The organism is Streptomyces sp. LS-MS-L19, assembly GCF_058382285.1.
The window spans coordinates 1,994,095-2,049,531 of record NZ_JBYCLL010000001.1; the positions used below are offsets into that span (position 1 = coordinate 1,994,095).

The 55,437-nt window shown below is 71.6% G+C and carries 54 protein-coding genes and 1 pseudogene (2 of these 55 cut by a window edge); 24 read left to right on the plus strand and 31 right to left on the minus strand.

The features are described from left to right. Positions 1–472, plus strand: partial view of a GntP family permease gene (locus AC2XR2_RS08700; protein WP_491514715.1) — the 3' portion only. Its footprint begins 926 nt before the window's first position; 472 of the gene's 1,398 nt are visible here — the last part of the coding sequence; its start codon lies beyond the left edge, outside the window; the stop codon is at positions 470–472. A gap of 30 nt (positions 473–502) precedes the next feature. Here the strand turns inward: AC2XR2_RS08700 and AC2XR2_RS08705 are convergent, their stop codons facing one another. The 4 genes from AC2XR2_RS08705 to AC2XR2_RS08720 all read right to left on the minus strand — a co-directional run bounded on the left by AC2XR2_RS08705 (position 503) and on the right by AC2XR2_RS08720 (position 4,445). Further along, on the minus strand, positions 503–1,126 hold the full coding sequence (locus AC2XR2_RS08705) for a cytochrome b/b6 domain-containing protein (RefSeq protein ID WP_491514716.1): 624 nt from the start codon (positions 1,124–1,126) through the stop codon (positions 503–505). Beyond that, a complete protein-coding gene (locus AC2XR2_RS08710) occupies positions 1,110–1,838 on the minus strand; it encodes a molybdopterin-dependent oxidoreductase (RefSeq protein WP_381299434.1) in 729 nt (242 codons plus the stop codon). Before AC2XR2_RS08710 ends, AC2XR2_RS08705 begins: the two co-directional genes overlap by 17 nt. A 93-nt stretch (positions 1,839–1,931) precedes the next feature. After that, complete coding sequence (locus AC2XR2_RS08715) at positions 1,932–3,464, minus strand: APC family permease (protein ID WP_330267993.1); 1,533 nt, start codon at positions 3,462–3,464, stop codon at positions 1,932–1,934. Between the two features lie 30 nt (positions 3,465–3,494). Next, on the minus strand, positions 3,495–4,445 hold the full coding sequence (locus tag AC2XR2_RS08720) for a hypothetical protein (RefSeq protein WP_491514717.1): 951 nt from the start codon (positions 4,443–4,445) through the stop codon (positions 3,495–3,497). A 448-nt stretch (positions 4,446–4,893) separates the two neighbouring features. On the opposite strand from AC2XR2_RS08720, the gene AC2XR2_RS08725 reads away from it, so the two are divergent. Both AC2XR2_RS08725 and AC2XR2_RS08730 read left to right on the plus strand, forming a co-directional pair. Continuing rightward, on the plus strand, positions 4,894–5,787 hold the full coding sequence (locus AC2XR2_RS08725; RefSeq protein WP_330267991.1) for a DMT family transporter: 894 nt from the start codon (positions 4,894–4,896) through the stop codon (positions 5,785–5,787). A gap of 106 nt (positions 5,788–5,893) precedes the next feature. Further along, a complete protein-coding gene (locus AC2XR2_RS08730; RefSeq protein WP_381299432.1) occupies positions 5,894–6,409 on the plus strand; it encodes an NUDIX hydrolase in 516 nt (171 codons plus the stop codon). On the opposite strand, the gene AC2XR2_RS08735 is transcribed toward AC2XR2_RS08730, so the two are convergent. Beyond that, a complete protein-coding gene (locus AC2XR2_RS08735) occupies positions 6,384–7,505 on the minus strand; it encodes a sensor histidine kinase (protein ID WP_381299431.1) in 1,122 nt (373 codons plus the stop codon). The two genes, AC2XR2_RS08730 and AC2XR2_RS08735, sit on opposite strands and share 26 nt — an antisense overlap. A gap of 10 nt (positions 7,506–7,515) precedes the next feature. Next, a complete protein-coding gene (locus tag AC2XR2_RS08740; protein WP_381299430.1) occupies positions 7,516–8,211 on the minus strand; it encodes a response regulator transcription factor in 696 nt (231 codons plus the stop codon). 87 nt (positions 8,212–8,298) lie between these two features. Between AC2XR2_RS08740 and AC2XR2_RS08745 the strand changes: the two genes are divergently transcribed. The 6 genes from AC2XR2_RS08745 to AC2XR2_RS08770 all read left to right on the plus strand — a co-directional run bounded on the left by AC2XR2_RS08745 (position 8,299) and on the right by AC2XR2_RS08770 (position 13,153). After that, positions 8,299–9,402 carry an endonuclease/exonuclease/phosphatase family protein gene (locus AC2XR2_RS08745; protein ID WP_491514718.1) on the plus strand — a complete coding sequence of 368 codons (1,104 nt, stop codon included), beginning with the start codon at positions 8,299–8,301 and terminating at the stop codon, positions 9,400–9,402. A gap of 45 nt (positions 9,403–9,447) precedes the next feature. Further along, positions 9,448–9,840, plus strand: coding sequence for a YidH family protein (locus AC2XR2_RS08750; protein WP_330267986.1), 393 nt, complete (start codon positions 9,448–9,450; stop codon positions 9,838–9,840). Then, positions 9,837–10,160 (plus strand): DUF202 domain-containing protein, encoded by a 324-nt coding sequence (locus AC2XR2_RS08755; RefSeq protein ID WP_381299429.1) that lies wholly within the window; start codon positions 9,837–9,839, stop codon positions 10,158–10,160. Before AC2XR2_RS08750 ends, AC2XR2_RS08755 begins: the two co-directional genes overlap by 4 nt. Positions 10,161–10,427: 267 nt before the next feature. Then, on the plus strand, positions 10,428–10,724 hold the full coding sequence (locus AC2XR2_RS08760; RefSeq protein WP_330267984.1) for a hypothetical protein: 297 nt from the start codon (positions 10,428–10,430) through the stop codon (positions 10,722–10,724). A gap of 165 nt (positions 10,725–10,889) precedes the next feature. Further along, positions 10,890–11,933 carry a phosphotransferase family protein gene (locus tag AC2XR2_RS08765; protein WP_381299428.1) on the plus strand — a complete coding sequence of 348 codons (1,044 nt, stop codon included), beginning with the start codon at positions 10,890–10,892 and terminating at the stop codon, positions 11,931–11,933. Positions 11,934–11,938: 5 nt separating this feature from the next. Continuing rightward, positions 11,939–13,153, plus strand: coding sequence for an acyl-CoA dehydrogenase (locus tag AC2XR2_RS08770; protein ID WP_491514719.1), 1,215 nt, complete (start codon positions 11,939–11,941; stop codon positions 13,151–13,153). Between the two features lie 6 nt (positions 13,154–13,159). Here AC2XR2_RS08770 and AC2XR2_RS08775 read toward each other — a convergent pair whose 3' ends face one another. The 3 genes from AC2XR2_RS08775 to AC2XR2_RS08785 are packed head-to-tail and all read right to left on the minus strand — an operon-like array spanning position 13,160 to position 16,217. Continuing rightward, the gene (locus AC2XR2_RS08775) at positions 13,160–13,753 is read right to left on the minus strand and encodes a TetR/AcrR family transcriptional regulator (RefSeq protein ID WP_381299426.1); all 594 of its coding nucleotides are present in this window, start codon (positions 13,751–13,753) and stop codon (positions 13,160–13,162) included. 26 nt (positions 13,754–13,779) lie between these two features. Further along, positions 13,780–15,447, minus strand: a complete 1,668-nt coding sequence (locus AC2XR2_RS08780; protein ID WP_491514720.1) for a class I adenylate-forming enzyme family protein — start codon at positions 15,445–15,447, stop codon at positions 13,780–13,782. Then, complete coding sequence (locus tag AC2XR2_RS08785; RefSeq protein WP_491514721.1) at positions 15,444–16,217, minus strand: SDR family NAD(P)-dependent oxidoreductase; 774 nt, start codon at positions 16,215–16,217, stop codon at positions 15,444–15,446. Before AC2XR2_RS08785 ends, AC2XR2_RS08780 begins: the two co-directional genes overlap by 4 nt. A 162-nt stretch (positions 16,218–16,379) precedes the next feature. Here AC2XR2_RS08785 and AC2XR2_RS08790 point away from each other — a divergent pair, with 162 nt between their 5' ends. Together AC2XR2_RS08790 and AC2XR2_RS08795 are read left to right on the plus strand one after the other, a co-directional pair. Continuing rightward, a complete protein-coding gene (locus tag AC2XR2_RS08790; protein WP_491514722.1) occupies positions 16,380–17,615 on the plus strand; it encodes an exo-beta-N-acetylmuramidase NamZ family protein in 1,236 nt (411 codons plus the stop codon). 72 nt (positions 17,616–17,687) lie between these two features. Next, the gene (locus AC2XR2_RS08795) at positions 17,688–19,001 is read left to right on the plus strand and encodes a serine-threonine protein kinase (RefSeq protein WP_491514723.1); all 1,314 of its coding nucleotides are present in this window, start codon (positions 17,688–17,690) and stop codon (positions 18,999–19,001) included. A 32-nt stretch (positions 19,002–19,033) separates the two neighbouring features. Here the strand turns inward: AC2XR2_RS08795 and AC2XR2_RS08800 are convergent, their stop codons facing one another. Next, positions 19,034–21,814 carry a penicillin acylase family protein gene (locus AC2XR2_RS08800; RefSeq protein ID WP_491514724.1) on the minus strand — a complete coding sequence of 927 codons (2,781 nt, stop codon included), beginning with the start codon at positions 21,812–21,814 and terminating at the stop codon, positions 19,034–19,036. A gap of 222 nt (positions 21,815–22,036) precedes the next feature. On the opposite strand from AC2XR2_RS08800, the gene AC2XR2_RS08805 reads away from it, so the two are divergent. Together AC2XR2_RS08805 and AC2XR2_RS08810 are read left to right on the plus strand one after the other, a co-directional pair. Further along, entirely contained in the window at positions 22,037–22,639 is a 603-nt protein-coding gene (locus tag AC2XR2_RS08805; RefSeq protein ID WP_330267975.1) for a hypothetical protein, read from the plus strand. An 85-nt stretch (positions 22,640–22,724) separates the two neighbouring features. After that, a complete protein-coding gene (locus AC2XR2_RS08810; protein WP_381299420.1) occupies positions 22,725–23,447 on the plus strand; it encodes a 3-keto-5-aminohexanoate cleavage protein in 723 nt (240 codons plus the stop codon). On the opposite strand, the gene AC2XR2_RS08815 is transcribed toward AC2XR2_RS08810, so the two are convergent. Next, positions 23,393–24,124 (minus strand): hypothetical protein, encoded by a 732-nt coding sequence (locus AC2XR2_RS08815; protein ID WP_491514725.1) that lies wholly within the window; start codon positions 24,122–24,124, stop codon positions 23,393–23,395. The two genes, AC2XR2_RS08810 and AC2XR2_RS08815, sit on opposite strands and share 55 nt — an antisense overlap. Positions 24,125–24,293: 169 nt before the next feature. Then, the gene (gene soxR / locus AC2XR2_RS08820; protein WP_330267972.1) at positions 24,294–24,815 is read right to left on the minus strand and encodes a redox-sensitive transcriptional activator SoxR; all 522 of its coding nucleotides are present in this window, start codon (positions 24,813–24,815) and stop codon (positions 24,294–24,296) included. 106 nt (positions 24,816–24,921) lie between these two features. Between soxR and AC2XR2_RS08825 the strand changes: the two genes are divergently transcribed. Then, entirely contained in the window at positions 24,922–25,383 is a 462-nt protein-coding gene (locus tag AC2XR2_RS08825; RefSeq protein WP_449350079.1) for a MaoC family dehydratase, read from the plus strand. A gap of 4 nt (positions 25,384–25,387) precedes the next feature. Here the strand turns inward: AC2XR2_RS08825 and AC2XR2_RS08830 are convergent, their stop codons facing one another. The 3 genes from AC2XR2_RS08830 to AC2XR2_RS08840 all read right to left on the minus strand — a co-directional run bounded on the left by AC2XR2_RS08830 (position 25,388) and on the right by AC2XR2_RS08840 (position 27,634). Then, entirely contained in the window at positions 25,388–26,014 is a 627-nt protein-coding gene (locus tag AC2XR2_RS08830; protein WP_330267971.1) for a TetR/AcrR family transcriptional regulator, read from the minus strand. A 118-nt stretch (positions 26,015–26,132) separates the two neighbouring features. After that, on the minus strand, positions 26,133–26,420 hold the full coding sequence (locus AC2XR2_RS08835) for a YiaA/YiaB family inner membrane protein (RefSeq protein WP_330267970.1): 288 nt from the start codon (positions 26,418–26,420) through the stop codon (positions 26,133–26,135). A 59-nt stretch (positions 26,421–26,479) separates the two neighbouring features. Beyond that, positions 26,480–27,634 carry an acyl-CoA dehydrogenase family protein gene (locus tag AC2XR2_RS08840; protein WP_491518422.1) on the minus strand — a complete coding sequence of 385 codons (1,155 nt, stop codon included), beginning with the start codon at positions 27,632–27,634 and terminating at the stop codon, positions 26,480–26,482. Positions 27,635–27,711: 77 nt separating this feature from the next. On the opposite strand from AC2XR2_RS08840, the gene AC2XR2_RS08845 reads away from it, so the two are divergent. The 3 genes from AC2XR2_RS08845 (at position 27,712) to AC2XR2_RS08855 (ending at position 30,187) form a co-directional block, all read left to right on the plus strand. Beyond that, entirely contained in the window at positions 27,712–28,353 is a 642-nt protein-coding gene (locus tag AC2XR2_RS08845; RefSeq protein ID WP_330267968.1) for a TetR/AcrR family transcriptional regulator, read from the plus strand. Positions 28,354–28,388: 35 nt separating this feature from the next. Beyond that, positions 28,389–29,108: an ArsR/SmtB family transcription factor gene (locus AC2XR2_RS08850; RefSeq protein ID WP_391196121.1), complete on the plus strand. Its 720-nt coding sequence runs from the start codon at positions 28,389–28,391 to the stop codon at positions 29,106–29,108. A gap of 140 nt (positions 29,109–29,248) precedes the next feature. Beyond that, a complete protein-coding gene (locus AC2XR2_RS08855) occupies positions 29,249–30,187 on the plus strand; it encodes a DMT family transporter (protein WP_449350222.1) in 939 nt (312 codons plus the stop codon). Here AC2XR2_RS08855 and AC2XR2_RS08860 read toward each other — a convergent pair. From AC2XR2_RS08860 to AC2XR2_RS08915, 12 genes and pseudogenes are all read right to left on the minus strand, one after another. Further along, positions 30,173–31,501: an MFS transporter gene (locus AC2XR2_RS08860; RefSeq protein ID WP_491514726.1), complete on the minus strand. Its 1,329-nt coding sequence runs from the start codon at positions 31,499–31,501 to the stop codon at positions 30,173–30,175. The genes AC2XR2_RS08855 and AC2XR2_RS08860 overlap by 15 nt on opposite strands. Positions 31,502–31,666: 165 nt before the next feature. Then, positions 31,667–32,746: a Zn-dependent alcohol dehydrogenase gene (locus AC2XR2_RS08865; protein ID WP_491514727.1), complete on the minus strand. Its 1,080-nt coding sequence runs from the start codon at positions 32,744–32,746 to the stop codon at positions 31,667–31,669. Positions 32,747–32,757: 11 nt separating this feature from the next. Continuing rightward, on the minus strand, positions 32,758–34,146 hold the full coding sequence (locus tag AC2XR2_RS08870; RefSeq protein WP_491514728.1) for an aldehyde dehydrogenase family protein: 1,389 nt from the start codon (positions 34,144–34,146) through the stop codon (positions 32,758–32,760). Between the two features lie 153 nt (positions 34,147–34,299). Then, on the minus strand, positions 34,300–34,782 hold the full coding sequence (locus AC2XR2_RS08875; protein WP_491514729.1) for a DUF3574 domain-containing protein: 483 nt from the start codon (positions 34,780–34,782) through the stop codon (positions 34,300–34,302). A 52-nt stretch (positions 34,783–34,834) separates the two neighbouring features. Continuing rightward, complete coding sequence (locus tag AC2XR2_RS08880; protein ID WP_491514730.1) at positions 34,835–36,172, minus strand: ABC transporter ATP-binding protein; 1,338 nt, start codon at positions 36,170–36,172, stop codon at positions 34,835–34,837. A gap of 397 nt (positions 36,173–36,569) precedes the next feature. Further along, positions 36,570–37,328: pseudogene (locus AC2XR2_RS08885) on the minus strand (class F sortase); the annotation flags it as partial. Next, positions 37,315–37,977: a hypothetical protein gene (locus AC2XR2_RS08890; RefSeq protein ID WP_330267960.1), complete on the minus strand. Its 663-nt coding sequence runs from the start codon at positions 37,975–37,977 to the stop codon at positions 37,315–37,317. The gene AC2XR2_RS08890 and the pseudogene AC2XR2_RS08885, both read right to left, overlap by 14 nt. 101 nt (positions 37,978–38,078) lie before the next feature. After that, positions 38,079–39,320 (minus strand): MFS transporter, encoded by a 1,242-nt coding sequence (locus AC2XR2_RS08895; RefSeq protein WP_491514731.1) that lies wholly within the window; start codon positions 39,318–39,320, stop codon positions 38,079–38,081. Between the two features lie 23 nt (positions 39,321–39,343). After that, the gene (locus AC2XR2_RS08900) at positions 39,344–40,765 is read right to left on the minus strand and encodes a CitMHS family transporter (protein WP_491514732.1); all 1,422 of its coding nucleotides are present in this window, start codon (positions 40,763–40,765) and stop codon (positions 39,344–39,346) included. Between the two features lie 121 nt (positions 40,766–40,886). Next, complete coding sequence (locus AC2XR2_RS08905) at positions 40,887–43,118, minus strand: molybdopterin oxidoreductase family protein (protein WP_491514733.1); 2,232 nt, start codon at positions 43,116–43,118, stop codon at positions 40,887–40,889. 77 nt (positions 43,119–43,195) lie between these two features. After that, a complete protein-coding gene (locus AC2XR2_RS08910) occupies positions 43,196–43,816 on the minus strand; it encodes a TetR/AcrR family transcriptional regulator (RefSeq protein WP_330267956.1) in 621 nt (206 codons plus the stop codon). Positions 43,817–43,880: 64 nt separating this feature from the next. Continuing rightward, positions 43,881–44,807 (minus strand): hypothetical protein, encoded by a 927-nt coding sequence (locus AC2XR2_RS08915; RefSeq protein ID WP_491514734.1) that lies wholly within the window; start codon positions 44,805–44,807, stop codon positions 43,881–43,883. A 175-nt stretch (positions 44,808–44,982) separates the two neighbouring features. Between AC2XR2_RS08915 and hmgA the strand changes: the two genes are divergently transcribed. From hmgA to AC2XR2_RS08930, 3 genes are all read left to right on the plus strand, one after another. Then, positions 44,983–46,329 carry a homogentisate 1,2-dioxygenase gene (hmgA, locus tag AC2XR2_RS08920; protein ID WP_491514735.1) on the plus strand — a complete coding sequence of 449 codons (1,347 nt, stop codon included), beginning with the start codon at positions 44,983–44,985 and terminating at the stop codon, positions 46,327–46,329. A 296-nt stretch (positions 46,330–46,625) separates the two neighbouring features. Continuing rightward, a complete protein-coding gene (locus AC2XR2_RS08925) occupies positions 46,626–47,375 on the plus strand; it encodes a GntR family transcriptional regulator (RefSeq protein ID WP_330267954.1) in 750 nt (249 codons plus the stop codon). 26 nt (positions 47,376–47,401) lie between these two features. After that, positions 47,402–48,556: a type ISP restriction/modification enzyme gene (locus tag AC2XR2_RS08930; protein ID WP_491514736.1), complete on the plus strand. Its 1,155-nt coding sequence runs from the start codon at positions 47,402–47,404 to the stop codon at positions 48,554–48,556. Between the two features lie 65 nt (positions 48,557–48,621). Here the strand turns inward: AC2XR2_RS08930 and AC2XR2_RS08935 are convergent, their stop codons facing one another. Further along, on the minus strand, positions 48,622–49,335 hold the full coding sequence (locus tag AC2XR2_RS08935) for a TetR/AcrR family transcriptional regulator (protein ID WP_449350069.1): 714 nt from the start codon (positions 49,333–49,335) through the stop codon (positions 48,622–48,624). A gap of 63 nt (positions 49,336–49,398) precedes the next feature. On the opposite strand from AC2XR2_RS08935, the gene AC2XR2_RS08940 reads away from it, so the two are divergent. Further along, a complete protein-coding gene (locus AC2XR2_RS08940) occupies positions 49,399–50,337 on the plus strand; it encodes an ATP-binding cassette domain-containing protein (RefSeq protein ID WP_491514737.1) in 939 nt (312 codons plus the stop codon). Further along, the gene (locus AC2XR2_RS08945) at positions 50,334–51,116 is read left to right on the plus strand and encodes an ABC transporter permease (RefSeq protein ID WP_491514738.1); all 783 of its coding nucleotides are present in this window, start codon (positions 50,334–50,336) and stop codon (positions 51,114–51,116) included. The genes AC2XR2_RS08940 and AC2XR2_RS08945 overlap by 4 nt, the downstream gene beginning before the upstream one ends. 192 nt (positions 51,117–51,308) lie before the next feature. Here AC2XR2_RS08945 and AC2XR2_RS08950 read toward each other — a convergent pair whose 3' ends face one another. From AC2XR2_RS08950 to AC2XR2_RS08960, 3 genes are all read right to left on the minus strand, one after another. Further along, a complete protein-coding gene (locus AC2XR2_RS08950; protein ID WP_028809926.1) occupies positions 51,309–51,578 on the minus strand; it encodes a hypothetical protein in 270 nt (89 codons plus the stop codon). A 126-nt stretch (positions 51,579–51,704) separates the two neighbouring features. Further along, entirely contained in the window at positions 51,705–52,529 is an 825-nt protein-coding gene (locus tag AC2XR2_RS08955; RefSeq protein ID WP_356466588.1) for an anti-sigma factor, read from the minus strand. Next, positions 52,526–53,068, minus strand: a complete 543-nt coding sequence (locus tag AC2XR2_RS08960; protein ID WP_123759740.1) for a sigma-70 family RNA polymerase sigma factor — start codon at positions 53,066–53,068, stop codon at positions 52,526–52,528. The genes AC2XR2_RS08955 and AC2XR2_RS08960 overlap by 4 nt, the downstream gene beginning before the upstream one ends. A gap of 207 nt (positions 53,069–53,275) precedes the next feature. Here AC2XR2_RS08960 and AC2XR2_RS08965 point away from each other — a divergent pair, with 207 nt between their 5' ends. Together AC2XR2_RS08965 and AC2XR2_RS08970 are read left to right on the plus strand one after the other, a co-directional pair. Continuing rightward, on the plus strand, positions 53,276–54,808 hold the full coding sequence (locus AC2XR2_RS08965; protein ID WP_381299401.1) for a DUF4331 domain-containing protein: 1,533 nt from the start codon (positions 53,276–53,278) through the stop codon (positions 54,806–54,808). A 228-nt stretch (positions 54,809–55,036) separates the two neighbouring features. Further along, a protein-coding gene (locus AC2XR2_RS08970) for a tetratricopeptide repeat protein (RefSeq protein WP_449350067.1) crosses the window boundary here: on the plus strand, positions 55,037–55,437 show its 5' portion. The gene runs 1,054 nt beyond the window's last position; 401 of the gene's 1,455 nt are visible here — the first part of the coding sequence; the start codon lies at positions 55,037–55,039; its stop codon lies off the right edge, out of view.

The window sequence follows — 55,437 nt, forward strand, 5'->3', positions numbered from 1 at the left end:
CGGCAAGGACCGCCTCTCCCCGCTCGTCGAGAAGGGCCTCGCGCCCATCGCCGGCATCCTGCTGATCGTCGGCGCGGGCGGCGGCTTCAAGCAGACCCTGATCGACTCCGGTGTGGGTCAGATGGTCCTGGACATCTCCAAGGACTGGTCGATCCCGGCCCTGCTGCTGGCCTGGCTGATCGCGGTGGCGATCCGGCTCGCGACCGGTTCGGCGACGGTGGCCACGATCTCCGCGGCCGGCCTGGTCGCCCCGCTCGCGGAAGGCATGTCGACCGGCGAGACGGCCCTGCTGGTCCTCGCCATCGGCGCCGGCTCACTCTTCTTCAGCCACGTCAACGACGCCGGGTTCTGGCTGGTCAAGGAGTACTTCGGGCTTGACGTCGGGCAGACCATCAAGACGTGGTCGGTCATGGAGACGATCATCTCGGTGGTGGCGGGGGGTCTGGTGCTGCTGCTGTCGCTGGTCATTTAGCGGTACGGCGGTCGCGGCGCCCCCTGTCGGCTACGGCCGCCACAGGGGGTGTTCGCGTTCCGCCCACTCCTCGCTCACTTCCCCGGTCCTGAGGCCCCTCCTCGCCTCCGGATCGCCCAGTGCCATCCCGATGTGGCCCGCCAGGACGATGCCGATCGTGAGGGCGAGCCAGTCGTGGACGAAGGTCGCGCTGGTGCGCCACTGGATCGGGGTGAGGTGGGTGAACCACATGAGGAGGCCGGTGCCGAGCATGACGAGGGTCGCGCCGGCGATCCAGGCGGCGTAGACCTTCTGGCCCGCGTTGAACTTGCCCGCGGGGCGGGAGGCCCGGCGCTTGTCGCGGCGCAGGGCGGCGCGCAGCCAGACGCGGTCGTGCGGGCCGAAGCGGTTCAGGAAGCCCAGGTCGGCGCGGAAGGCGCGGGAGGCGAGGCCCAGGAGGGCGGGGAGGGGCAGGGCCAGGCCGGCCCATTCGTGGATGCGGACCACCAGTTCGCGGCGGCCGACGAGTTCGGCGAGCTGCGGGACGTAGAGGCAGGCGGCGGTGGCCACGCAGACGCCCATGAGGGCGGCCGTCGTGCGGTGCACCCACTTCTGGGAGCGGCCGAAGCGCCGGACCCCGGCGGCCTGGGGCGGGGCGTCAACTCGTAGGTGCATCGTCCCGCCCGTTCGACTTGCCGACCCAGGCGTCCACGTCGTAGCCCCGGTCCTCCCAGTAACCGGGCTCCACGTCCTCGGTGACGGTGATCCCGGAGAGCCACTTGGCGGACTTGTAGAAGTACATGGGGGCCACGTAGAGGCGGACCGGGCCGCCGTGCGAGTGGCCGATGTCCTTGTCCTGCATGCGCAGGGCGACCAGGACGTCCGGGCGGCGGGCCTGGTCGAGGGTGAGGCTCTCGGAGTAGGCCCCGTCGAAGCAGGTGAAGCGGACGGCGCCGGCCTTGGCGGTCACTCCGGCGGCGTCCAGCAGCGCGGACAGCCGTACGCCTTCGAACGGCGTGTCCGGGACCCGCCAGCCCGTCACGCACTGCACGTCCTTGACCAGCCGGGTCTGGGGCAGCGCCCGCAGGTCGGCCAGGGTGTAGGTGCGGGGGCGGGAGACCAGGCCGTCGATCTTGAGCTGGTAGTTCCCGGCGTTCTTGTGCGGCACGGACGAGGTCACCGAGTAGTAGCGGAAGCCGCCGCCGTTCGGGAGCAGACCCGTCAGGCCCGTGGGGTCCTTGTCGGCGGCGCTGCCGAGGAAGGCTTCCAGACCGCGTTGCAGGGTGGGCGCGGCGACCACGCCGAGGGCGCCCAGGCCGAGGGTGCCGAGGAGGACGCGGCGGCCGATCGGGGTGCCCTGCCCTTCCTCGGGATGTTCGGAGTTCACGTCACCATTCGAACACCCGCGACCCCGGCGGGGCCAGGAATCGCGGGTGCTCGTCAGACTTCCGTAATCACTTCTCACGCCGCTCTCGGAGGGCTACGACGCCTCTTCCGCGGCCTTCTCCAGCTGGAACGCCTCGTTGCCGAGCCCGATCCGCGCATGCGCCTCGGGCCTGCGGGCGCGCAGCAGGAGGCCCTGGGCCAGGCCCACCAGCAGGGCGAGGCCGATGATGCCGGGCAGCACCCAGCTCAGCGAGGAGTCCGGGCCCGCGCCGACCAGGACGTCGAAGTCCTTCACCGTGTAGCCGGCGATGACCAGCAGGGCGATGCCGGCGAGGGCGGAGGTGACCAGCCGCCAGGCCTGGGCGCCCGCGGCGCCGCGTCGCACGAAGAAGACGATCACGGAGGCGGAGGCGGCCGCCATCAGCACGATCACGCCGAGGGCGCCGATGTTGCCGAACCAGGTGAACAGGTGCAGGACCGGCTCGGTCGGGTCGCCGGTGGGCTTGTCGTCGGCGACCGCGAAGATCACGACCACCACGACGGACACGGCGGTCTGGAGCAGCGAGCCGGTGCCGGGCGCGCCGCTCGCGCTGTTGGTGCGGCCGAAGGCGGCGGGCAGCAGGCCCTCGCGGCCCATGGCGAAGGCGTACCGGGCGACGACGTTGTGGAAGCTGAGCATGGCCGCGAACATGCCGGTCACGAACAGGACGTGCAGGACGTCGGTGAAGGTGCCGCCGAGGCGGGACTCGGTGAGCCCGAAGAGCAGTCCCGCGCTCTGCTTCTGGGACTCGGCGACGACCGCGGAGGGGCCGGTGGCGACGGTGAGGGCCCAGCTGCTGAGCGCGAAGAAGACGGCCACGCCGCCGACGGCCAGGAACATCACGCGCGGCACCAGGATGTGCGGGCGGCTGGTCTCCTCGGCGTACACGGGCGCCTGTTCGAAGCCGAGGAAGGCGGCGATGCAGAAGCACAGGGCGGTGCCGACGCCGGCGCCGCTGAGGGTGTCCGGGTTGAAGGCGTGCAGGGACAGGCCCTCGGCGGCCGGGTCGGCGACGGCGGCGATGTCGAAGATGACGACCAGCACGACCTCGATGATCAGCAGGACGCCGAGCACGCGCGCGTTGACGTCGATCTTCAGCCAGCCGAGCGCGCCGACGACCAGGGCGGCGACCAGGGCCGGTATCCACCAGGCCACCGACAGGTCGGTGTAGGTGGCGAACAGTCCGGAGACCTCGAAGCCGAAGATGCCGTAGATGCCGACCTGGAGGGCGTTGTAGGCGACCAGGGCGACCAGGGCCGCGCTCGCGCCGGCGGTGCCGCCGAGGCCGCGGGAGATGTAGGCGTAGAAGGCGCCCGCGTTGTGGACGTGCCGGCTCATCTCGGCGTAGCCGACGCTGAACAGGACGAGGACGACGCCGAGGACGACGTAGAGGAGCGGCTGGCCGACGATCCCCATCACCGCGAATGTGGTGGGCATGACACCCGCGACGACCATGAGGGGGGCGGTCGCCGCGAGGACGGAGAGCAGCAGGCCTCCGGTGCCGAGCCGGCCGGCCCGCAACGCGCGGTCCTCGCCCTTGAACGTACTGATGCCTGGTCTGCTCTTGCTGGAACTGTCGGTGGTCATGCGGACCGTCCTTCGGGGGGTTCGGGGGTGCTACACCGTGCCGAGCGCGCTGTCGCGGGCGGCACGGAAGGCGGAGTACGGCTCACGGTCCGGATAGGACCAGGGGGCCGGGGTGGGGCGTTCGCCGATGCGGTGGAAGAGGGCGGCGGCCTCGGCGCCGCGGCCCTCGCAGACCTTCGCGTGGGCGAGGAAGTTCAGGTCGACCAGTCGGCGGGGGTGGCCCTCGTGCTCCCACTCCAGCCACCAGTCGAAGGCCGACTTCATCACCTGCCGGGCCCGGCGGCCGGTCCAGTGCCCGGAGGCGGCCGGGTCGCGCGGCTCGTGCCCGGCGGCGGCCAGCGCGCGGTAGCGCTCGGCGTGCGCGATGACCGGCAGGATCGCGAGCGGCGAGTCGGCGGGCGCCTGGTCGGCGGCCCAGTTGGCGAAGTCGTACACCTCGTGCAACGGGTCGGGACCGGCCTCGGCACGGCGCTCGGCCAGCCTGGCGACCATCAGGTGGTGGGCGTGGTGGTGGTCGGCGTACCGCTGTCTGATCTCGGCGAACACGTCGGACACCGCGTCCGCCGCGCCGAGGTCGCGCTCCAGCAGGAGCAGACCGAGCCAGGGGGTCGGGTCGGCGGGTGCGCGCAGGGCCGCGGTCCGGCACGCCTCGCGGGCCGCTTCGGGCTTGCCCTTGCCGCTCCGGACGCGCTGGACCAGGGCGAGGGCGAGCAGTACGGCGGCGTCGGGGGCGTCCGGTTCGGCCACCAGCCAGTCCCGGGCCCAGGGCTCGCTGTACGGCTCCGCGGCGAGCACCGTCACCCGGTGGCCGCGCCGGTCCCAGTCGTCACCCGTGCGGGCGAGCAGCGACCGCACCGCCTGCCATCTGCCCTGCGCCAACGCGGCGCGCGCCTCGATGAGTTCGGCGTCGTCGAGGGCCGCGTCGAAGGCCTGGGCGGCGCGTTTTCGACTGCGGCCGAAGGGGGGCGGGGGCGGCGACACCGTGTGGGTTGTCCTCACGGAACATGGGGCGTGACGGGTGGGGCGGGAGGGGTGCCTGCGCGGATACGGGCAGGCGGGGCAGCCGATGCGGGCAGGTTCGGGGGGGCGATTCGCACCGCCATCGACTGATCACGGACAGCCAACCCCCCACCCATGGTTTGCGTCAAGGGTTGAAGACGCGTTACACGCGTCAACTCTCCACACCTGAGGGGAAGTTGTGACGTTCCGGTGCTGGTGGGACCCGGTCAAGGCCCGGCGTCTGTGGCGTACGCCATGGCGTGCTCCTCCCCCGCCCCGCACCATGGCGGGAACCCCCCGCCGCCCAGACGGGCGCGATGACCGAATCGACGGTACGGATGCGGGTACTCCCAGGGGCAAGCCGGGCACTGGGACGCTACAGTCGGCGACTACCACCCCGCCGCCCGGCCGGACGATCGAGGTACGCAGCGTGTCGGTTCTGGTTCTGATTCTCGCCGTGAGTGCGGCCTGTTGCCTGGGCTTCGGGTTCGTGCTCCAGCAGAACGCGGCCCGGCAGGCCCCGCTGAGCGACTTCCTCTCGCCCCGGCTGCTGCTCGACCTGGTCAAGGTGCCGCGCTGGCTCGGCGGCATCGCCCTGATGGTGGCCGGCATGGTGCTGGGCGCGATCGCGCTGGGCCAGGGCGAGGTCTCCCTGGTGGAACCCCTGCTCGCCACGAACCTGCTCTTCGCCCTCGCCCTGTCCCGCAGGCAGACGAAGCAGCCGCTGGGCCGCCAGGGCTGGGCGGGCCTGGCGCTCCTCGCGGGCGGGGTGAGCGCGTTCATCGTGGCGGGCGAGCCGCGCGGCGGCACCGCGGTCACCGACCCCTTCCGGCACTGGCTGATCATCGGCGCGATGATCGGCCTCGCGCTGCTGCTCACCACCTACGCCAAGCGCTCCCGCCTGAGCGCGGGCCCGGTCCTGCTGGCCCTGGCGGCCGGTCTCCTCTACGGCGTCCAGGACGCCCTCACCCGGGTCAGCGGCCAGCGCTTCACCGAGGGCGGCCTCGCGGAGCTGCTGACCGGCTGGCAGCCGTACGCCGTGCTGGCCCTCGGGGTCACCGGGCTCGTCCTGGTGCAGAGCGCGTTCGAGACCGCGCCCCTTCGGATGTCCCTGCCCGCGCTGACCGCGGCCCAGCCGCTCGCCGGGATCATCTGCGGCGTGGGCTTCCTGGGCGACCGCCTGCGCACCGACACGGGCGCGCTGACCTGGGAGGCGGTGGGCCTCGCGGCCGTCGTCGTGGGCATCGTGCTGCTGGGGATGCATCCGGCGATGCCGAGCGGAGCGGAGCGGCCGGAGCCCGCGCGGGATCTTCAGCCGAGCTGAGGGTCGGCCTGGGGGCGCATGCCGTGGCTGTGGTCGGGGCGCGGCGCTGTGCCGCGGCTGTGGTCGGGAGGCAGGACTGCGGTGGGCCCCTGCTTGGATGGGGGCCATGAGTGCTGCTGACGAGATTCTCGACATCGTGGACGAGAACGACCGTGTCGTCGGGCGGGTCCCGCGGGGTGCGGCGTATGCCGAGGGGCTGCGGCACCGGTGTGTGTTCATCCAGGCCAGGGATGCCGAGGGGCGGCTGTTCGTGCATCGGCGGACGCCCACCAAGCTGGTCTTCCCCTCGCTCTACGACATGTTCGTGGGCGGAGTGGTCGGCGCGGGCGAGTCCTACGACGACGCGGCCCTGCGGGAGGCCGAGGAGGAGCTCGGGGTGAGCGGTCTGCCCCGCCCGGAGTACCTCTTCAAGTTCCTCTACGACGACGGCGCCGGCCACACCTGGTGGTCCGCGGTCTACGAGGTCCGCTGCGAGCTCCCCGTCAGCCCCCAGGTGGAGGAGGTCGCCTGGCACGACTTCCTGCCGGAGGACGAGGTGGAGCTACGGCTGCGGGACTGGGAGTGGGTGCCGGACGGACTGGCCGCCTACGAGCGGCTCAAGGCGTACCGGTCGATGGGCTGACCGGCACCGGCCCCGGGGCGCCGACCGCCGCAAGCTCCACCGTGACGCTGAGCCCGCCCTCCGGACGGGGCACGAGCGCGAGGGTGCCGTCGTGCGCCTGGGTGATGGTCTTGGCGATCGCGAGACCGAGGCCGACGCCCGCGTGGTCCGTGCGGACCCGCTCCGTGCCGCGCTGGAACGGTTCGGTGAGGGTGGCGGCCAGCGCCGGCGTGAGCCTCTCACCGGTGTTCTCGACCGTGAGCACCGCGACTCCGGCGCGGACGCCGGTCGTGACCCGCACGACCCCCTCGTCGGGCAGGTTGTGGACGATCGCGTTGTGCACGAGGTTCGTCGTGAGCTGGAGCAGCAGCGCGTGGGATCCACTGGTCGGAGCGGCGTCCCCACCGGTCTCGACCGTGACGCCCTGCTTCTCCGCGAGCGGGAGGAGCGTCTCGGTGGCCTCCTCCGCGAGCAGCGACAGGTCGACGGGTTCCCGGGTGAAGGACCGCTGGTTGGCACGGCTCAGCAGGAGCAGCGCCTCCGTGAGGTCGATCGCCCGGGCGTTGACGGAGTGCAGGCGCTCGATGACCTCGCCGGTGTCGGCGTGCGGGTCGGCGCGGGCCACGTCGAGCAGGGCCTTCGAGACGGCCAGCGGGGTGCGCAACTCGTGCGAGGCGTTGGCCGCGAACCTCTGCTGCTCGGCGACGTGCGCCTCCAGCCGGGCGAGCATCGCGTCGAAGGCGTCGGCGAGTTCACGGAACTCGTCCTTGCGGCCCGGCAGCCGGACCCGGTGGGAGAGCGAGCCGTGCGTGGCCGAGCGGGTGGCCTCGGTGATGCGGGTCAGCGGGGCCAGCATCCGGCCGGCGAGGATCCACCCGCCCACGAGGCCGAACACCAGCAGGAACGCCAGCACCGCGGCCGCCCTCGGGGCGAAGACCTGCAGGAGGGCGGAGCGGATGGGGAAGACACCGCCCGTGGGTCCGTCGTCGGGGTTGTAGAGCATCGCGCGGTCGGGGACGTAGCGCAGCAGGAACAGCCACACCGCGGCGAGCAGCAGCAGACCGGCGACCATGAGGAACCCGGCATAGCTGAGGGTGAGTTTCAGGCGGACACTCACCCCGGGCCGCCTATCCACGGCCCGCCCCCGCGTCCCCGGCGCCCGGTTGCGGGTCGATGCGGTAACCGACGCCCGGCACGGTGGCGATGACCCAGGGTTCACCGAGCCGTTTGCGCAGCGCCGAGACGGTGATGCGGACGGCGTTGGTGAACGGGTCGGCGTTCTCGTCCCAGGCCCGCTCCAGGAGCTCCTCGGCGCTGACGACACCGCCCTCGGCGGCGACGAGGACTTCCAGCACGGCGAACTGCTTCCTGGTCAGCGCGACGAAACGACCGTCCCGGTAGACCTCCCGGCGGAACGGGTCGAGGCGCAGTCCCGCGATCTCCCGCACCGGCGGCCGGCTGTGGGCGCGTCTGCGGTCGAGCGCTCTGAGCCTGAGCGCGAGTTCCCGCAGTTCGAAGGGTTTCGTCAGGTAGTCGTCCGCACCGAGTTCGAAGCCGGATGCCTTGTCGTCGAGCCGGTCGGCCGCGGTGAGCATGAGGATCGGCATCCCGCTGCCGGAGGCCACGATGCGTTCGGCGATCTCGTCACCGGAGGGTCCGGGGATGTCGCGGTCGAGGACGGCGATGTCGTACGTGTTGACGTCCAGCAGTTCCAGCGCGGTCCCGCCGTCACCCGCGACGTCGGCCGCGATCGCCTCCAGGCGCAGACCGTCGCGGATGGCCTCCGCCAGGTAGGGCTCGTCCTCGACAATCAGCACACGCATGGTCCCGATGCTACGAACCGCCGTATATCGGCGGCATATCGAAAACCGCATACGGGCCCGCAACATCGCGCCGCCTTGACTGGCGGCATGCACATGTATGCCGACCCCACGCCCGAGACCGGGCAGGAACGTACCGGGCGGGAACGTACCGATCACGAAAGCGCCGGTTCGGCGGAAGGCGCCGGTCCGGACGGTTCCGCCCGCCGGGCGCTCCGCCTCGGACTGCGCCCGGAGCCCTGGAAGCGCGGCCCGGTGCTCGCCGCGTCGGCGCTGCTGCTCGGCCTGCTCATGCTGCTGCACGGGAGCGTCCCGAACCGGATCGGGCACCTCGGCAGTCTGCTGGAGACCTTCCTGCCGTGGCTCGGTGTGTTCGTCCCGGTGCTGCTGGCCGGGGCGCTGCTGCGGCGCTCCGCCTCCGCCGTGGTCGCCCTGCTGCTGCCGGTCATGGTGTGGCTGAACCTCTTCGGCGGGCTCCTCGGCGACAGGTCCCGCTCCGGTGGCGATCTCACCCTGGTCAGCCACAACGTCGGCGCCGACAACCCCGACCCGGCGGGCACCGCCCGCGACCTCGTCGCCGCCGACGCGGACGTGCTGGCGCTGGAGGAGATCACCCCGGAGGCCGGCGGCGTCTACGAGCGGGAACTGGCGAGGACGTACCCCTTCCACACGCTGCTGGGCACGGTCGGGCTGTGGAGCAGGCTGCCGCTGTCGGACACCCGGGCGGTCGACATCGAGATGGACTACGGCCCGTTGGCGGCCACCAAGCCGGTCGACCCGGCCGCCACGCGGGCACTGCGCACCACGGTGGCCACGCGACAGGGACCTCTGGCGGTGTACGTGGCGCACCTGGCGTCCGTGCGAGTGACGCCCAGGGACGGTTTCGGGACGGCTCAACGGGACCGGGGGGTGCGGGCCATCGGTACGGCCGTCGCCGGCGAGCGGAACAGGCGGGTGGTGCTGCTCGGCGATCTGAACGGCACCGTGGACGACCGCGCGTTCGCCGGCCTCACCGCACGGATGCGGTCGGCCCAGGACGTGGCCGGAGACGGTTTCGGGTTCACCTGGCCTGCGGGCTTCCCGGTGGCGCGGATCGACCAGATCCTGGTCGGAGGGGTGACGGCGGACAGCTCGTGGGTGCTGCCGGCGACGGGGAGCGACCACTTGCCGGTGGCGGCCCGGATCAGCTGGTGAGGACCGGCGCCGGGTTCCGGCAGCCGGGCCGATAGGCTCGTGCGCGTGATCGATTTCGCACGGAACGTCCGCGTCTGGTTCGCCCCCGAGGAGGTCCGGCAGGAGGGCCGTACCCCTGACTACCGGTTCTCGCTGGCCAATGAACGTACCTTCCTGGCCTGGTTGCGGACCGCGCTCGCCCTGATCGGCGGTGGCTTCGCCGTGGACCAGTTCCTGCCGGACCTGCGCTGGGGCTGGCGGGTCGGGCTGGCGCTCGCGCTGCTCGCGGCGGGGGTGCTGTGCTCGTTGCGGGCGGTCAATCACTGGGTGCGGTGCGAGCGGGCGATGCGGCGGGGCGAGGATCTGCCGGCGTCCCGGTTCCCGGCACTGCTGTCCCTCGTGGTCGCGGTGGTGGCCGTGGCCATGGTCGCCGTCGTGCTCCTCGGGTGGGAGGGGTGAGCGGGGGCGCCGACGGTGGGCGTGATCCGGGACTCCAGCCCGAACGCACCCGGCTCGCCTGGCGTCGTACGACACTCTCGGGCACGGTTGCCGCCGTGCTCGCCGTGAAGACCGTGCTGCACGGCGGCCCGTCCCCCGCGGGCCTGGTGGCCTGCGCCCTGTGCTGCGCCCTCTGGCTGGCCTTCCTGTACCTGGCCCACCTCCGCATCCGCACCCTGACCGCCTCCGCCACCCCGACCGCCCTCCCTCCGAGACACGCGACGGCGGCGGTCCTGTGCACGGTGGCGATGGCGGCGTGCGGGGCGGCGCTGGTGTTCTGAGGGGGCCACGGAGGCGCCCATGCCTGGGCCTGGGGCGCCGAGTGTGGTCGTCGGGCGGCTGCGCGTGAGTGGGGGCTGGTCGCGCGGTTCCCCGCGCCCCTGGGGCCTCACTCAAGACGCGCCCCCACGGCCCGAACCCCCACCCCCGGCCCTCAGGGCAGCCCACCATCCAGCACCGCTACGCCACACCACCCGAATCGCCCCATATGCCCCCCGCCCGTGGCACCCTGTGCGACGTCATCGACTGTCGTTCCGAAGGGGAGCCTCATGACCACCCTCCACCACGAGCACGCCTCCCACGCGCACGTCCACGGTCCCGACTGCGGGCACACCGAGGTGCCGCACGAGGGGCACGTCGACTACGCGCACGACGGGCATCTGCACCGGGCCCACGACGGCCACTGGGACGAGTGCGAACCCGGTGGGCACGTCTCGCACGACGGTCACGACCACCGGCACGGCCAGGACTGCGGACACGAGAGCGTCCTGCACGGCGACCACGTCGACTACCTCCACGACGGCCACCGGCACGCCGAGCACGAGGGCCACTGGGACGACCACTGACCTGACCGGAAGACACCGAGAGACACCGCCGACAGCTCCCCGCCGCACCGGCCGGGGAGCTGTCGGCCTATCGTGGGCCGGATCACGTTCAGCGTCCCCTCTGGACGACATACCGACCAGTCGGCATGATGGTCGAAAACGTTCACGCGCGCGTAAGGAGCCCCGATGAGCCCCGACCATCCGCCAGGCCTCGATCTCGACCGGCTGCGCGGCCTGCTCGACCGCGAGCGCCCCGGCCTGGTGCAGGGCCCCCTGACCGGCCGGCTGATCGAGGGCGGACGGTCGAACCTCACGTACGCCGTCTCGGACGGCAACGCGCGCTGGGTCGTACGGCGGCCCCCGCTCGGCCATGTCCTCGCCACCGCGCACGACATGAAGCGCGAGCACCGCGTGATCAGCGCCCTGCACCCGACGAGCGTGCCGGTGCCGGAGCCGGTCCTGCTGTGCGAGGACCCCGGGAACGAGGCGGCGCCGGGATCGCCGTTCTACGTCATGGAGTTCGTCGAGGGCACCCCGTACCGCACCGCCGACCAGCTCGCCCCCCTCGGCCCGCAGCGCACCCGTGACGCCGTGCTGTCCCTCGTCGACACCCTCGTCGAGCTGCACGCGGTGGATCCCGCGGAGGTCGGTCTCGCGGACTTCGGCCGCCCCGAGGGCTTCCTGGACCGCCAGCTGCGCCGCTGGGGCAAGCAGCTGGACGCCTCCCGCAACCGCGACCTGGCGGGCATCGACGAGCTGCACGCGGCCCTCGGCCGCCACCTGCCCGACTCCCCCGCGGCGACCGTCGTGCACGGCGACTACCGGCTCGACAACGTCCTGATGGGCGACGACGACCGGATCAAGGCGATCCTCGACTGGGAGATGTCGACCCTCGGCGATCCGCTCACCGACCTCGGCCTGTTGGTGATGTACAGCATGCCGCTGGGCATGCCCGACTCCCCGGTGTCGACGACCGCGCAGGCCCCGGGGCACCCGGATCCGGCCGAACTGGTCGCGCGGTACGCGGAGCGCTCCGGACGGGACGTGACGGCGGTGTCCTGGTACACGGCGTTCGCCTGGTTCAAGCTCGCCGTGATCCTGGAGGGCATCCACTACCGCTACACCCTCGGCCAGACGGTCGGCGCCGGCTTCGACCGCATCGGCGACCTCGTCCCGGTCTTCATCCAGCACGGTCTGACCACGCTTCACGACGGCATCCAGGAAGGCTGATCCGCATGGACTTCGCGTTCGACGCGCGCACCGAGGAGCTGCGCGCCAAGCTGCTCGCCTTCATGGACGAGTACGTCTACCCCGCCGAGGCGGTCGCGGAGGAGCAGCGCGCCGAGCTCGCCTCGCCGTGGGACACCCCGGCCGTGGTGGAGGAGCTGAAGGCGGAGGCGCGCAGGCAGGGCCTGTGGAACCTCTTCCTGCCCGACGCCGAGTACGGCGCGGGGCTCACCAACCTCCAGTACGCGCCGCTCGCCGAGATCACCGGCCGCTCCCCGCAGCTCGCGCCCACCGCGCTGAACTGCGCGGCGCCGGACACCGGCAACATGGAGGTGCTGAGCCAGTTCGGGGACGAGCGGCAGAAGAAGCAGTGGCTGGAGCCGCTGCTGGCCGGTGAGATCCGCTCCGCGTTCGCGATGACCGAGCCGGAGGTGGCCTCCTCGGACGCCACCAACATCACCACCTACATCGAGCGCGACGGCGACGACTACGTCGTCACGGGCCGCAAGTGGTACATCTCCGGGGCGATGAACCCCGACTGCAAGATCTTCATCGTGATGGGCAAGACCGACCCGGACGGCGCGGACATCCGCCGCCAGCAGTCCATGATCCTGGTCCCGCGCGACACCCCGGGCGTCACGGTCGAGCGCGCGATGCGGGTCTTCGGCTACGAGGACCACTACCACGGCGGCCACGCCGAGGTGATCTTCGACCACGCGCGCGTGCCGGCGTCGAACCTCATCGGCGAGGAGGGCGGCGGCTTCGCCATCGCCCAGGCCCGCCTCGGCCCGGGCCGGATCCACCACTGCATGCGGCTGATCGGCATGGCCGAGCGGGCGATCGAGCTGATGTGCCGCCGGGCGGTGTCCCGCAACGCCTTCGGCAAGGCACTGGCCCAGCAGGGCGTGGTCCACAACTGGATCGCCGACGCGCGCGTGACCGTCGAGCAGCTGCGGCTGCTGGTCCTGAAGACGGCCTGGCTGATGGACACGGTCGGCAACCGGGGCGCCCACACCGAGATCCAGTCCATCAAGATCGCCACGCCCCGCGCGGTCGTCGACATCATCGACCGGGCCATCCAGCTGCACGGCGCGGGCGGGGTCAGCCAGGACTTCCCGCTGGCCGAGCTGTACGCCGGCGCCCGCACCCTGATGATCGCGGACGGCCCGGACGAGGTGCACCAGCGGTCGCTGGCCCGGCGGGAGCTGAAGAAGTACCTGTAGGGGCTGTTACGGCCGCAGAGCCCGCAGCAGCAGGTCGGCCAGGTGGTCGGCCACCTCCTGCGGGCTCATCGGTCCGTCCGGGCGGTACCAGGTGGACAGGTGGTGGACGGACCCGAAGTGGTAGTCCACCACCAGGTCGGCCGGGGTCGCCGTGGAGAAGACGCCCGCCGACTGGCCCTCCTCGACCAGCGCCCGGAACCGCTCGTGGTACTTCCGCCGCTCGGCCCGCACCTGCTTGTTCTTCTCCGGGCTGAGGTGGTGCATGGACCGGAAGAAGATCATCGCGTCGTCGAGGTTCTCGATCGTGGTGACCACGACGTCGGCCGCCGCGGCCCGCAGCCGCTTCTCGATCGGCTCGTCGGTGCCCGCGAGCGCGTCGAGCCGCTCCTGCTGGACGCGCAGCACGCGCGCGTACACCTCGTGCAGGAGGTCGTCCTTGGAGCCGAAGTAGTGGTACAGCGCCCCCTTGGTGACGCCGGCCGCCTCGACGATCTCCTGCACCGAGGTGCGGTCGTAGCCCTGCTCGGCGAAGAGCCGGGTGGCGGCGGCCAGCAGCCGCTGCGGGACGGGCGTACCGTCTCCGTCCGTCGTCCTGGGCACTGTGCCGCCACCTGCCTTCCTGGAGGTCATTCACTGCCTTGCGGTTGGGAACGCAGTTCCCGACGGAGGATCTTCCCACTTGCCGTCTTGGGCAAGTCGGGCAGGATCTCCACCTGCCGCGGGTATTTGTAGGCGGCCAGTCTCTCCTTGCAGTAGGCGGCGAGCGCATCGGGGTCGGTTTCGGCACCCGGACGGAGGCTGATGTACGCCTTGACGGTCTCCCCGCGGTACCCGTCCGGCACCCCGACGACGGCCGCCTCCCGCACCGCCGGGTGCGTGTAGAGCACGTCCTCGACCTCGCGCGGCCACACCTTGAAGCCGGACGCGTTGATCATGTCCTTCTTGCGGTCGACGACATAGAGCCAGCCCTGCGGGTCCATGAACCCGATGTCGCCCGTGCGCAGTTCACCGTCCGGGAAGGTCTCGGCGGTCGCGTCGGGCCGCCGCCAGTACCCGGGCACGACCTGCGGTCCCCGTACGACGATCTCGCCCTGCTCCCCGAAGGGCACCTCCGCGCCCCGGTCGTCGAGGATGCGTACGACGGTGTCGGGCCCCGGCACACCCACCGCGAGCGTCCCGGACACCGGGTCGACGGGCGCCTCCAGCTGCGGCGGCACGGAGGCGCAGGGCGCGGTGCACTCGGTCAGCCCGTAGCCGTTGCGGATGTACGGCCCGAAGCCGGCCCGGAACTTCTCCACCAGGGCGGGCGGCAGCGGGGCCCCGCCGGAGGAGATGTTGACGAAGGACGAGAAGTGCTCGCGGGTGACGTCCGGGTGGGCGGCCAGCGCCATGAACGCGGTCGAGGGGCCGACGGTGTAGTGCGGCTTGTGCTCGGCGAAGGCCTCCAGCACCACGCCCGCCTCGAAGCGGTAGGTCAGCACGAGCGTGCCCACGCTGTTCAGGCACGCCCCGAGCTGGCAGACCATGCCGGTGATGTGGAACAGCGGCGCGAGGGCGTAGTACACGGGCGCGTCGGGCAGCGCGAGTCCGGTCCGCTGCCGCTCGGCGTTGAACATGATGTTGCCGTGCGTGTTGGTGGCCCCCTTGGGGGTGCCGCTGGTGCCGGAGGTGTAGCTGATCAGCGCGATGTCCGCGGGCGTGAGTTCCCGGCCCTCGGGCGCCTTGTGCCCGGCGCGCGCGACCGCGGTCAGGTCGTCGGCGTCCTCCGCCCGCGGCAGCCGCTCGAAGCCGAGCACGCGCGCGTCCCCGCGGGTCTGGAAGTCCAGCTCGCACCCGGTCAGCGCGATCCGCACCGGCGAGCCGGCCGCCGTCTCGCGCAGGTACGACTCCCAGGCCCGGTCGGAGCAGATCAGCGCGGCCACCTCGCCGTCCCGCAGCACATGCCCGACCTCGCCCGCCTTGTACATGGGGTTGACCGGCACCACGGTCGCGCCCGCCTTCCAGGCGCCGAGCAGCGCGAGCACGAAGAGCGGGGAGTTCTGGAGCAGGATCGCCACCCGCTCCCCGCGCTCCAGCCCGCGGGCGGCGAGGTACCCGGCGACGGAGTCGCTGAGCTCGTCGACCTCGCGGTAGCTGAGCCGCCCGTCGAAGTAGGCCAGGAAGGGCCGCTCCGGCGCCTCGCCGACGGCCCGCCGCAGGGCGTGCACCAGCGAGTCGTCGGGCGCGATCGGACCGCGCTGGGCCTCGCTCAGCAGGCCGAGCCAGGGCTTGGCGGCGTACCGGGAGTCGCTCATCGGGCCTCCTCCCACTTCTGCTGGAGGTGGTTCATCCCGGCCAGCCACCGGTCGGGCGCGGCGGCCCGCGCCTGGTAGTACTCGGCGGCCTCGGGATGCGGAAGGATCAGGAACCGGTCCTCCTCGATGCCCCGGAACAGGGCCTCGGCCACGTCCTCCGGCTCCACGGCGGTCGGCTTGAGCACCAGGTCCCCCGCGCTCCCGGTGGCGGCGAGCATGTCGGTCCGCACGCCCTGCGGACAGATCGCGTGCACCTTGATCCCGCGGTGCCGGTACGTCAGCGACAGGTACTCGGCGAAGGCGAGCGCCCCGTGCTTGGTGACGGCGTAGGGAGCCGCCCCGATCATGGTCAGCAGCCCGGCGGCGGACACGGTCGACACGAACCGCCCGCTGCCCCGCTCCAGCCACGCCGGAAGCAGCGCGTGGGCGGCCCGTACGTGCGCCATGACGTTGACGTCCCAGGAAGTGGCCCAGGCGTGCTCGTCGAGCGGCGAGTCGGCGTTGCCCCCCTCGAAGGCGACACCGGCGTTGGCGCAGTAGACGTCGACCACGCCGTTCAGGGCTTCGAGCGCGTCGGATACCACGGCGGAGGCGTCCCCGGCCACTGCGATCCCGTCTATCTCCTCGGCGACAGCCTTGGCCCGCCCGGCATCCAGGTCATTGACGACGACCCGGGCCCCTTCCGCAGCAAACCTCCGGGCCAGAGCAGCCCCGATGCCACCTCCCGCTCCGGTAACAACCACTCCGGCGTCGTGCAGGGCTTCCACCATCGGTCTCCTTCGACTACGGCTCGACTGCCCGGTCAGACTAACCGGTCGGTATGTTGGAAGGAAGGGTGACGAAGACCTACCTGGGGGCGCGGGGAACTGCGCGACAAGCCACGAAGCACCCGCAGCCTCCCCACTACCCGCGGAAGCACATACGGTCCCTTCATGCGCCTATCCAGACGAACCCTGCTAGCGGCAGCAACGGCAACGGCGTCCCTCACCTCGACCCCACCGGCCTCCGCGGCCAAGCCCAGCCGCAGGCGAACCGGTTTCGAGAACCTAGCCGCATCCGGATACGCCAAGCTCAGCGGCCAGCGCATCGGCATCGTCACCAACCCCACCGGCGTCACCCGAGACGTCCACCACATCGTCGACGTGATGCACGCCGACGAGAGGGTGAACCTGGGGGCCGTCTTCGGCCCCGAACACGGCTTCCGGGGCACCGCGCAGGCGGGCGGCTCCGAGGGCCGCTACGACGACCCGGCCACCGGCCTCCCCGTCTACGACACGTACCTCAAGAGCGGCCAGCCCCTCGCCGACATCTTCACCGCCTCCGCCGTGGACACGATCGTCTTCGACATCCAGGACGTCGGCGCCCGCTTCTACACCTACATCTGGACGCTGTACGACTGCATGGAGGCGGCCCAGCTCGCCGGCAAGCGTTTCGTCGTACTGGACCGCCCGAATCCCGTCACCGGCCGCCAGGCCCAGGGCCCGGTCCTGCACCGGGAGTTCGCGACCTTCGTGGGCCGGCAGCCGATCTCCCAGGCGCACGGCATGACCGTCGCCGAACTGGCCCGCCTCTTCAACGGCGAGTTCCTCACCACCCCGGTCCCCCTGGACACCGTCCTGATGACGGGCTGGCGGCGCGAGGAGTTCTACGACGCCTGGGAGCTCCCCTGGGTGCCGCCGAGCCCGAACATGCCCACCCCCGACACGGCGCTCGTCTACTCCGGCACCTGTCTCTTCGAGGGCACGAACCTCTCCGAGGGGCGCGGCACCACCCGCCCCTTCGAACTCCTCGGCGCGGAGGGCCTGGACGGCCGCTGGGCCGCCGCCGCGAACGAACTCGGCCTGCCCGGCGTGCACTTCAGGGAGGCCTACTTCGCCCCCACGTTCTCCAAGTTCCAGGGGAAGACGATCGGCGGGGTGCAGATCCACGTCCACGACCGGCAGGCGTACGACCCCGTCCGCACCGGCGTCGGACTGCTCGTGACCGCGAAGAGGACCTGGTCCGGCTTCGCCTGGCGCTCCGACAACTGGATCGACAGGCTCACCGGCTCCACCCGGGTCCGCACGATGATCGACGCCGGCGCGAGCACCGACGAGGTCGTGGCCGGCTGGCGGGACGAGCTGAGGGCGTTCCGGCGGATTCGAAAGAATTACCTCCTCTACGGATGAGCCATGACGTATGGCCAACTTCGCCCGGTAGTAGGACGATGCGCACCACTGCGGGGGACGAGGGGGCCCGTCATGGCGGATCCGGCGATGAGTGTGACGCCGTACTGGGAGCTGACGTTCGACGCGGACGGCGACCCGGACACCGGCCGGCGGGACCGGCTGCTCACGGAGGTGGTGGCCCGGGGCGTCGAGGACCTGGTCGTCTTCTCGCACGGCTGGAACAGCGACCGCTCGGGCGCGACCCGGCTCTACAGCCACTTCTTCGCCCCGTTCCCGGAGCTGGCGCCGGCGGCGAAGCTCGGGTACGTGGGGGTCGTATGGCCGTCGATGCGGTTCTCGGACGAGCCGATCCCGGACTTCCCGCGGGCCGTGGCCGCCGAGCTGCCGCCGCGTCCGGTGCTCGACAAGGACACCCGGCACGCCCTCCTGGAGACCTTCCCCGGCCGGGCCACGGTGATCGACCGGTTGGCCCGGTTGCTGGACCAACAGCCGCGGGAGGAAACCGAGTTGGAGGAATTCGGGCGGCTGGTGCGGCTGCTGGTGGAGATCGTGCCGCCGGGGCCGCAGGCGCTGTTCGGGGCGGACACGCTCGCCGAGGGGGTGCCGCAGGACGAGCCGGAGTTCCTCGCCGGGTCCACGGCGACCGTGTGCGAGGAGTTCGCGCAGGCCATCGCGGATCTCGAAGCCCCCGACGGGGCACGGGGGTTCACGATTCCCAACCCGTGGGACGGGGCGCACGAACTGCTGCGGCAGGGGACGTACTACGCGATGAAACGGCGCGCGGGCACGGTCGGTGAGCGCGGGCTCGGCCGGGTGATCGGGCAGCTCGCCGAGCGGGCGCCCGGGGTGCGGGTGCATCTCGTGGGGCACAGCTTCGGCGGGCGGCTGGTGTCGTTCGCGCTGCGCGGGCTGCCGGAGGGGGTGCACACGGTCAAGTCGGTCACCCTGCTCCAAGGGGCCTTCTCCCACTACGCGTTCGCGACCCGGCTGCCGCACGACAGCCGCGCGGGAGGAGTGCTCCAGGGGCAGCAGAACCGGGTCGACGGGCCGCTGGTGTGCTGCTACTCCAGCCATGACTCGGCGCTCGGCACGCTGTATCCGCTGGCCTCCCGGATGGCGGGGGACGCCCAGGGGGTCGCGGAGTTCGGCATCGGGCAGGTGCTGGGCGCCAAATGGGGTGCGATGGGCCACGACGGCGTGCAGGCGGTGCCCGGCACGCCGTCCCTGAAGCTCGCCGACGCCCTCAGGAGGCTTCCCAGGAAGGGCTGTGTGAACGTCGACGCGGCGGCCGTGGTCCGGCGCGGCGGGCCGCCCTCCGGGGCCCACAGCGACATCGTCCACCGTGAACTGGCCCAACTGGTGCTGGCGGCGGGCCGTATTCACTGACCCGCCGCCAACTGCCCCACGACTCGCGCGTGTTACCGGTGCGAGGTGAACTCCACCACCTGCTGGAAGGTCGGACGGTTCTGCCAGCTGATGTTGTAGTGCTTGATGCCGCCGAGGGTGCGCTGGACGATCGAGTCGGCGCACCACTGGTCGCCCGCCGAGCACAGGTCGTCGCCCGGGTAGACCTGGGCCGCCGTCTTGCCGGCCGCGGTCTTCAGGGTGCTGATGAGGATGTCCCGGCAGGCGCTGAGGCTGCCGCCGCCGCAGTACTTGTTGGCCAGCGGCCCCTGCACGTTCTCACCGAGGACCGCGCGGACGTCCTTGTCGACGTAGCTCCACCAGCCGTACTGGAAGGAGCTGCCCGCGTGGGCGCCGGTGGGGCCGTGCGCGGCCGACGGGGACTCGTCGACGGGCAGGTTGGCCTGGAAGGCGGTGTACAGGTCGGTGCCGAGGCCCGGTTCGAAGATGCCCTTGGCCAGCAGGGGCCACCACGCGTCGAGGATCCGGATCGCGTCGGCGTCGGCGTACTTCTTGGAACCGGCCGAGGTCTCGGTGCGCTTGCCGCCCGCCGTCAGCCAGGTCTGGAGCTTGGTCACCGCGGCCGCGGCGGTGGAGTCGGTGACCGTCGAGCTGTTGATCACCTTCAGCAGGTCGGGCAGGACGTCCTCGGCCCGCAGGTCGGCGAGGGAGGCGTCCGCCATGGCCTTCACCAGCGAGGCCCTGGTGACCCCGCCGGCCGCGACCAGTTTCTTGACCCGGTCCTCCAGCAGGTTGCCGCGGTGCACGGAACCGTCGCCCCAGGAGGCCGTCGCGTAGTCGAGCGCCTGCTTGTTGTTCCAGGAGATGTAGTAGTCCTGGTCGATGGAGTTGGGGTGCGCGGAGGCCGGGGTGTAGTCGGCGGTGTTGGTGGTCGGGTTCCAGTTCTTCCACTCGTACGCCGACTGCGCCCACACCGGGAACTCGGCGTCGACGCCGGACGCGCGCACCGGGTTGTTGCCGCTGTTGTAGTACGCGGTGTGCGAGGAGTCGGCGTAGAACCAGTTGAAGGTGTAGTTGATGTGCTGCACGGCACTCTGGAAGGTCTGCGGGCTCTTGACGTAGTCGGGGTCGTTCAGCATCTGGAAGCCGATGATCGAGTCGGCCTCGTGCATGAAGGAGGAGCGCAGGGTGGTGTAGGCGACCTTCTTGCCGCCGACGGTCGCCCGGTACTCGACGGGCCCGTACTTCGTGCGCCAGACCCGCATCGTGTACGACCCCGCGGCGGTGCCGTCGGCCGTGGTCGGGGCCCAGGAGTTCTTCTGCTCGATCTTGTCCATGGCCGTGCAGGTGCCGTGGTACAGGTAGTGGTAGTCGTCCTGGCACAGCTCGACGGCGTAGGTGTCGATGATGTCCTGGCCGGAGGTCGTGGCGGACCACGAGTAGTCCTGGCCGCGGCCGAGCTCGACGTACATGCTCAGCCCCGCGAAGGAGGCGCCGCGGGCGCTGATGCCCGGGCCCTGGATCTCCTGGAGCATGAGGAGTTGGGGCGCGAAGTAGCCGGTCTGCGGTCCGAAGACGGCAACGGGGTGACCGCTTGCGGTGTACTTCCCGCTGACAACGAGCGCGTTGGACATGCCGCGCTTGGCCGAGGTGAGGGCGTTCGCGGTCGCCGTGGCGGAGGCCGCGCTCGCGCTCTGGTCGGCGCCGGTGCCCGTGGCGTCGTAGACCAGCGGCTCGGTGCTCACCGAACCGGCGTCGGGCAGTGCCTCGCCCTGGGGGTTCGCGGGTTTGCCGGCGTACGGGAAGCTCTCGCCGTTGTGGACGGTGAGGACGGCCTCGGGGTCGTTGCGCTCCCGGAAGGACTCCCAGACCTCGGTGCCCTTCGTCACGCCGTACTGCTCCTGGGCGGCCATCAGCGAGATCGCGTTGTTGACCTCGCCGCCGCCTCCGGAGCCGAAGAGGGCGCCGATGACGGAGGCCAGCGCGACCAGGTCGGTGATCTTGAAGTGGTCGATGGTGCCGGCGTTGGTGACGGAGTCCTTGTGTCCGGTCAGGACGTACTCGCCGGGGAAGTAGCGGCCGCTGTCGGAGGCGTCGATGTAGGCGTTGATGCCGGCGAGGTAGGCGTTGGCATCGGCGAGTGCCTGCTGGCCGCGGGCGCCGTTGGCCGCCACCGCGTTGTCGATCTGCGCCTGGAGGTCGGCCTCGCTGTAGGGGGCGTTGCGCCAGAACTGCTGCTCCAGGCCCTGGTTGGAGGCGGCGCCGCCCGCGAAGGCGGTCAGCTGGCCGCGGCCGACGTGCCGGAAGACGTCCATGAGCCACAGCCGGTCCTGGGCGGCCGCATAGCCCGCGCCGAACTCGGTGCCGTATCTGGTGGTACCGGTGATGTGCGGCACACCCGTCTTCTTGTCGCGGACGATCGTCACGTCGGTGCGGCCGGCGGGGCTGAGGGTGGAGGCGACCTGGTCGGAGGGGACCCCGAACGAGGCGTCGTTGAAGAACGTATTGATGGTGGAGTTGGTGAGCGTGGGGTACCCCTTGGCCAGGTTGGCGTAGGGGCCGAGCTGGTCCTCGGCGTGGTCGGGCTGACTGCCGAAGGCCTGGTTGAGGAGGATTTGCGCGAGGGTGGCGTTGCCGTTCTCGCCGGGCGGCAGGATGTCGGAACACTGGCCGCCGCAGTAGTCGTTGGAGGCGGCCGCGGTGGCCGTGGTCTGCGCGAGCGGGGACAAAAGACCCGCAACCAGGACGCATATGGATGCCGACTTCAGGAACCCGGAGAGTCTGCCGGGAGTTCTCAGTCTGTCAAGGAGGGTGCGCGAGTTACGCCGAGGCATGGCAGCTCCAACCGACGGGGGGTGTGCCGGGACGTTACCGCCGGTATCCCCGGGATTGAAGATGAACATGCGTCAAGTTTTGGCAGGGGTGCGTGGGCTTATGGAGGGCATCGGAAATCGGATGGAGCCAAATCGCTTGTCGATACGTCTATTCGGCGACGTCCGAACGACGACGCCGAAGTGACCGAAGTACAGGTGCAGGTGTGACGGAGGTGCAGGGCGATGGCCGGTTTCCGGAGTCTGGCGAGACAGGTGCGAGATCCGCGGTGCGATCTGGCGCTTCGGCGCTACTCGCTGCGCAAGTGCCTTGAGCGGTTCGCTCCGTACGGGCACAGGGCGACCTGGGACCATTTGTGCTCCCGGGCGGGATTCGGTCCCGAGGACCGCTCCCCCGACCCAGCGCGGCTCGTGGCCGCACTGGAGGAGTTGGAGGAGGCCCGCTCGGTCTGGCTCGCCTACGAGGTCGAGTTCGCCGAGCGGCGCAAGAAGGAGAAGCACGACGGGTTGCGCAGGCCGGGCAGTGTGGACGACTGGCACCGGCTGACCTGGGGCGGGTTCGGTGTCGCGTGGTGCGACGACCCCCGCGTCCACCCCGATGAACCGCTGGCGGAGGTGCTGCGCCGGCTGATCTCCGCGCTGGAGCGCGAGCCGGGCGCGGTGTGCCCGGTGTGCGACGGGGAGCGGCTCGTCTGGAAGTACGAACTGGACCACGAACCCTCGACCGGTCCGGTCTGCGCGGACTGCGGAATCCTGGTGCCGCGGCCCGTGCTCACCCCGGAGGCCCTGGCGGACGCCAGGCGCGGACGGCTGCTGATGTCGGCCTAGAGCGAGTGCGCGCTGGGGGTGCGCCGGGGATGCCGCACCCCCTGTTTCTGTCGGTCCGTGGGGTGACCGCTGGCATCATCGAGTGATGGTGCAGGTGTGTCTCAACGGTCCGCGCGGGGCCGCCGACGGGTCGGCGGTGCCGCTGACGCCCTCGGCGCTGGCCGAGTCGGCGGCCGAGGCCGTGGCGGCGGGCGCCACGGACATCCACGTCCACCCCAAGACACCGTGCGGGCAGGACACTCTGTCGCCGCGCGCGGTCGCGGAGACGCTCGAGGCGATCCGTGCGCGGGTGTCGGTCCCGGTCGGGGTGACGACCGGCGCCTGGGCCGAACCGGACCCGACGGCCCGGCTCGCCCGTGTCCGGGCCTGGACGGTGCTGCCCGACCACGCCTCGGTGAACTGGCACGAGCCCGGTGCCGAGTCGATGGCCGCGGCGCTGCTCGACCTGGGGGTCGGCGTGGAGGCCGGCATCTGGTCGGGGACCGACGCGGCCGAGCGGTTCGCGGTGTCTCCGCTCGGGCCGAGGGTGCTGCGGGTCCTGGCCGAGGTGATGGACACCGAGGCACCGGAGGCTTCGGCACACACCCTCCTCACCGCACTCGGCCCGGCCCACGGCCGCCCCGTGCTGTTGCACGGCGAGGACGGCGGCGCGTGGCCGGTGCTGCGGCTGGCCGGGAGCCTCGGCCTCGCGACCCGGATGGGCCTGGAGGACACGCTCCTCCTGCCGGACGGCCAACCCGCGCTGTCCAACGCTCAGTTGATCGCCGGGGCACTGGCCCAGTACGGGTGCGCCCAGCGGTCGTCGTAGGGCAGGCCGAGGAGTTCGGCACGGATCGCGAGGTGCGGCTCACCCCGGGCCAGCAGGCGGTCGGGGGCGTGCCGGGAGAGCCAGGTCCGCAGATCGACCACGGCCGCCTCCTCGCCGTAGAGGAACCAGTGGAACGGCGAGTCGTCGACGAGGAGTTCCTCCAGCCACCGGTCGACGCACTCGGCGAGATGCCCGTCGGCGACCGGGCTCGCGTGCCAGCGGTCGAGCAGCGGGGTGACCGAGCGCAGGATCGAGGCGCACAGTTCGAAGATCTCGACGATCCAGTACGGCGGCTTCGGCATGGTGAGGATCTCCTCCCACCAGGCGCGCACGAACGCCTCCACGGCGGCGGACTGTTCCGCGGGCCAGGTGCGCCAGTCGACCACGGCGAGTCCGTGGAAGCCGAGGCCGAGCGGCTCCATCTCCCCCATGACCAGCGCCCGCGCGCCCTGCGGCAGCAGACGGCGCATCGCGGCCGCGTGGTCGTCGAAGTGGCCGGACACCTCGAAGGTGTACATCCGCAGCACGTCCGCCGGAATCCGGGTGTACGGCGTGCGCAGGTACGCGGCCTCCTCCGGGAGGTGGCAGAGCCCGCAGGCCTGCTCAGTAGGGCTGCTGAAGCCGTTGAAGACCGTCTCGATGTCGGCGAGGGCCGCGTCAAGGGCCGGTGACGTCATGGGAGTTGATCCCGTCAGGACTCCGGGCACGGCGTCGCCGCCGGCCGAAGATCGCGACGCTACCAGGGCCGGGGTGGGGGGACCAGCGGGTTTTTGGACCGCCGCGATCCGGCCTCCGCTGCATGCGGCGTTCGCCAGGGACGCGGGAGTCCCCCACCACCGGCTCGGCTCAGCCGCACCCCTCCGTCTCCTGGTCCGGTCGCCGCGCCCGGCCCCCGTTCCGCTGCCGTCCCCCGCTCTGCTCCACCAGCAGGCGCGATCCCGTGTGGCGGTCGCCGAAGACGTCGTCCGGGTTGGACAGGACGCAGGTGTCCAGGGAGAGGCAGCCGCAGCCGATGCAGTCGGTGAGGTGGTCGCGGAGCCGGTTCAACTGCTTGATGCGCTCGTCGAGTTCGGAGCGCCAGGCCTCGGAGAGCCGCGCCCAGTCCTCGCGGGTGGGCGTGCGTTCCTCGGGGAGTTCGGAGAGGGCCTCGCGGATCGTGGCCAGCGGGATGCCGACCCGCTGCGCGGCCCGCACGAAGGCGACCCGGCGCAGCGCGTCACGGGAGTAGCGACGCTGGTTGCCCGTGGTGCGGCGGCTGCTGATCAGGCCCTTGGACTCGTAGAAGTGCAGGGCGGAGACGGCGGCGCCGCTGCGGGCGGCGAGCTGGCCGACCGTGAGCTCGTGGATCTTCTCGGGAATCTGGGGCACCCCTCGAACCCTACCCATGCCCTCACCCCGTGGTCCGTTGACAGGGGCTCTCCGGCCGACCATGCTAAGCAGTCGCTTAGAGACTATGTGGCGAGGAGGCCGGGACATGGCAGAGCCGAGGATCTTCACGGGCGCGGACGACCTGAAGGCGGCGGTGGGCGAGGAGCTGGGGTACACCGACTGGCTGGAGGTCGACCAGAAGCGCATCGACCTGTTCGCCGAGGCCACCGGCGACCACCAGTGGATCCACGTCGACCCGGAGAAGGCCGCCGCGGGTCCCTTCGGCACGACCATCGCGCACGGCTACCTCACGCTGTCCCTGCTGCCGCTCTTCGGACCTCAGCTGATCAAGGTCGAGGGCGTGACGATGGGCGTCAACTACGGCACGAACAAGGTCCGTTTCCCCGCACCGGTCCCCGTCGGCTCCCGGCTGCGCGCCACCGCGCGGATCACCGGCGTCGACGACGTGGCGGGCGGCGTGCAGGTCACCGTCGCCTTCAGCGTGGAGCGCGAGGGCGGGGACAAGCCGGTGTGCGTGGCGGAGTCGGTCTCCCGCTACTACCTCTGAGCGGCTACTTCGCCGCCCCCACCATCCGCAGCACGAGGTCGGCGTCGAGCGCGCCGACCTCGTCCGGCGTCCAGGGGCCGTCGACGTTGAACCAGCGGGCCACGTCGATGCAGAGCGACATCACGGCGAGGGTGGTGCCCTTGACGTCGAGAACGTCGAACTCGCCGGAGGCCACGCCGTCCTCGATGATCCCGCGCACCTCGGCGTCGCACTGGCGGCGCAGGTCGAGGATCTCGGCACGGGCGTCGGGGCCGAGGGAGTCGAGTTCGTACTGGACGACCCGGGCGGTGGTACGGCCGCCGGCGTGCCAGCGGACGAAGGAGCTCACGGCGTCGGCGAGCCGCTCGGTGGCGGTGCCCTCGCGGCGGGCCGCGACCTGGAGGATCTCCAGGGCCTTGGCGTGGCCGATCCGGCTGATGCGGTGGAGCAGCTCTTCCTTGGTCTTGTAGTGGATGTAGAGCGCGGCGGGGCTCATGCCGGCCCGGCCCGCGATGTCGCGGGTCGTGGTGGCGTGGTAGCCGCGCTCGGCGAACGCCTCCACCGCGGCGATGAGCAGCCGCCGCGCCGCGTCGGGCGTGACCTCACCCCACGCCGACGTCTCGCCGCCGGCCGTCTCCTCCGCCGTACTCATCACACGCCCCTCTCCCACTGTTCGGAGCCCCCACCATACCGCCGAACCTGAGCGAGCGCTTAGCCAGTGTGCGGGGAGGTAGCTCCGGGAGGTGCGTCGGTGGGGTCACCGACCCCGCTCACAGCTTCTCGAAGGGGTCGTGTTCGGCGAGGAGCTTCTCCAGGCGGGCCTGGTCGACCCGGCTGACGATCTGGCCGGCCTCCTGGCGGTCGCGGATGACCTTGGCCAGGGTGAAGGCCGAGGTGACGAGATACAGGACGGCGATGGCGAGGAAGCCGCGCACCCAGGCGTCGGCGTTCAGCCGGAAGATGCCGATCGCGGTGGCGGCCATGGCCACGGCGAAGGAGGCGACGGCCTGTCCGTAGAAGGCCGCCGTGTTCTGCTGCTTGACCGGTGTGTCACTCATGGCAGGAGTCTCGGCCGTCCGTGACCCCCGCCACATCCGCTCAGGTACTCAGACCGTACTCAGAACGCCGACACACCCGTCAGCGCCCGCCCGATCACCAGCTTCTGGATCTGGCTCGTGCCCTCGTACAGGGTCATCACGCGTGCGTCCCGCAGCAGCTTCCCCGCCGGGTACTCGTCGATGTAGCCGTAGCCGCCGAACACCTGGAGCGCGTTGTTCGCGGCCCGCACCGCCGCCTCCGAGGCGAACAGCTTGGCCTTGGAGGACTCCACGGCGAAGGGCCGGCCGCGGTCGATCAGATCGGCCACCCGCCAGGTCAGCAACCGTGCCGCGTCCACGTCGACGGCGATGTCGCTGATCAGTTCCTGGACCAGCTGGTGCCCCGCGATCGGCTTCCCGAACTGCTCGCGCTCACCGGCGTACCGGACCGCCGCGTCCAGCGCGGCCTGGGCGATCCCCACGCACCCCGCCGCCACCGACATCCGCCCCTTGGCCAGCGCGGACATCGCGACGGAGAACCGCTTGCCCTCGGCACCCAGCATCGCGGAGGCCGGCACCCGCACCCCCTCCAGGACCAGCTCGGCGGTCGCCTGTCCGCGCAGCCCGAGCTTGCCGTGGATGGTCCGGCGGGTCAGACCGGGGGTGTCGGTCGGCACGAGGAACGCGGAGACACCCTTGTGCCCCGGCTCGTCCGTCGAGCGGGCGAACAGCAGCACCACATCGGCCCAGGTCCCGTTGGTGATGAACATCTTGGTGCCGTCGATGACGTACTCGTCCCCGTCCCGCACCGCACGCGTGACGAGGTTGCCGGCGTCGGAGCCGGTCCCCGGCTCGGTGAGGCCGAAGCAGCCCACGTACTCGCCGGAGGTGAGACCCGGCAGCCAGCGCCGCTTCTGCTCCTCGCTCCCCCACGCGGCGACCGTCTTGGCGACCAGTCCCAGCGAGACGGACACGATCCCGCGCACCGAGGAGTCACCCCGCCCGAGCTCCTCGGTGACCAGGCAGTACGCGAGATGGTCGCCGCCCGAGCCGCCGTACTCCTCGTCGATCGTCAGCCCGAGGAACCCCACCTCGCCGAGCTTCTTGACGATCGAACGGTCGACCTCCTCGGCGCGGTCCCAGGCGACGACATGGGGGGCGATCTCACGGTCCACGAAGTCCCGCGCCAGCCGCCGGACGGCGGTCTGCTCCTCGCTGAGCCCCAGGTCGACCACGAGATCACCCCACTGTGAGAGATACACCTTTAAATTAGCACTGCTAGTTTGTCGTTCGCAGCCCTACTATGTGCGCCATGGCCCGACCGCGCAAGCCCCTCCTCAGCACCGACCGGATCGTCGAGACGGCCCGCGCGCTCGTGGACTCGGAGGGCCTGGCGGGCCTGTCCACCCGGCGGCTCGCCGCGGAACTCGGGGTCAGCGGTCCGTCCCTCTACAACCACTTCCGCACGAAGGACGAGATCCTGGAGGCGGTCGCCGACTCGGTGAGCGCCCAGGTCGACCTGTCGATGTTCGAGGACGGCCGTCCCTGGCGGACCGCCCTGCACGACTGGGCCGTCTCCTACCGTGCGGCCCTGCGTGACCACCCGAACATCGTGCCGGTCCTCGCCCAGGGCCCGGGCCGCCGCCCCGCCGGGCTGCGCCTCGCCGACGCGGTCTACGGCGCGATGGTCGACGCGGGCTGGCCCCCGGCGCAGGCCACCTCCATCGGCGCGCTGATGCGCTACTTCATCATGGGCTCGGCGCTCGGCTCCTTCGCCGGCGGTTTCGTGGACGACGCGAGCGCGTACGACCCGGCCGACTACCCCCACCTCGGCCAGGCCCATCTCCTCGCCGAACAGCAGGAGAAGATCGACGAGCGGGCCTTCGAGACGGGTCTCGGGGCCCTGCTGGACGGACTGGCGCAGCAGTACGAGCAGGTCGGACGCACCGGATAGCCACAGTTCGGTGAGCGCCGAAGCATCGCTCCCGCATGCTGGATGCCATGACCAAGGACCCGCAGGCACCCCAGCTGGCAAGGCTCGCCGCGCTCATCGCCGACGAGACCCGGGCTGCCTGTCTCCTGGCCCTGCTGGACGGCCGGGCCTGGACGGCGGGTGAGCTGGCACGCCACGCGGGAGTCGCCGCGTCGACCGTGAGCGAACACCTCGGCAAGCTGGTCGCGGGCGGTCTGCTGACCGAGGAGCGCCAGGGCCGCCACCGGTACGTACGCCTGGCCGACGCGCGGGTGGCCCACCTGGTGGAGGACCTGGCGGCCCAGGTCTCCCCGGACACCGTCCAACGCCCCCGCAGCCTGCGGGAGTCGAGCGCGGGCTCGGCGATGGCCCGGGGCCGCACGTGCTACGACCACTTGGCCGGGCGCCTGGGCATCGCGGTCACGGACGCCCTGACGACGCGTCGACTGCTGCGCCAGGACACGGGTTTCGCGCTGACGGAGGCGGGGCTGAAGTGGTTCGAGGAGACAGGCATCCCCCTCGTCCGCACCGGTCGCCGCCCCCTGGCCCGGGCCTGCCTGGACTGGACGGAACGCCGCCCGCATCTGGCCGGGGTCGCGGGAGCGGCCCTGTGCCGACACGCGCTCGCCGAGGGCTGGTGCGTCCGCATCGGCTCGGAGCGGGCGGTGAAGGTGACCGCAGCAGGAGAACAGGCACTGGAGGACCTCTTGGGGATTTCCGGGCCAACGCTGCGCTGAGCGCCCTTCAGGGGCGCGGGACCGGGTCGATATGCGCCGCCGCGTGGGCGCGACCAGCCACGACGAGCCCGCGGACGGCAATCAACGGGTCCGAAATCCGCGAGCTTCCGAACCCGCACCTCCCTACCCTCAGGAGCATGATGAACCCCCGCCGCACCGAACTCCTGGCCGCCGGCGCGGCCACGGTGACAGTGATCCTCTGGGCCTCCGCCTTCGTCTCCATCCGCAGCGCGGGCGCCGCCTACTCCCCCGGCGCCCTGGCCCTGGGACGTCTGCTGTCCGGCGCGCTCGCCCTGGGCGCGATCTGTCTGATACGGCGGGAGGGCCTGCCGCCGCGTGCGGCCTGGCGCGGCATCGCGGTCTCCGGGGTCCTCTGGTTCGGGCTGTACATGGTCGTCCTGAACTGGGGCGAGCAGCAGGTCGACGCCGGCACCGCGGCGCTGGTCGTGAACATCGGCCCGATCCTGATCGCCCTGCTCGGCACCCGTCTGCTCGGGGACGCGATGCCGCCCAGGCTGCTGGCGGGCATGGCGGTCTCCTTCGCGGGCGCGGTCACCGTGGGCCTGTCGATGTCCGACGACGGCGGCTCCTCGGTGCTCGGCGTGGTCCTGTGCCTCCTCGCGGCGATCGCCTACGCCGGCGGAGTCGTGGCCCAGAAGCCGGCGCTGGGCTCGGGCACCCCGCTCCAGGTGACGGCCTTCGGCTGTCTCATCGGCGCCGTCGTGTGCCTCCCGTTCGCCGGGCAGCTGGTGTCGGAGGCGGCCGACGCGCCCGCCTCGGCCACGCTGAACATGGTCTACCTGGGCGTCTTCCCGACCGCCCTGGCCTTCACCACCTGGGCCTACGCCCTGGCCCGTACGACCGCGAGCCGGATGGGCGCGACCACCTACGCGGTGCCCGCCCTGGTCGTCCTGATGTCCTGGCTGTTCCTCGGCGAGATCCCGGGCCTGTTCACGCTCGCGGGAGGGGTGTTGTGCCTGGCGGGCGTGGCGGTGTCCCGCTCCCGGCCACGGCGGAGCGCCGCGGCCCCGGTGACGGCACCGGGGCCGCGGCCCGAGAAGGCGTCAGACCCCGCGTGAACGCGCCCTGCCCGCAAGGACCTTGATGCACAGGAGCGCGATCACCGACAGGCCGATGATGTACCCGGACACCGCCATCGACGTCCCCGTGGCCTCCAGCAGCAGCACCATGAGGAAGGGCGCGAGCCCACCGCCGAGCACGGCGGCGATCTGGTAGCCGAGGGAGGCTCCGGTGTAGCGCATCTCCGGGGTGAACAGCTCGGCGAACAGGGCGGCTTGGGGGCCGTACATGATGCTCAGGAAGCATCCGGCGACGAAGGTGCCGACCGCCAGCCACAGCAGCGACCCGGTGTCGATGAGCAGGAACATCGGTACGGCCCACAGGGCGATGCCGACCGCGCCGAGGGCGTAGATCCGGATACGGCCGAGGCGGTCGGAGAGCGCGGCGGCGGCCGGGATCAGCACCAGCTGGGTGAGGCTGACGCAGAGCGAGACCATGAGGACCGCGCTCTTCTTCATGTCGAGCTCGCGGGTCGTGTAGTCGAGGACACCGGTGATGAGGATGTAGAAGGTCGCGGTGTTCACGGCGAAGGAGCCGCCCGCGAGCAGGACCGTGCCGAGGTGGTGGCGCAGGACCGTGCGCAGCGGGGAGTTCTGCCCGGTCTTCTCCTTCTCGGCCAACTCCCGCTCCGCCTGGCGGAACTCGGGGGTCTCCTCGACCTTGGTGTGGATGTACCAGGCGAGCGCGAGGACGAACAGGCCGATGAGGAACGGGATCCGCCATCCCCAGGCCGCGAACGCGGTGTCGGAGGTGAACGCCCCGGCCAGCAGGAAGACGGTGTTGGCGGTCACCACACCGATGGGGACGCCGAGTTGGACCACGCTGCCGTAGAGGCCGCGCTTGCCCTCGGGGGCGTACTCGGTGGCCAGCAGCATCGCACCGCCCCACTGCGCGCCGACCGCGACACCCTGCACGACGCGCAGGAGGACGAGCAGGATCGGGGCGGCGACGCCGATCGTGTCGTAGGTCGGCAGGAGGCCGATGCCGGTGGTGGCGAGGCCCATGAGGGTGAGCGCGAGGACCAGCATGGGCTTGCGGCCGCGCTTGTCGCCGAGCTGGCCGGCGACGATGCCGCCGATCGGGCGGGCGAGGAAGCCGACCGCGAAGGTGGCGAAGGCGGCGAGGACTCCGGCGGTGGAGCTGCCCGCCGGGAAGTACAGGTCACCGAGGACCAGGGCGGCGGCTATGCCGAAGACGAAGTAGTCGTACCACTCGACGGCGGAGGCCAGCGCGGCCGCGGTGGCGACGCGACGGCGGTGGGGAGTCGCCGGCGCGGTGACGGAAGTGGGCTGAGCGGTAGGGGCCGTGTCCATGCAGTGCACACTCCGGTGGGTGCGTGGGGACGTTGGCGGCTGAACATACTGACCGGACGGTATGGGGTCAACGGTTGTGCGGGAAGGTTGCCCGGAGCACCTGAGAGGGGCTCCGGGCGACCTGTGGGTCAGGGGAGCCGAGAGGGGCTCCCGGAATCCCTTGGGTCAGAACACCACCAGGGCCCTGCCGCCCTTGCCCGCCAGCATGTTGTCGAAGGCCGCCGGGATGCCGTCCAGCGCGATCCGCTCGGTCACCAGCATCCCGAGGTCGAGGCGGCCCGCCCGGACGTGCTCGGCCAGCACCGGGAGGTCCTGGGCGGGGTCGGAGTCGCCGTAGACACAGCCCGCGAGGGTGCGGCCCCAGTGGAAGATCTCCAGGGCGTTGAAGGTGACCTGCTGGTCCTTGCCGCCGATGCCGACGACCGTCGTACGGCCGCCGCGGCGGGTAGAGTCCCAGGCGGTGCGGATGGTCGACGCGCGGCCGACGCACTCGACGGCGACGTCGACGCCCTGCCTGCCGGTGAGACCCCTGATCTCGCGGGCGGTGTTCTCGGAGGCGATCACGTAGTCGGTGGCCCCGGCGGCGCGCGCCAACTCCTCCTTCTCCGGGGAGACATCGACCGCGACGATCTTCGAGGCGCCCGCGATCCGGGCGGCCTGGAGCGCGGCCAGGCCCACTCCCCCGACGCCGTACACCGCGACCGTCTCGCCCTCGCGGACCCGCGCCGAGTGGTGGACGGCGCCGTAGCCGGTGAGGACCGCGCAGCCCAGGAGGGCCGCGTCGGTGAGCGGGATGCCGTCGGGGAGGGGGAGGAGGCAGGACGCGGGGACGACCGTCTCCTCGGCGAACGCGGCGACGTTCAGGCCGGGGTGGAGGTCGGTGCCGTCGGCGGTGCGGGCGTACACGTCGGCGGCACCGTTGAGGGCGTTGGCGCACAGCCACACCTCGCCGAGCGAACAGGCATGACACGTCCCGCAGGAAGGCGCCCAGTTGAGGACGACTCCGTCCCCGGGAGCCACCCCGGTGACCCCCTCCCCCACGGCGACGACCGTGCCCGCGCCCTCGTGGCCGAGGACGGCCGGGACGGGGACGCGCATGGTGCCGTTGGACAGGGACAGGTCGGAGTGGCAGACCCCGGCGGCGGCGAGGCGGACCCGGACCTGCCCGGGGCCGGGGTCCGGGAGCTCGATGTCGGTGACCTCCAGGGGAGCGCCCACGGCGGGAAGGACGGCGGCACGAACCACGGGAAGGCTCCTCAGAACTGGAGGGACTTGGTCTGGAGGTACTCGGCGAGACCGTGCGAGCCGAGCTCGCGGCCGACCCCGGACTGCTTGTAACCGCCGAAGGGGGCAAGGGGGTTGAAGCGGCCGCCGTTGATGTCCACCTGGCCGGTGTCCATCCGGCGGGCGAAGGCCACCGCCTCCGACTCGTCGCCGGCCCAGACGGCGCCCGCGAGGCCGTAGACCGTGCCGTTGGCGATGCGCAGGGCGTCCTCCTCGTCCTCGTAGCGCAGGATCGACAGGACCGGGCCGAAGATCTCCTCCTGCGCGATCGTCATGTCGGGGGTGACATCGGCGAAGACGGTCGGGGCGACGAAGTAGCCCTGCTCGCGCGGGGATTCGGGGCCGCCCGCGACCAACCGGGCGCCCTCGGCGACGCCCTTCTCGATGTAACCCCGCACCCGTGCCTGCTGCTTGGCGTTGACGACGGGTCCGATGCGGTCGCCGTACTTCGCGGCAGCGGCGGCGGCGAGCTCGACGGCCTCGTCGTACTGGTCGCGGTGGACCAGCATCCGGGTCCAGGCGCTGCATGTCTGGCCGGAGTTGGACATCACGTTGGCGACGCCCACGTTGACCGCCTTGGCGAGGTCGGCGCTCGGCAGGATGACGTTGGCGGACTTGCCGCCGAGTTCCAGGGCGACCTTCTTCAGCGCGGCACCGGCGGTCGCGCCGATCCGCCGGCCGACCGCGGTGGAGCCGGTGAAGGAGACCAGGTCGACCTCGGGGTGCTCGGCGAGCGCCTGACCGGCGACCGGGCCGAGGCCGGTGACCAGGTTGAAGACACCGGCCGGGACGCCCACCTCGTGGACCGCCTCGGCGAACAGCTGGGCGACCAGCGGGGTGTCCTCGGCGGGCTTGAGGACGACCGTGCAGCCGGCGGCGAGGGCCGGGGCGACCTTGGCGACGATCTGGTGCAGCGGGTAGTTCCAGGGCGTGATCGCGGCGACGACGCCGATCGGCTCCTGGTGGACGGTGGAGTTGCCGACCTTCTCCTCGAAGGGGTGGGTCGCGGCCAGCTCGGCGTAGGAGCCGGCGACCGCGACCGGGACGGCCGCGTGGACGTTCTGCGAGAACTTCAGGGGCGAGCCGAGTTCGGCGGTGACCGTCTCGGCGATCTCGTCCTTGCGGGCGGCCAGGACGTCCCGGAGGGCGGCCAGCCGGGCGGCCCGCTCGGCCGGGGCGGTCGCGGCCCAGGCCGGGAGGGCGGCGCGGGCGGCCCGTACGGCGAGGTCGACGTCCTCGGCGGTGCCCGCCGGGACCCGCCCGACGACCTGTTCGTCGGCCGGGTTCACGACCTCGATCACGTCCGGGCCGGTGGCCGGGCGCCACTCGCCGTCGATGTACATGCCGTCGTGCGCCTTCATGGTGCGTCCTCCCGGGCTGGGCCGTGTCGTCCGGCTCACAAAGTCCAGCCCACAAACTAGCGGCGATAGTTTTTCGACGCCAGGGCGGGCCGGACCGTCGGTGAACATCACAACCGGAGCGTTCCGAACATCACAACCGAGCGTGCGGGGACATCAGAAGTCGACGCGGGCCCGCTCGTCCACCCTCGCCACGGCCTCCTGCCCGAACTCCTTCTCGTAGGCGCGCCGGATCTCCTCGATCCTCCGGTCGCTCACGGCGGCCCGTGCCACCGGGTACAGCAGGATCAGCTCGTACGACGCCTCCTTCTCGATCGCCCCGCTCACGTCCCGCCACTGCCCGCGCCCGCTCTGCACGGTCAGCCCGTCGGGGAACTCCGGGGTGACCTCGCTGTCGACGAAGGCCATGAACTGCGCGTCGGTGACGGCCGGCCCGCCGTCCGGCCGCTCGGTGCCGAAGAACAGCTGGGTCTCGATGTACGGCGCTCCCCGGTCCGGTGCCTTTCGCTCCGGTGCCTTTCGCTCCGGCACCGCGGAGTCGGCCTCGGCGAGGCCGGCGTAGGCGGTGGGCGCGGCGGCGGCGAGCAGGAGGCCGGCGACGGTCAGGGCGACCCTGGTGCGGGTGAGGTGCGGTTGCATGGCACCTGCCTAGCGGGCACCCGGCACCAAGCCCCGTCGACGCGCGCTCAGTTCACTCGTCCAGGTCCGGAACGTGGTCCGGGGACGGGCAGATGCGTTCGCCGTGCTGGTCGAAGACGAACAGGTGGGAGATGTCCACGAGGAGGGGGACCTGCATACCGCGACGGAGGTCGATGTCCGGGGTGGTGCGGACGACCAGGTCGCCGGGGAGGCGGGGGTCGGGCGGCGTGGGCTCGGGGGCGGGGGCCGGCGCGTCCTCCAGGACCACGACGGGGCCCGCCCGCAGGGAACCCGCGCGCTCCTTGAGGCGGTCCAGGACCGTGCCGTCGCGGCGGCGCCGGGCGGCCGGGCGCGCGGCGGGGCGCGCGGCCTCCAGGTCGGCGACGACGGCCGGGCTGGAGCCGGTGTTGAAGTGCACGAGGACCTCGTGCCCCTGGAACTCCACGTGCTCCACCAGGCCGGTGATCGGCATCTCGCCCGGGCGGGCGGAGGCGGGATGGGCGATGCGGATGGCCTCCGAACGCAGGCCCACGATCACCTCACGCCCTTGCTGCACGCGGAGCAACTGGTGGTCCAGGGACAGCGGTTCGGGCAGCCGCAGGTACTGCTTGCCGAGGCTGATGGTCATGGCGCCGTCCAGCGGGGCCCGGACCAGGCCGCGCAGGAGGTTGATGCGCGGGGTGCCGATGAAGGCGGCGACGAAGACGTTGCGGGGCAGGGCGTACACCGAGCGGGGGGTGTCGACCTGCTGGAGGACTCCCCCGCGCAGTACGGCGACCCGGTCGCCGAGCGACATGGCCTCGGCCTGGTCATGGGTGACGTAGACCGTGGTGACGCCCAGTTCGCGGGTGAGGCTCGCTATCTCGGCGCGCAGGTGGTTGCGGAGCTTGGCGTCGAGGTTGGACAGCGGTTCGTCCATCAGGAAGGCGGAGGGGTGGCGGGAGATGGCCCGGCCCATCGCCACGCGCTGGCGCTCACCGCCGGAGAGCTGGCCCGGGTAGCGGTCGAGGAGGTCCTCGATGCCGAGCATGCGGGCGGTGGCGTCCACGCGTGGGCGGGGGTCCTGGCCGGGGGCCTCGATGCGGAGCGGGAAGCCGATGTTCGCGCGGTTCGTCATGTTCGGATAGAGGGCGAAGTTCTGGAACACCATCGCCATCCGGCGCTCGGCGGGCCCCAGGTCGTTGGCGTACTCGCCGTCGAGCCTGAGCTCGCCCTCGGTGATCTCCTCGAGGCCGGCAATCATGCGCAGCACGGTGGACTTGCCGCAACCGGAGGGGCCGAGCAGGACGAGGAACTCGCCGGGCGAGACGTCCAGCGAGAGACGGTCCACCACCCTGGGTCCTCGGGCGTACGTCTTGCTCACGTCGTGCAGGGTGATGGCGCGTGTCATGGCAGTGCCCCCGGGGGCTGTATCAGGCGTTGGTGCTCCGCGGTCGGAAGACCCCGGCCGGCTCGCACGGGGCTGTGAGTCACGGAAGTTAACGGAATGCACCCGGCGGGGGGAAGAGACTGGGCGGGATCCGGCGTTCCCGTCCAACCACCGAGAAAGCGGACGACCGCATTCAGCGAGCCGCCACGCTCCTCGACGGCCACGGCTCGGGGGTCGGGGGCCCTGGACTCCGGGGCGCGGCCACCTGTGGCCCGGGAGTCTGCGGGCCGGGACTCCGAGGCTCCTGGGTCCGGGGCACGGGACTCTGGGGGCCGGGACTCTGGGGCCCGAGGCTCTGGGATCCGGGGCTCTGGGATCCGGGACTCCTGGGCCCGGCACTCTGGGGCACACGGGCCTGGGGCTCGCGGGTCCGGACCAGGTGGGCGAAGACGACCACGTTGCTGGTGTAGCCGGTCCGTCTCGTGAAGAGTCCGCCGCAGGTGATCACGCGGAGTTCCGGGCGCCGGGACGGGCCGTAGACCTCCTTGTCGGGGAAGCCCGCCTTGTCGAAGATCTTCACCCGGTCCACCTGGTAGACGGCGGTACGGCCGTCCGCGCGCCGCGCCTCGATCACCTTGCCCGGCTTCACCTGGGCGAGCCCGGCGAAGACCGCGGGGCCGGTCATGGTGTCGCGGTGGCCCACGGCGATCGCCGTGCCGGACTCGCCGGGCGTCGGGCCCCCCTGGTACCAGCCCACGAGTTTCGGCTTGTCGACCGGGGGCGTCGCCAGCTCCCGGCCCTTGATGAGCCCGAGGGCCATGACCGGGGCGTCGATGCCGAGGGACGGGATGCGCAAGGACGTCGGCCGGGACCTGGTCAACGGTCGGGGCGGGGGCGTGCGCGGGGGCTTGCGGGGTGGCGTGCTTCGCGGGGGACGGCGGGCCGAGGGGGTCGCCCTCACGACCGCCTCCGCGTCCGCCCCACCGGCGGCCTCCGCCTCCGGGCCGGCGGCCGCCACGGCGTCCGGGCCGCCGGGCCCGTCCGGCAGGGGCGGCCCGTCATCCGCCGTGCACCGCACCCCCGTCGTCACCAGGACGACTGTGAGCAGGGCCGTCCTGGTGAGACGGTAGGCGCGGGTCCGGTACCAGGGCCTGCGTCTGCGCCTACGCGGCGCCATGGGGCCGACGGCGGTTCTGCCGGAAGTACGCGACGCCGCCGACCGCCACCAGGCCGACCGCCGCGGCGCCGGCCACCGGCGCGTACGCGGCCGCGGTGTCGACGAGACCGCCACCACCCGCGTGCACACCGCCCTTGGGGCCGTTGGGGTCGTTCTGCCCCCAGGCCGCGCCGCCACCGTGCTGCTGGTCCTCGATCTGGTCGCCCGGACGACGGCCGCCGTCGCGCTTGTCGTCGTGGCAGTTGACGTGGAAGACCTTCTTCTTGGTGGCACCCGCCACGATCCAAGTGATCTCGTACTGCCCGTCCGCCACCCCCAGCGCGTCGGTGTGACCGGCACCGCCGGCCAGCTGGATGGCGCCGGTCACGGTCGCGGCGCTGGCCAGCGGAGGCTGGGGGGTGATGGTGTACGGGATGGTGGTGAGGGAGTCGAAGTTGACGGCATCCAGGTAGAACTTGCAGACCCTGGAGTCCTCCTTCGACACGCCGTAGGGCACGCCCACGCGGTGGATCCTGATGTCGCCGTTCTCTCCTGCGGCCGAGGCGGCGGGTGCCGCCACCCAGGAGGCGCCGGACGCGGCGAGGGCGGTGAGGATGACAGTGGCACCCGCGCGGGCGCGGAGACCGTGTGGGAGTGTCAGGCTGGGCATGCGCGCTCCTCCGATTCAGACGATTTTCATACAAATCGCTCTTTCGGGAGGACTCTCCTTCATGCGCGCCACGGTCGCCCGCAGCGACGCCCGGCGCGCCGTCAGATATCGCTCGTGCGGCGCAATCCCGGGCGCTTCGGCCGCTCCCCCGCGGCCGATCCGGCCCCTTCATCGGACCGCGCCGAAGACCGCAGCGCGACGCCCGACGACACCAGCAGCAGGCCGCCCAGCATCACGAACGGCGCCGCCACACCGGCGACCCCCGCCACCAGCCCCGCGGTGGCCGGTGCGGCGACCTGGCCGAGGCGGTTGCCGGTCAGCCGCAGGGCGAGGGCGGTGGAGCGGGCGCCGTCGGGGGCGGCCTGGACCACCGTCGTCATGGACAGCGGCTGTCCGACGCCCAGGCAGAAACCGAGGAGGGCGAGCATCACCGCCAGCGCCCACACCGGGACCGGCAGCGCGACGCCCGCGCAGAGGAAGGCCGCCAGCAGACACGTCACGGTGAGGAGCAGTGCGCGCCCCAGCAGCCGTAGCAGCGGGGTCAGCACCAGACGGCAGGCGATGGTGGCGGCCGCGCGCAGGCTCAGCAGCAGGCCGATCACCGAGGGGGCGATGCCCCGGTGCTCGCCGACCACCGGGAGGTAGGCGGTGAGGATGTCCGTGGCGGACAGCACGGACAGGCTCACGAGGATGCCGCCGGGCACGCCCCGGGACCGCAGGATGTGCGCGACGGACACCCGGTCGCCCGGTGCGGCAGGGGACTTGGCCGCGGTGTCGCGATGCTCGATGCGCCACAGCGAGGTGAACGCGACGGCCGCCCCGGCGCCCGCGACCAGCAGCGCGAGCGCGCTCGTGCCCGCCCGGTCGGAGCCACCGATCAGCGCGCCGGCCGCGATCGGGCCGACCAGCTGGCCGAGGGAGGCGCCGATGGTGAAGTGCCCGAAGTTGCGGTCCTGTTCGTGCGGGGCGGACTGCCGGGCGACGAGCGACTGGGAACCGATGACGAAGCACAGGTGCCCGAGGCCCATCACCCCGCTCCAGACCGCCATCGCCCAGAGGGAGCCCGCGACACCGCTCAGCGCGCAGCCGCCGGATATCAGGACCACACCGACGGGCAGCAGCGGCGCGCACCGCCCGTGGTCGGTACGGCGGCCGAGCGGTACGGCCGCGAAGAGCGGCAGCAGCGCGTACACACCGGCGATGACACCGATCGCCCGCTCGTCCGCGCCCAGCGCGAGGGCCCGGTAGGAGACGGCGGGCCGGGCCATCGACACCGCCCCCTGCGCGAAGCTGAAGGCGATGACGAGGCGGAGCAGCCAGCCGCGGTTCCCACCGGGCACCATGTTCGAGTCTCCCTGGACGAAGGTCAGATGATGCCGAAGAGGATGCCCGCCCCGAGGATCACGAGGCAGGTGAGCGCGGCCCATTTGACGACGAACCGGGTGTGGTCGCCGAACTCCACCTTGGCCATGCCGACCAGGACGTACACGGCCGGCACGAGCGGGCTCGACATGTGCAGGGGCTGGCCGACGAGGGAGGCTCGGGCCATCTCCAGCGGGGTGACGCCGTGTGCGGCGCCGGCCTCGGCGAGGACCGGCAGGACGCCGAAGTAGAAGCCGTCGTTGGACATGAAGTAGGTGAGCGGGAGGCTCAGCACGCCGGTGACGAGGGCCATGTGCGGGCCCATGCCGTCCGGGATGACGTCGACCATCCAGCGGGCCATGTGGTCGACCATGCCGGTGCCCTGGAGGACGCCGGTGAAGACGGCGGCGGCGAAGACCATGCCGGAGACGTTGAGGACGTTGTCGGCGTGGGCGGCCAGGCGGGCCTTCTGGTCGGGGATGTGCGGGAAGTTCACGGTGAGCGCGAGCGCGGCGCCGAGCAGGAACAGCACCGGGATCGGCAGCCACTCCATGATCATGCAGGTGAGGAGGGCGACCGTGAGCAGCGCGTTGAACCAGTACAGCTTGGGGCGCAGGGTGGGGCGGTCGGGGTCGAGGACCTGGAAGCGCTCGGCGTCGCCGGCCTCGTCGTCCTCGGCGTCGGTGCCGGAGCCGGACCCGCCGGAGCTCACCGCGGCCTTGCCGGTGCCGGATTTACCGGAGCCGGCGCCCACCAGGACGGTCTCGGTCTCCTCGACCTTCTCCTCCACCAGGACCTCGCCCAGCGTGAGCACGCCCAGCCGCTTGCGCTCGCGCATGCCGAGGACGTACGAGAGGACGAAGACGCCCAGCAGGCCGACGGCCAGGGCCGGGATCATCGGGACGAAGATGTCGCTGGCGTCGAGCTTCAGCGCGGTGGCGGCGCGGGCCGTCGGACCGCCCCAGGGCAGCGTGTTCATCACGCCGTTGGCCATGGCGGCGACACCGGTCATCACGACCAGGCTCATCTTCAGGCGCTTGTACAGCGGGTACATCGCCGAGACGGTGATCATGAAGGTGGTCGAGCCGTCGCCGTCGAGCGAGACGATCGCGGCGAGGATCGCCGTACCGACGACGATCCTCATCGGGTCGGCCTTCGCGAACTTCAGGATGCCGCGCACGACCGGGTCGAAGAGGCCGACGTCGATCATCACACCGAAGTAGACGATCGCGAACATGAGCATCGCCGCGGTGGGGGCGAGGCTGGTGACGCCTTCGATGACGTAGTCACCGAGCTTGGCGCCCTTCCCGACGAAGACACAGAACAGTGCCGGGATCAGCACGAGCGCCGCGATCGGCGACATCTTCTTCATCATGATCAGGACCAGGAAGGTCGCGATCATGGCGAAGCCGAGGATGGTCAGCATGAGTGGATACCTAACGTTCGCCCTTGAACTCCCACCGGAGCCGGCAGTGCGATGACGTTAGGACCCGTCAAGTGGCGTTAACAAGACGTTGACGTGCGAGCAATAAGCGCAAAACTCCAGGTCACGGACTTGCGATCAGTTCGACGGGCACTCCGTTGAGGACCGCGTTGCCTGACAGGGGGTCGAGGAGGGTGCCGTCGAGCAGCTGGTTCACGTTGACACCGGGGTCCTGGGCCGCGTGCCGTGTACGGGTCCCGGGGCGGTCGTGGCCCCAGCCGTGCGGCAGGCTCACCACACCGCGCCGTACCGTGTCGGTGATCTCCACCGGCGCGATCACCGCTCCCCCGGCCCCCTTGATCCCGACCCGCTGCCCGTCGACGAGCCGCAGGCCCTCCGCGTCCTCGGGGTGGATGTGCAGGGTGCAGCGGTTGGTGCCGCCGGTGAGGGCGGGGACGTTGTGCATCCAGCTGTTGTTGGAGCGCAGGTGCCGGCGGCCGATGAGGACGAGCCCCTCGGCCCGCTGCCGCAGCGCCTCCCGCAGCCGGGGCAGGTCGTCCGCGATCGGCCCGGGCAGCAGCTCGACCTTGCCGCTGCGGGTCTTCAGCGGCTGCGGCAGCCGGGACGTCAGCGGTCCGAGGTCGATGCCGTGCGGATGCGCGAGCAGCTTGGTCAGGCTGAGCCCGTCCGGTCGTACGCCGAAACCGTCGCCGTAGGGACCCAGGCGCAGCATCATGTCGAGCCGCCGCTCGGGGCCGGTGTCGCCCTTCAGGAGGGTCGCGAGTTCCTGCGGGTCGCGGCCGTGCACGGGCGAGTGGTTCTCCTTGACCGCCTTGCCGAGGGTCTGGCCGATGACCAGGTCGTCCACGGCGGACGGGTCGGCGCCGTGCATGCCGGTGACGGCGAGGACCAGCCGGGCGAGGATCTCCGTCTCCGCCATCCGGCCGGGCTCCAGCGGGACGGCGGGGCGGGTGTAGCGGACCTGGTTGCGCACGGCCAGGGTGTTGAAGGCGAAGTCGTGGTGGGGGCTCTGGGAGGGCGGGGGCGGCGGCAGCACGACGTGGGCGTGGCGTGAGGTCTCGTTGAGGTACGGGTCCACGCTGACCATGAAGTCGAGGGAGCCGAGGGCCTTGTCGAGCCGGTCGCCGTCGGGTGCGGAGAGGACCGGGTTGGCGGCGACGGCGATGAGGGCGCGGATCGGCTCGCCCTCCGCGGTCGTGGTGTCGATCTCCTCGGCGAGCGCGGAGAGCGGCAACTCGCCCTTGGCCTCGGGGTGTTGACTCACCCGGGAGTGCCAGCGTCCGAGGGCGAAGCCGTGGCTGGGTCCGGCGGGCCGGGGGGTGCGGTCGGTGGCGGCCTGCGGGAAGAGGGCGCCGCCGGGCCGGTCGAGGTTGCCGGTGAGGATGTTGAGGACGTCGACGAGCCAGCTGGCGAGGGTGCCGTGCGGGACCGTGCAGCTGCCGATGCGGCCGTACACGGCGGCCGTCGGGGCGGCGGCGAGTTCGCGGGCGAGCAGGCGTGTCTCCGAGGCGTCCACGTCACAGGCCTCGGCGACGGCCTCGGGGGTGAAATCCCGTACGGCTTCGCGGAGTTCGTCGAGCCCATGCAGATGAGGGGCCAACTCCCCGGTGTCGACCAGCTCTTCCTCGAAGAGCACGTACGCCATCGCCGCGAGCAGCAGTGCGTCGGTGCCGGGACGGATGGCGATGTGCCGGTCGGCGAGCTTCGCGGTGCGGGTGCGGCGGGGGTCGATGACGGTGAGGGTGCCGCCGCGGGCCTTGAGCGCCTTGAGCTTGCCGGGGAAGTCGGGGGCGGTGCACAGACTCCCGTTGGACTCCAGGGGGTTGGCGCCGAGGAGGAGCAGGTGGTCGGTGTGGTCGAGGTCGGGCACGGGGATGGCGTTGGCGTCGCCGTACAGCAGTCCGCTGGAGACGTGCTTGGGCATCTGGTCGACCGTGGAGGCGGTGAAGACGCTCCGGGTGCCGAGCCCGGCGAGCAGCACCGGCGGGTAGAGGGCGCCGGCCATGGTGTGCACGTTGGGGTTGCCGAGGACGACTCCGACGGAGTTCGCCCCGTACCGCTCGGCGACGCCCCGGACTCCGGCGGCGACCGCGTCGAAGGCATCCGCCCAGGTGGCCTCGCGCAGCTCCCCGTCCCGGCGCACGAGGGGGGTGCGCAGCCGGTCGGGGTCGCCGTCGACGGCGCCGAAGGAGGCGCCCTTCGGACAGATGAACCCCTTGCTGAACACGTCGTCGCGGTCGCCGCGGGCGCCGGTGACCCGGGTCCCTTCGACGGTGAGCGTCAGACCACAGGTGGCCTCGCACAGGGGGCAGATACGCAGAGCGGTGCGGGACACGGGTCCTCCCGGGGCAGCGGTGCCTGTCCGGGTGAGCATACCGACCGGTATGAACGGAGGGGAGGGGTTGCCGGGCCTCAGTCCAGAACCCGCGCCAGATACGCCCGCAGCATCTCCCGGGCCTCCTGGATGATCCGCTCGTCGCCCTCCGGTGCCATCCGGAAGGCCAGGTGGACGAGGGTGTCCGCGGTTTCCGTGGCGATCAGGAAGGTGCGGCGCAGGTCGTCGTCGGGTTCGCGGGCGAGGTAGCCGGACAGGAGGTCGGTGAGGCGGTCGGCGACGCGGTGGTTGGGTTCGGCGTGGCGGGCGCCGACGGGGATCTGGTTGCCGAAGTCGACCAGGGAGAAGCCGGGGGCGGTGCGCTTCATGGCCAGGTACTCGTCCAGGACGACGTCCATGACCGTACGCCAGCCGCCCTCCTCGCCCGACTTCTGGAGGCGGTCGGTGACCCGCTCGGTGAAGCGTTCGAGGTTGCGCTGGGCGAGGGCGTCGGCCATCTGCCGCTTGTTGCCGAAGAAGCGGTAGACCGAGCCGATGGGGACGCCGGCTCGCAGGGCGACGGCGCGGGTGCTCAGGTCGTCGTAGCCGACCTCGTCGAGCAGGTCGGCACAGGCGTCGAGGATTCTGGTCAGCCGTTCGGCACTGCGCCGCTGCACGGGGGCGCGGCGAAGCGGGGTCGCTTGGGGCACGGGCTTCATGATGCCTTTCCGCCGTGGTCAGGTGAACCCCGCCACCTGGTACGGGGCCGGGGGCTCGCGGTGCTCACCGGTCACCGCCGGCACCAGCCGTGAGCCGCGTTCCGTGATCGCCGTCGTGAGCGCTCACCGTGAGGGGGGTCGCGGTGGGTCCGCCTGCCGCGGGTATTGCGCCGGAGCCGGTGTCGCCCGTGAGCGCAGTGGGGGCGGTTCCGGAACCGGCGCCGGTGGTGGCGGAGGTGACGGCCGCAAAGCCACCGCCGGTGGTCGCCGGGTAGACCGCGTCGGGATCGCCGCCGCCCGTGGTCACCGTGAAGGCCGGGCCGGAGCCGGTGACGCCGGTCAGCGCCGCGAACCGCGCCCCGGAGTCGCCGTCACGTGCCCCGGAGGCGCCCTCGCCAGCGCTCGGCGCGGACTGCGTCCCCGAGCCGTCGCCGTTCTCGCCCGCCGTCGACTCCGCGCCGGGCGTCCCGGCCTCCGTGCTCGTCGACGGCTGCGGCTCCGACGCCGTCACGTCCGCCGTGCTCTCCACCGGGTCGCCGTCCACGGCCCACACGGTGCCGTCGTCGGCGTAGAGGCGGGCGGTGACCTTGTGGGTGCCCTGCGGGACGTACGCGGCCGCGAGCCGGTAGTCGGGGGTGCGCAGGGTGGTGACCGGGCGGTCGTCCACGAAGAGGACGGCGACGCCCCGGCCGGAGACCGCCTCGGCCTTGGTGTTGCTGGGCGAGAAGTCGAAGTTCTCGACGGTCAGCCGCACCGACCAGCAGTCGTCGGTCGCCGGCTGCACCTCTATGCCGACCTCGGGGGCGTTGTCCTTGTCCACCTCACGGTAGTGCCGGCCCTCCTGGTCGGTGTCGTCGAGGACCTTGCCCACCGGTGAGACCGACGTGCCTTCCTTGTGCTCCTTGGCCCCACTGGCGCCACAGCTCACGGATCCGGTCACCAGCACGACACAGACCGCGAGCGCGGCAAGGAGTCCCCGCGTCCACGACATGCCGGGGAGCCTAGAACACGGGTACGACACCGCGAATCCCCCTGTGGTCTGGTTCTCGTCCTCCTCCCTGAGGAGGTCACGAGCGGGGAAATCGGTTCCACGGAACGGCACCCTTGCGCCGCCGAAACCGCAATCCTACGGTAGTCCATAGGAATCAGACCGCAAGGGAGCGACCATGAGCGGGGACGCAGCGATCACGCGCGGCGACGCACGGAAGACCGCCGAGGGCCTGGCGTACCTGTCCGGTTTCGGCAACGAACACGCCTCGGAGGCCGTCCCCGGCGCCCTCCCCGAGGGCCGCAACGCCCCCCAGCGCGCGCCCCTCGGCCTCTACGCGGAGCAGCTCAGCGGTACGGCCTTCACCGAGCCCCGCGCCCACAACCGCCGCTCCTGGCTGTACCGCATCCGCCCCTCGGCCGCGCACCCCGCGTTCACCCACACCCACCACGGCCGGATCCGTACGGCCCCCTTCACCGAGTCGGTCCCCGACCCCAACCGGCTGCGCTGGGACCCGCTGCCGGAGCCCGGCGAGGGCACCGACTTCCTGGCCGGACTGTGGACCCTCGGCGGCAACGGCGACGTCACCCAGCGCACCGGCATGGCCGTGCACCTGTACCACGCCACCGACTCCATGGACCGCGTCTTCAGCGACGCCGACGGTGAGCTGCTGATCGTCCCGGAGCGCGGCGGGCTGCTGCTGCGCACGGAGTTCGGACTGCTGCATGTGGAGCCGGGCCATGTGGCGCTGGTCCCTCGTGGGGTGCGCTTCCGTGTGGAGCTGCTCGACGAGTCGGCCAGGGGTTATGTGTGCGAGAACTACGGGGCGCCCTTCCAGCTCCCCGACCTCGGCCCGATCGGCGCCAACGGCCTCGCCAACGCCCGCGACTTCCGGGCCCCCGTCGCCGCGTACGAGGAGGTCGAGGGGCCGGTGGAGGTGGTCAACAAGTTCTGCGGCAACCTCTGGACGGCGACCTACGACCACTCCCCGCTCGACGTCGTCGCCTGGCACGGCAACCATGTGCCGTACGTCTACGACCTGCGCCGCTTCAACGTCATCGGCTCCATCTCCTACGACCACCCCGACCCGTCGATCTTCACCGTGCTGACGTCCCCGTCGGACACCCCGGGGCTGGCCGGCGTGGACTTCGTCGTCTTCGCGCCGCGCTGGCTGGTGGGCGAGGACACCTTCCGGCCGCCGTACTTCCACCGGAACGTGATGAGCGAGTACATGGGCCTGATCGAGGGCGCGTACGACGCGAAGACCGCCGGAAAGGGGGGCTTCGTGCCGGGCGGCGGCTCGCTGCACAACATGATGTCGGCGCACGGACCGGACCGGGAGACGTTCGACCGGGCGAGCGCCGCCGAGCTGCGGCCGCAGAAGATCGACGACGGGCTGGCGTTCATGTTCGAGACCCGCTGGCCGGTGACGCTCACCGCGCACGCGGCCCGGGCGGACCACCTCCAGCCGCACTACGACGACGTGTGGCGGGGCCTGGAACGTCACTTCCGCCCACAGAACTGACCCACCCGCGCCACGGATCCGTCCGCCGAACTCCCCCCTTAGCGAATCCGCCCGATGAGCTGACCCACCCGCCCCGCGAATCCGGTCGGCCCCGCGGATCCGCCCGTCACACCCACCCACCCGTCCCGGAAATCCGCCCACCGCACCGCCCCCCACCCACCTCGCAGATCCACCCGCACCGCCCCCCACCCACCTCCCAGATCCACCCGTCATACCGATCCACCCGCCCCACGGATCCACCCACCGCCACCGATCCCCCGTTGCACCGACCGATCCGCGAAAGGTACGGATAGCCCGTGACCTCCTTCGCTCCGGACTCGATCGTCCTGAACCGCAAGCTGCCGCTCTGGTACCAGGTGTCGCAGTCGCTGCGCGCCTCGATACTCGGCCGCTCACCCCAGGACCCGCTCCGCCTGCCCACCGAGGAGCAGCTGGCCGGGCACTACGGCGTGAGCGTGCTGACCATGCGGCAGGCGCTCAAGGAGCTGGAGGACGAGGGGCTCATCACCCGGCACCGCCGCCGGGGCACCTTCATCGAGCCGGACGCGCGAAGGGGCAGTCCGGTCCGGCTGCTCGGCTCGGTGGACGCGATCGTGGCCCAGCAGTCCGGTATGACGACCGAGCTGCTCGAGCACGGCAAGTCCGCGGTGCCCACCGAACTCGCCGAGCACTTCCCGGCGTTGGACGAGGTGGCGGCGTACCACCGGCTGCGCAGCGACGAGCGGACGGGCGAGCCGACCAACCACGCCCGCAACTACGTCCGCCCCGAACTGGCCGCGCGCATCGACCCGTCGGACCTGGTGCGCTGGCCGATGACGAAGGTGCTGCGGGATGTCGTCGGCGCGGACATCAGCCGCATCACGGACACCGTGGAGGCCCGGCTCGCGGACCCGGAGACGGCCCGGCTGCTCCAAGTCCCGCTGCTCAGCCCGATCCTGCACTACACGGGCCTGTCGTACGACACGGAGGGCCGGGTGCTGGACGCGGCGGTGATCCACTACCGCGGCGACCGCTTCTCCTTCTCGGTGACTCTGGAAGCCACATGAGCTCACTGTCCGTCGCAGGTCGTACGATGCCCAGCGTGACGCACGACGACGCTCCGCCACTCGCGGACCTCATGCCGTGGTCCGTCGCACCACCGCGGCTCGGCCGGGGCTGGCCGACGGGCCCCGACGCGGCATCCCTGAAGGCCCGCTGGGACGCGCTGCTCAAGGCCGAGGGCCCCGACCGGGAAGCCCTGTTCGAGCCCACCCGCTCCCGGACCCTGCGCTCGGCGGTCGGACAGCTGCCGGGGCGCACGGGCGGCACGGAGCGGCTCGCCCGGGCCACCGGCCCCTGCCCGGAGCCGGTACGGGTCCTGCACGCGCCGTTCGACGAGCAGTGGCTGATCCCGGACCACCGGCTGATCGACGCGGCCCGGCCCGAGCTGTGGCGGGTGGCGGACGAGGAGCAGGTGTTCGTGGTGGAGACGCCCTCGGACGGCCCGGGCCCCCAGCTCCTCGCGACCTCGGTGCTGCCCCTGCTCCGCCCGGGCCGCATCCGCCCGCTGTACCGCCGCCCCGGCGGCACGGAACCCAACCTGGCCCCGGGCCTCCTGGCACATCTGCGGACCCGCCTCGACGTCCCGGTGGAGCCCCTGGACGTCCTCGCCTGGATCCTGACAGCCGTCCGCCCGGACCTCACCGTCCCGCTCACCGACGACCCCGAACTCTGGTCCCGGGGCGTCGAGTCGGGCCACCGCACGCTCTGGCTGATGCGCCGCGACGGCGACCGCCCCAAGCTCCCCGGCGGCCGCCGCCCCTACGTCCGCGCACCCTTGCCGCCCCGCCCCCTGACCCTGGACTACGACCGCGACGAGGAGGCCCTGCTGGTCGACGAGGGCCGCATCTCCCCGGTACCACCGGAGGCGTGGGCCTTCGAGGCGGGCGGGGCCCGGGTGCTGGAGCAGTGGTTCACGGCCCGCGTCACGGAACCGGAGCCGGGCACGCTGGCGGCGATCCGCCCATCGACCTGGCCACAGACCTGGACGTCGGAGCTGCTGGAACTGATCACGGTGCTGGCGCTGCTGGCGGATCTCCAGCCACTGGAGGACGAGCTGACCTCACAGATCACGACGACCGAACTGCGCGAGGCGGGGGTGTTGCCGGTGCCGGAGACTGCGCGCCGACCGGCCTCGGTCTTGGACGGCCACGAAGAGGGCCCCGAAGGTCAACTGACGCTGCTGTAGCCACCTCAGGGGCGCGGGGAACTGCGCGACCAGCCACGACGAGCGCCGCACCCGACACGCAACGGTCACCCCCGCGGCGAAAACCCGTCCAGCACCCGCCCCAACATCCGCTCGAACACCGCGTCGAGATCAATGGGCCCGGCATCCTCCGCGAAAGACGCCGCCAACCTCGGATACGCCCCCGACGCCACCTGACCCCCCAGATACGCGATCCGCACCGCGTTCTCCTGCTCCTCCGACCACGGCAGCGACCGCACCCGCTCAGCCGTGGAGAGTTCGTTCGAGACGTACGTCGTCACGCACCCGTTGAGCATCGCCACCAGCTCGATCTTCGTGCCGTAGGGGGCGTCCAGCGGGTCGAGGCAGGCGAGGCAGTGCTCCAGATAGCGCAGGGCGTTGGGGCTGAAGCCGTACACCCCCGACATCAGCCGGACCATCCAGGCGTGCCGGTGCATGAGCGCCTTGGTCTGGCGCGCGTTGCGGAGCATGTCGGCCCGCCAGTCCCCCGTCGGCTCGAACAGCTCGTGCTCCCCGCTGACCGCGTCCACCATCAGCTCGTACAGGTCCTCCTTGCGGGGGACGTAGTTGTAGAGCGACATCGTGCCGCAGCCCAGCTCGGCCGCCACGTGTCGCATGGACACGGCGTCCAGGCCCCCGGCGTCCGCCAGCCGCACCGCCGCCGCCGCGATGTCCGCCCTGGTGAACGCGGGTTTGGGCCCACGCCCGGTCCGTTCGGGACGAGCCCAGATCACTTCGGGTACGGCCGCTCGGCCCGCCATCGATCATCACCTCGGCCACCATCCTAGTTACGTACAGCGTACGTAGTGCGCTATGGTCCTGCCATGACTTCTACGTACGCTGTACTTAGTGAAGGTCTGGAGAAGCGGTTCGGGGAGGTCCATGCCCTGCGCGGCCTCGATCTCGCGGTCGCTCCGGGCACGGTCTGCGGCATCCTCGGCCCCAACGGCGCGGGCAAGACCACGGCGATACGGCTGCTGACCACGCTGCTGCGGCCGGACGCCGGCTCCGCGCGGGTCGCCGGGCACGACCTGGTCCGGGAGCCGGGGGCGGTCCGCCGCGCGATCGCCGTCACCGGGCAGTACGCGTCGGTCGACGGGGACCTGACCGGACGGCAGAACCTCCGGCTGTTCGCCCGGCTGCACCGGGTGCGGGGACCGGCCGGGCGAGCCGCCGAGCTGCTGGAGCGCTTCGGCCTGTCCGAGGCCGCCGACCGGCCCGCGTCCACCTACTCGGGCGGGATGCGCCGACGTCTCGACCTCGCGGCGAGCCTGGTCCGCCGTCCCGAGATCCTGTTCCTCGACGAGCCCACGACCGGACTCGACCCGGCCAGCCGCACCGCCGTCCGGGACGCCGTACGCGATCTCACGGCGGACGGCACGACCGTGCTGCTGACCACGCAGTACCTGGAGGAGGCCGACCAACTCGCCCACGACATCGCCCTGATGGACCGGGGGCGGGTCGCGCACACGGGGTCACCGGCCCAGCTCAAGGCGCTGATCGGAGCGCATGTCGAGATCGTCGTCGCGGACCCGGACGTCCTCGTGAAGGCGGCCGGGGTCCTCGACCAACTCACGGGCGGGGCACCGTCGTTCGACCACGACCGGAACGCGGTCGGCGCGGTCACCCGGGACACCACGCTCACGCTCCCCCGGCTGGTACGTGAACTGGACGCGGCGGGCGTGCCGTTGCTCGACGCGAGCATCCGGCCGCCGACCCTCGACGACGTCTTCCTGCGACTGACCGAGGAGGTGGCCGCATGAGCACGCTGGCCTACGACGGCACCGCCATGCTGGGGCGTCAGCTGCGGCGGGTACGGAACAACCCCGGGCTGCTGGTCCTGACCCAGACCATGCCGATCACCATGCTGCTGTTCTTCGGGTACGTGTTCGGCAGCGCGCTGGCGATGCCGGGCGAGCAGTACCGGTCCTTCCTGGTGCCGGGTCTGCTGGTGGCGACGGCGGCGAACGGGATCATGACCGGGATGTTCCAGGTGGCCCAGGACGTCCACCGGGGCGTCACGGACCGGCTGCGCACCCTGCCGATCAGCCGGGCGGCCGTACCGCTGGGGCAGTCGGTGGCGGACGTTCTGGTGACCGCCGCCGGCATGGTGCCGTTCCTGCTGGTGGGGCTCGCCGTGGGCTGGCGCGTCGAGGGGTCCGCGCCGCAAGCGGTGGGCGCGGTGGGGCTGTTGCTGCTGTTCCGGTTCGCGACGACCTGGATCGGTATCTACCTCGGCCTGCTCACCGGCAGCGAGGAGGCCGCGGGTCAGCTGGGCGGGGCCACGTTCGTCCTGCCGCTGCTGTCCAACGCGTACATTCCGGCCGAGGGCCTGCCCGGCTGGCTGCGCACCCTCGCCGAGTGGAACCCGATCAGCGCGGTGACCACGGCTCTGCGGGAGCTGTTCGGGAACGCGCCGGTGCCGGAGGGCGCGGCCTGGCCGGTGGCCCATCCGGTCGCCGGGTCACTGATGTGGTGCGCGCTGCTGCTCGCGGTCTTCGCACCGCTCGCCGTACGGCGGTACGGCCGCGGGGAGGGCTGAACGCCTCGTGCCGGGAGGAGAGTTCGGGCCCTGCCGGGGCCCGGGCCGACCTCGGAGGCGTGCATGCCAAAGATGGTGCGTACGGGGAGGCCGAGCCGGGGGCGTGGCCCTCGCTCGGCCGGCTCACCTGGATCGTGCTGCATGCCGTGGGGATGACGGACAGGTCGCAGCACGAACCCGGGCGGCTGGGGCTCAGTGCCCGCCGAACAGCGAACGGCGCAGTCGGCGCAGTGGTGCGAACAGCGAGACGCGACGCACGCGGGCGCCCCGGTCGCTGCGCTCCTGCTTGGTGGTGTCACGCGCGGTCAGCTCACGCATCAGCGAGGTCGCCTCGGCCGCCTCGCGCTGCGGGACGGCGGGCCCCGACAGCACCGAGAGATGGCGGTCCAGGCGCGAACTGGTCGCGCTGCTCCCGCAGGTGATCGCAGGGACCCTCGCCCTGCGCACTGTTATCTGTTCCATGTCACTCCCCACCCGTACGAGTCCACCCGGCCCGGGCAGGGTAACCCTATCGCCCCGTCGGGGCACACGTGTATCGGCGTCACAGGATTCACCTTCCCCGTAAGGGTGTTGACGACCCCTCCATGATTACTCTCCGAATCCAACAGATTTCAGGGCGAGTTGGACAACCGGCTGAGTAGTGGGCTGCGGTGAGCCACCGTCCGGCTCGACGGTCACTGCGAGTGATGTCGCAGACTTGTCGAGTCCGGTCGCGACCAAGGGCGTGTCGGCGTCGAAGAGCCCCAGGGAGCGCGGTTGCTCGTTGGGGCGCATGAGCCACAACTGGCGCACGCGGCCGCTCGGGGGCGCGCTGTACCCGCTCAGGGTGACGACCGCGCGCCCCTCCGATGCGGAAGCGACCACTCCGATCGTTCGGCCCTGTGCGTCCTGCCCGCGGGTCGCGAGCGCGTCCGAGGCCTGGAGAACGTGGGCGATCTCACTGGCCTGCGCTTTCTGCGCGTCCAGTTCGTCCTGGGTCCGGTTGGCCTGGACGGCGAACAGGGAGGCGACGACGAGGGCCGCGGCCGCGGTGGCCGTCGCGAAGGGCGCGAACAGCGGGCGCCGCTGCCGCTGCCTGGGCGGCGGCTGCACCCCCCACACATGGGGCGGCAGCTGCGATTTGCGCGCCCGGGCCGGTTCCGGCCGGGCCCGCACCGGCTCCGGCCGCGCGGCGGGCTCCTGCGGGATGGAGCGCACGGCGGACAGCACCCGGTCGCGCATCGCGGCGGGCGGCGGGGCGGCCGCCGACCATGCCAGCCGTACGGCGTCCTCGGACAGGGCGCGCACCTCCGCCGCGCAGCTGTCGCAGCCCTTGAGATGCCGCTCGAAGCGGGCCCGCTCGGGCGGCTCCAGGGCGTCGAGGGCGTAGGGAGCCGCGAGGGAGTGGAGATCTTCCCGGCGGAAGAGACTCACGCCACACCTCCCAGGCACTCCCGCAAGCGGGTCAGTCCGTCACGCATGCGCGTCTTCACCGTTCCCAGCGGCAAGGACAGCCGCTCAGCCACTTCACGGTAGGTGTACCCGTCGTAATAGGCGAGGGTCACCGACTGGCGCTGGAGTTCGGTGAGGCGCTCCAGGCACCGGCGCACCCACTCGCGTTCGAGGCCGGCCTCGACCTCCTCGGTCACCTGGTCGAACGCGGTGTGGTGGGCCCGGTGCGCCTCACGCTGCTCGCGCTCACCGGCCGCGCGGGCACTGCGCACCCGGTCGACGGCACGGCGGTGCGCGAGGGTGAGGATCCAGGACAGCGCGCTGCCCCGGCGGGGGTCGAACCGCGCGGCGGACCGCCAGGTCTCCAACAGCACTTCCTGCGACACCTCCTCCGACTGCGCCGGATCACGCACCACCCGCCGTACGAGTCCGAACACCGGCCCGGCGACGAGCCCGTAGAGCTCCTCGAATGCCTTCTGGTCCCCTCCCGCCACGAGCACCAGAAGCTCGTCCGCTTCCAACTCGCCGCCCCCTCCCGCAAAGCCGCACCTGGGCCGTCCCGTCCCACGAGGTATTCGCAACGAACACACCTCCGGATGGGGTTACGGATCAGATCGCCGAAAACGCGGGTCGAGCAGCAGAAAAGAAGTTTTGAGATTCGACCAATCCGCCCCGCCCACCGCTCCGAATCACCGAGCGTCAGGCAAGTTGGACTGAGGACGGACGGCATGACACCTATCTCCAGGAGCGGCTCGGGACGCAGGAGTCTCGCGACCCTCGTATGTGGTGCGCTGGCCGCCGGGGGGCTCGCAGCCGCCGGCGTGGCCACGCTGGAACCTGGGGCGGCCTCCGCCTCAAGTCACCGGGAGGCCCCGCTGATCTCGGGCACCCCGCAGTACGACAACACCGACGTGTACGCGTTCGTCAGCCCCGACAAGCCGGACTCGACGACGATCATCGCGAACTGGATCCCCTTCGAGGACCCGTCGGGCGGCCCGAACTTCTACCAGTTCGCCGAGGACGCCCAGTACGACATCCACATCGACAACAACGGCGACGGACAGGGCGACCTGCTGTACCGCTTCACGTTCAAGACGCATGTGAAGAACAAGAAGACGTTCCTGTACAACACGGGCGCGGTCGACAGCCTCGACGACCCGGACCTGAACGTCACACAGACGTACGACATCGAGCTGTTCCGGCTGAAGAACCAGAAGGTCCAGTACAAGACCAAGGTCGCCGACGACATCCCGGTGGCGCCGTCGAACGTCGGCAAGGCGTCCATGCCGAACTACGAGAAGCTGCGCGACCAGGCGGTCTACAAGCTTCCCGGCGACGCGACGGCGTTCGCCGGCCAGGCCGACGACCCGTTCTTCCTGGACCTGCGCGTCTTCGACCTGCTGTACGGCGGGAACCTGAGCGAGGTCGGCAACGACACGCTCAAGGGCTACAACGTCAACTCGATCGCCCTCCAGGTCCCGACGGACATGATCACCGAGTCCTCGCACCAGCCGGTCGTGGGCATCTGGTCGACAACCCAGCGCCGGAACGCGCAGGGGTACTACTCCCAGGTCTCGCGGCTGGGCAACCCACTTGTCAACGAGGTCGTCAACCCGCTGAAGGACAAGGACAAGTTCAACGCGTCCGCGCCCTGGGACGACGCGCAGTTCCTGAAGAACGTGACCAACCCCGAACTGCCGAAGCTCATCGAGGCGATCTACAAGATCCCGGCCCCGAAGGAGCCTCGCAACGACCTCGTGGACGTGTTCCTCAAGGGTGTGAAGGGGCTGAACCAGCCGCCCCACGTGCGGCCCGCGGAGGAGCTGCGCCTCAACACGTCCATCAAGCCCACCGATTCTCCGAAGCGGCTCGGTGTGCTTGATGGCGACAACGCCGGGTTCCCGAACGGGCGCCGCCTGACCGACGACGTGATCGACGCGTCGCTCCAGGTCGTCGAGGGTGAGCTGGTCGGGTCCAAGAACGACCTGGGTGACGCGGTCGACAAGAACGACAAGGACTTCGAGAAGTCCTTCCCGTACCTGGCGCTGCCGACGGAGGGTTCTCGCGGGCCGCTGGCCAAGGGCACGTCCGGTGGGAACGACGTCCGTAACCAGCTCGGGGACGCGCTGTCGCCGGCCGGTGCCTCCGGGTCGAACAACACGACGCTGATCGCCGGGTCCGCGGGCGCCGGTGCGGCGGGGATCGTGCTGATCGGGGCGGCGTTGATGTGGTGGCGTCGGATGCGGAGGCGTGCCTACTGAGGTTGGCGGTGCCTACGGGGGTGCCTCGATCTGCCGTCTGGCGGGTGCGGGTTGACTGTGGCTGGTCGCGCCCCGCGGCGGAGCCGCAAATCGACACAGCCTCGCGCCCCCAAGGGCCCTCAACGCACCCCCCTAATAACTGGCGCGGCCTGCGCGTACTCATCCCCCACGGTGCAGGCCGCGCCGTAGTAACTCGATCACCACTGAATCAGGAACCAGGAGAGGGCCATGTCCGGGTCTACGACCGACAGCGCACCCGAGGACGAGCAGAGCGGTTCGTCGGAGACCGTGGAGCCCTCAGCTGACGCCGAGGACGCGAAGGTCGCCGCCGTGCGGCGGGTGTCCGCGGCCGGACGGCGGTGGCGGGCCGCTCAACTGGCCGGGTGTGCGGCCCTGTTGGCCGTCGCGCTGACCGGGGGGTCGATCGCCTTCGGTGCGCTGCGGGACGGCGGTACCGCCACCGTCGCCAGTTCGTCGTCGGCGCTCTCGCCCGGGCTCATGGCCAGGGGGGACCTCGACGCGAGCATCAGGGCGATCCAGGCCCATCTGCGCACGCAGCCCAAGGACTTCGGCAGCTGGGCCACGCTCGGGCTCGCCTACGTCGAGCAGGCGCGGACCAAGGGTGACCC

Bases quoted from the DNA above. Each gene is read 5' to 3' on its own strand.
- AC2XR2_RS08825 (WP_449350079.1), top strand. From the start codon at position 24,922: ATGGCAGAGCCGAGGATCTTCACGGGCGCGGACGACCTGAAGGCGGCG.
- AC2XR2_RS08845 (WP_330267968.1), top strand. From the start codon at position 27,712: ATGGCCCGACCGCGCAAGCCCCTCCTCAGCACCGACCGGATCGTCGAG.
- hmgA (WP_491514735.1), top strand. From the start codon at position 44,983: ATGAGCGGGGACGCAGCGATCACGCGCGGCGACGCACGGAAGACCGCC.
- AC2XR2_RS08965 (WP_381299401.1), top strand. From the start codon at position 53,276: ATGACACCTATCTCCAGGAGCGGCTCGGGACGCAGGAGTCTCGCGACC.
- AC2XR2_RS08880 (WP_491514730.1), bottom strand. From the start codon at position 36,172: ATGACACGCGCCATCACCCTGCACGACGTGAGCAAGACGTACGCCCGA.
- AC2XR2_RS08705 (WP_491514716.1), bottom strand. From the start codon at position 1,126: ATGCACCTACGAGTTGACGCCCCGCCCCAGGCCGCCGGGGTCCGGCGC.
- AC2XR2_RS08830 (WP_330267971.1), bottom strand. From the start codon at position 26,014: ATGAGTACGGCGGAGGAGACGGCCGGCGGCGAGACGTCGGCGTGGGGT.
- AC2XR2_RS08870 (WP_491514728.1), bottom strand. From the start codon at position 34,146: ATGAAGGCGCACGACGGCATGTACATCGACGGCGAGTGGCGCCCGGCC.
- AC2XR2_RS08855 (WP_449350222.1), top strand. From the start codon at position 29,249: ATGAACCCCCGCCGCACCGAACTCCTGGCCGCCGGCGCGGCCACGGTG.
- AC2XR2_RS08740 (WP_381299430.1), bottom strand. From the start codon at position 8,211: ATGCGTGTGCTGATTGTCGAGGACGAGCCCTACCTGGCGGAGGCCATC.
- AC2XR2_RS08850 (WP_391196121.1), top strand. From the start codon at position 28,389: ATGCTGGATGCCATGACCAAGGACCCGCAGGCACCCCAGCTGGCAAGG.
- AC2XR2_RS08860 (WP_491514726.1), bottom strand. From the start codon at position 31,501: ATGGACACGGCCCCTACCGCTCAGCCCACTTCCGTCACCGCGCCGGCG.
- AC2XR2_RS08790 (WP_491514722.1), top strand. From the start codon at position 16,380: ATGCGCCTATCCAGACGAACCCTGCTAGCGGCAGCAACGGCAACGGCG.
- AC2XR2_RS08895 (WP_491514731.1), bottom strand. From the start codon at position 39,320: ATGGTGCCCGGTGGGAACCGCGGCTGGCTGCTCCGCCTCGTCATCGCC.
- AC2XR2_RS08930 (WP_491514736.1), top strand. From the start codon at position 47,402: ATGCCCAGCGTGACGCACGACGACGCTCCGCCACTCGCGGACCTCATG.
- AC2XR2_RS08810 (WP_381299420.1), top strand. From the start codon at position 22,725: ATGGTGCAGGTGTGTCTCAACGGTCCGCGCGGGGCCGCCGACGGGTCG.
- AC2XR2_RS08800 (WP_491514724.1), bottom strand. From the start codon at position 21,814: ATGCCTCGGCGTAACTCGCGCACCCTCCTTGACAGACTGAGAACTCCC.
- AC2XR2_RS08765 (WP_381299428.1), top strand. From the start codon at position 10,890: ATGAGCCCCGACCATCCGCCAGGCCTCGATCTCGACCGGCTGCGCGGC.
- AC2XR2_RS08715 (WP_330267993.1), bottom strand. From the start codon at position 3,464: ATGACCACCGACAGTTCCAGCAAGAGCAGACCAGGCATCAGTACGTTC.
- AC2XR2_RS08805 (WP_330267975.1), top strand. From the start codon at position 22,037: ATGGCCGGTTTCCGGAGTCTGGCGAGACAGGTGCGAGATCCGCGGTGC.
- AC2XR2_RS08815 (WP_491514725.1), bottom strand. From the start codon at position 24,124: ATGACGTCACCGGCCCTTGACGCGGCCCTCGCCGACATCGAGACGGTC.
- AC2XR2_RS08760 (WP_330267984.1), top strand. From the start codon at position 10,428: ATGACCACCCTCCACCACGAGCACGCCTCCCACGCGCACGTCCACGGT.
- AC2XR2_RS08915 (WP_491514734.1), bottom strand. From the start codon at position 44,807: ATGTCGTGGACGCGGGGACTCCTTGCCGCGCTCGCGGTCTGTGTCGTG.
- AC2XR2_RS08945 (WP_491514738.1), top strand. From the start codon at position 50,334: ATGAGCACGCTGGCCTACGACGGCACCGCCATGCTGGGGCGTCAGCTG.
- AC2XR2_RS08875 (WP_491514729.1), bottom strand. From the start codon at position 34,782: ATGCAACCGCACCTCACCCGCACCAGGGTCGCCCTGACCGTCGCCGGC.
- AC2XR2_RS08730 (WP_381299432.1), top strand. From the start codon at position 5,894: ATGAGTGCTGCTGACGAGATTCTCGACATCGTGGACGAGAACGACCGT.
- AC2XR2_RS08900 (WP_491514732.1), bottom strand. From the start codon at position 40,765: ATGCTGACCATCCTCGGCTTCGCCATGATCGCGACCTTCCTGGTCCTG.
- AC2XR2_RS08785 (WP_491514721.1), bottom strand. From the start codon at position 16,217: ATGGTGGAAGCCCTGCACGACGCCGGAGTGGTTGTTACCGGAGCGGGA.
- AC2XR2_RS08745 (WP_491514718.1), top strand. From the start codon at position 8,299: ATGCACATGTATGCCGACCCCACGCCCGAGACCGGGCAGGAACGTACC.
- AC2XR2_RS08780 (WP_491514720.1), bottom strand. From the start codon at position 15,447: ATGAGCGACTCCCGGTACGCCGCCAAGCCCTGGCTCGGCCTGCTGAGC.
- AC2XR2_RS08890 (WP_330267960.1), bottom strand. From the start codon at position 37,977: ATGCCCAGCCTGACACTCCCACACGGTCTCCGCGCCCGCGCGGGTGCC.
- AC2XR2_RS08770 (WP_491514719.1), top strand. From the start codon at position 11,939: ATGGACTTCGCGTTCGACGCGCGCACCGAGGAGCTGCGCGCCAAGCTG.
- AC2XR2_RS08935 (WP_449350069.1), bottom strand. From the start codon at position 49,335: ATGGCGGGCCGAGCGGCCGTACCCGAAGTGATCTGGGCTCGTCCCGAA.
- AC2XR2_RS08910 (WP_330267956.1), bottom strand. From the start codon at position 43,816: ATGAAGCCCGTGCCCCAAGCGACCCCGCTTCGCCGCGCCCCCGTGCAG.
- AC2XR2_RS08835 (WP_330267970.1), bottom strand. From the start codon at position 26,420: ATGAGTGACACACCGGTCAAGCAGCAGAACACGGCGGCCTTCTACGGA.
- AC2XR2_RS08950 (WP_028809926.1), bottom strand. From the start codon at position 51,578: ATGGAACAGATAACAGTGCGCAGGGCGAGGGTCCCTGCGATCACCTGC.
- AC2XR2_RS08940 (WP_491514737.1), top strand. From the start codon at position 49,399: ATGACTTCTACGTACGCTGTACTTAGTGAAGGTCTGGAGAAGCGGTTC.
- AC2XR2_RS08795 (WP_491514723.1), top strand. From the start codon at position 17,688: ATGGCGGATCCGGCGATGAGTGTGACGCCGTACTGGGAGCTGACGTTC.